Below are 56,168 nucleotides of genomic sequence, written 5' to 3'. Positions count from 1 at the left end.
CTCGTCTTCGATATCGTCACCGTAGTCGATCCCGAGATGTTCATGGCTCGTGAGGATGACGTCCCAGTGAGTGGCATAGTCGACTTCGGTGAAAGTTCCTCCGTGGATCTCTTCGGCCATTTCTGTCCCGGTATAGTCGTAATCGAAAAATGCTGCCTCGATTCCCTCCCGGATGTCGGGCGCGAGGTTATACCGGATTGAGAACGGTCCGGACGGGAACGGATTAGACGACCAGACGACTTTGATGTCGGCTGCGTCGATCTGTCCTGCTTCGGCGACCTCTCGAAAGTTCGTACTCGCGACCGGTCCTGCCTCATAATCGCCGTTGTCGACCGCGAGGATGCTTTGTTCGTGTCCGCCCGAGTAGGTTACCTCGTAATCTTCGTCAGGAACGACCCCGAAGTCCTGTTCGAACATCGCACGTGGTGCCTGGTTGCCTGAACCAGAGGTCTCGGACGTGTGGGCAACGTCTTTGCCGGCAAGATCCTCGACGCTGTTGATCTCGTCGTTATCTGCCTGCGTGATTACCCACAGCTTATACCCGAATGTCCCGTCCTCGCCGACCGGCATCGCCAGCGGAATCGCTTCTGCAAGGTTGACACCATGTGGTGTGTTCCCCGGGAAGAAGGCTGCAATATGAAGCCGTTCGGCGTTCATCGCTTCGACCTGTGCGGCGTAGGAGTTGAGAATCTCGAACTGAACGTCCTTTCCCGTCTCCTCCTCGATATTTTCGACGATGGGGTCAAGCGTCCCTTCATACGCCTGCTGACCAGTTTCACCCGCACCGTAGGAAAAGACGAGCGTATCCGGGTCGATCCACTCGCTTTCGTCCTCAGGCGGCTCTGGTGGCGCATTCCCGTAACGAGGCTCGTCTTGGGTCTCCATTTCTTCAAGGAACTCGGTCGTCCCGAGCTCGAAGTCGTGCTCAATCAGCGTCGAACCGAGCTGTGGATACTCGGGGTTTGTCGGATCGAAATCAGGGAAGTCGTCCTCACTCACGTCACTGCTACCATCGCTTTCATCATCCCCCGTACAACCTGCGAGAGCTGTTGCTCCCACAACGCCGGCACCGACAAGGAACCGTCGACGGCTGCTATCTTCCGAATTCGAGTCTTGTGTCATCTTTGCCAACATACCCAAACTAGAGGGGAAGTATATATACTTTTCCACCATTAACGCGATTCTGCATATAGATCCCGAAAAAAAGCGTTCCCCAAGTAAGAACGTCCTTAGTATATAAGGTGATATCGCCACGACGCCGACCTTTTGGGGCAAATATCACCTCTTTAATATTTATTTCCACCCTAAGTCGACCTAATCAATTGAGTCCGACGGCATCTTGTTCACTAATAGAGAACAGCTGATTTATTGTGATTTCTGAAACAGTATCTCTGAACAATTTGGAACCACGACGACATTGCTGTTCAGACAACTGTAACGACGCTCGCCATCACTGACTACTTCGTGACCGCAGTCGGGTTGGAGTCACCGGATTATCGACCAAACTCGAGATTTCCAAGAGCACCGTTAACACCCACGTGGCAACGTTGCGTGAGTTAGGATACGTACGTCGCATCGGAAGACCTGATATTTATCCAACAATCACGACCCAATTTCGGTTAGCCACTTGCGAACGCAACCCAATGATTAGATTGCAAAATAAGCTGGTCTTCAAGGACATCGTTGCTCCTGCCGACGAAACCTGGACGAGAAAGTCATCGTAATCAGCTACGAGAGTCATTACTTGATGTGCACGCTCAATGGCATTATCTGTTGAACCAACGACTTCTCCAAATCACGGCCCCAGCGAAATTACTCGTGTACAGCGGCTTTTTCAAGCAAGTTACTCAGATAGATGGACTACATCTGATTGCCTGAGTCGACTCGGTCTCTCGGGGCAAGAGCTGTGTTCCGGTCGCGTCGAACGCTCGTACCGTGCCCTCGAGACGGTCCGACGCGCCACCTTCGAGAACTACGACCGTTCCGTCGTCGGCGACGAGGCCAACCGTCGGATGATCGAGCGGTGTCGTCCACTCGAGCGATCCGTCGTGGAACAGAAAGCCGCGTGACTGACCGTCTCTTCCCGGGGTGCCGTACGCGATCCGCCACGATCCGTCAGGAGACTCCCGAAGCCGGCAGACGTAAGTCTCGTCGTCGTACTCGATCGTCTCCCGACCAGAACGCACAGCGTGGGCTTCCCACGGCCCGTCTCGGTCCCACTCGAACCCCGGTGCGGGAGGATCCTGTTTGCGTCCGAAGAGCATGGATACCCATGCAGTATCAACACGGCAAGAAAACGATACCGGTCACACAGCCGGATAGAGACCGAGTCATCCTCGATAAGACCCGGAAAACTGACTCCACACGAAGTACAGAGCTGCGGTCTGTCCCTGCTTCCGGCAAAACAGCCGCTCTCGTGCGGCTATAGCAGCAGAAACGGGGCCCCAAAGACCGCTCCGACCCCGATCAGCACGAGGTTCCAGAACAGGACGGGACGAACGAGTTCGCGGGACATGCTCGCGGCGAACACCGTTTTGACCAGAATGCTGGCGGCGGTGCCAGTGATCACGCCTGCAACGGCCGCCTCCTGCGAAATCTGATCCGTGCTGACGAGCGTAACGGCCGTCGTCGTCGCCGTCCCGCTCGAGACCAGACCGGCGAAAAACGTCGTCGCGAGAAAGCCCGTGGTTCCGAACATCTGTTCGGCGCCGACCGAGACGAGCAACACAACGAGAAACAGCGCACCGAACGTCAGCGCGTTCCGAAGGCTAAACGGAGATTTGAGGTCCGCCTCGAAGTTCGTTCGCCAGTCACTTTGCCAGATGGCGATCCCGATGCCAGTAACCATGATTGCACCGAGCGGTGCCGCGACCACGAGTGCCGCCTCGGGGACGAACGCGACCACGATAACGGCGTTGCGAAACGCCATCGCCGCGTTCGCAAGCAGTATCGCTCCGACGGCCAGGCCGAGCAACCCCGACTGGTTTGTTGCCCGCTTGCCCATCTCGGCGACGACGGCCGTCGAGTTGACGAGTCCGCCGAAGAATCCGGTTACCGCGATACCGCGACCCTGGTACTTCTTGACGAGAACGTAGTTGACGAACCCGATCGCGCTGATCGCGATGACGAGCGACCAGATCAGCCGCGGCTGGACGGCGCCCCATGGATCCACCGTTTCGTCGGGCAGGAGCGGATAGATGACGAACGCGAGAATAACGAACTCGACTGCGCTTCGCATCTCCTCCCGAGAGAGCCCCCACGCGAACTCGTGGAGCTCACGTTTTAAGACCAGCAGCATCGAGGAGAGAACGGCCACCGTCACGGACTCGATCAAGAACCCGTTTGCGACGAGCGCACCGATGCTGTAGGCGACCAGCATCGACACCGACGTCGTCAACGAAAGGCCCTCGATATCGTCCTCGATGAAGCTCTGTGCGGCCAGCAAAACGGCGTGAGCGATGATCAGAACGCCACCGATGATCACCAGCCCCTGATCGTCGAGAATAGTAAACACTGCTGCCAGCAAACTGATCAGTGCGAACGTCCGGATACCCGCCGACTTCTGCGACCACTCACGTTCGAGACCCAGAAACATCCCGAGCAGCGTCGCAATGACGATTCTGACGACTTCGACCTCCAGATGAGCGAGTAGTTCGATATCCATCATTGTCGGAGTACAGACGTGACGGCTCCAAGCGATTCGAGAACGTAGTCAGGTTCGGTCGCTGCCGCTGCGACGTCGGCACGGTCAGTTGCGCCGGAGAGGACGAGCGCCGTCGACATACCGGACTCCGTTCCCATCTTCACGTCGGTCGCGATCCGGTCGCCGACGACGAGGCAGTTCGCAGGGGTCGTTCCGAGCTGTCGCATCGCTGCCTCCACGGCGTACCTCGAGGGCTTTCCGAGAACGGCGTCGAGTTCGCGACCAGTCAGTCCTTCGATCGCACCGATCATCGCCGCTGCGTCCGGTATTTCCCCATCGGCCGTCGGGCACGTTCGATCCGGGTTGGTCGCATAGAAGATTGGTGCAGGGCCTTCGTCGAACGCTTCGAGGACGTCACGAAGAGCCGCGTAATCGAACGAGCGATCCATCGACGCGAGAACGACGTTCGCGGTCTGCGGATCGGTCGTCACTTCGACGTTCGCCGCTCGAAGTTCGGCGACGAGCGGCGGTTCGCCGACCACGAACGTGGCGGCGTTCGGGTGGTGTGTCGCGAGGTAGTCCGCTGCGATCGAGGCCGAGTTGATGACCTCCTCGAGTGTCGCATCGATACCCAGCGCTCGGAGCCGGTCCCGATAGTCGGTTCGGGGCTTGATCGGGTTGTTCGTCAGAAAGAGAACGTCGATACCGGCCGCTCGAAGCTGCTCGATTCCTGCTCGAGCGCCGTCCACGAGTTGCTCGCTGAGATACACCGTTCCGTCCAGATCGATAACAGCTCCCTCGAGCGTGTTATTGGTCATCGCTCCGTCCACGATCGGTTTCTTTTGCAGTCGTTCGTGATCATACTGATGTGTCTTTACAAACTGGCCTCTGTACCGGTACACCTATATCTTGCTATATAGTACTATATAGAATGGGCCGCTGCGCCGTCCTCGAGTTGCATAGCGCGACGATAGTACATCGACGAATCGACATCGTGTCAGTACTGAGGACAGTAGCCGTCGAACAGACGGGAACGAGCAACTCTCTTGACGACCAATGTTTCCGGCCGGAAACGACACTCTCCGCACGCAACAGCGGTGACAAGTGGACTGATAGTCTTGCTCTATCGGCGACTGGAACTGACCGCGACAGGGTCGGACGACGTTCAGTAGGGTATCCCACCCACCGACACGTTCACGCGAATACGCTTCCGGAGGATCATTCGTTCCGTTCACGAGTCGGTGTACTAGCTGAAGGAATCCGCAGTTATCCTCGCATCTCTCGTCGAATTCGCCGGTAATATCTCTCCGTTTCGACGACAGCGGTGTAAGGAGATATTTTACTATTTAGGAGTGGGAGAAATTAGTATCCAAACATCATCAGCGTTCCGTCATTATGCTGGACCAGTATCGAAAAAGCTGGCCGAAACACCGCTCAGACGGCCCTTTTCCATATCGGATTATAGTAGAAAATAGCTGTATATAGTACTATATAGGAACGCGTAGCAATAGATTTACAAAAATACGCATGTAATTACAGATGGATTAGGAAGTGGGGTTCTGACCCGACGTTACGGTCCCGGGAGTTCCTCTGTAAAACGGAATCTAAGTAGAGCCGTCTGCGTGAGTTGGGTTTTCACAGCACGCGATAATATATGATATCTGGTTGTTTCCAAGGATACTCTGTTTTCTGATACTATATTTTCCTCCTCTTTAAACCCTACTTGACGACAACCCTTCTGTTCGGTTTTTCGCTGGAGATCGCCTTCTAAACACCTCTTTGAACACCTAGACGAGACAGGAGCAGGAACCCTTTCCCATCTACCGATATATTCGGATAGTATTCGACAGAAAATTCTCTATTTACAACTTTCTTCGAAATAGCTTTTCAATCATCGTGCGTTATCCCTTACTGATTGGGTATTATTATATTGTCCGTTCTAGCCATACGAGACCTTCTGTGTCACATTCAGTACACAGACACATCTGGCGTCGCCAAGATTACAACTATATAAGTATATAAGAAATATGGTGTTTAGCCGAGCAGTTCGAGACTCGGCACTGGTTCGAGAGGCTGATAAGTCTCTTTACCGCCAAGTGTCCCGCCATCGACACCCAATAAAAATGTAAAACAGTTCGTTCCAAATCAGGTTCATCCACTTCTAATTGCGCCATCGCGACTCTGGTCGAGCCGTCTCGGCGACCGGACAGCAAACCGGATCCTTTGGGAAACTGTTCTCCTGCTTGGGTTCGTGAGCACTCCTGGGTAAGGGATTCGAGAACGACGGGACTGCCGTCTGGCTCGAGTGTCGTGTCGTCCGCTCATAGGCCCGGTTGAAATCATTGCCCGCTCGATCGCAATACGGCACTGCGATCGAGCGGAAAATCGTTTCAACCGGGGCGCATCAGACCTCCGTTTCGGCGCAGGCGGCCAGGATCACGTCGGGATCGTCGAGGAGCCGATTTTCCATGTAGTTACCCTTCCCCTTGCCGGCCCACTTGCGCTCCTGATCGATGATCGAGAGAAACTCGAGTTCGGAGAGGATGTCGCGGACTCGGCGGAGCTTGAGCGGGTCGGAGCTCTCCTGGGCACAGACGCGCTGGTAGACGTCGTAGATCTCGGTCGTTCGGACGGCGGCGTCGCTGTCGTCGGCCTGCTGGACCAGAAACGCCATCGCCTCGAGCACCATCTTCGCGTGACTCGGCGACTTCGAGATGAGTTCCGCGAGCCGGCTGGTCTCCTCGCGCTCGTGTGCCTGGTCGACGCAGTCCTCGGTCACGGCGTCCATCCCCTCTTCTTCGGCGATCTCGCCGGCGAATCGGAGGATGTCGATCGCCTTGCGAGCGTCGCCGTGCTCGCGGGCCGAGAGGGCTGCCACTCGCGGAATGACGCTTTCCGCGAGGACGCCCTCGTGGAAGGCGTCCGAACGAGAGGTGAGGATCTCCTGGATCTGCGTGGCGTCGTAGGGAGCGAACACGTACTCGCGTTCGCAGAGACTCGATTTGACGCGCTCGTTCAGCGACTCCTTGTAGCGAACCTTGTTGCTGATTCCGATGACGCCGGCCTTGCTCGACTCGAGTTTGCCCGACTCGACGGCCCGCGAGAACTGCATGAGGACGTCGTCGTTTTCGATCTTGTCGACCTCGTCGAGGATAACGAGGACGACGTCGTACAGCGTATCGGAGATCTGCCAGAGGCGCCGATAGTACTCGGCCGTGCTCAGCCCGGAGTGGGGGATCGAGACGCCGGTCCGGTCGCGATCGTTGAGTTGGTGGGCGATGGACTGGACGACCTGCGTTTCCGTCGAGTCCTGAAGACAGTCGATGTAGGTGACACCGATCGTGATGTCGTTCTGTTCGGCGCGATCGATCGCCTGGTTGGTGATAAACTTCGCACAGAGTGATTTGCCAGTGCCCGTCTTCCCGTAGACGAGCACGTTGTTCGGCGTGTTTCCGGTGGTTGCCGGTTTGATCGCCGTGGCGAGGTTCTCGAGTTCCGCCTGCCGACCGATGATTCGATCACCGTCCGGCAGATGTGAGACCTGTAAGAGCTCTTTGTTTCGGAAGATCGCCGTTTCGCTTCCGAAATAGTCAACCGAGTCGGACATTGCGTTGGCCGATCATTCCGCGGCACGATCTTAAAACGTTCGAACCGTGTTTCCGCTGTAAGAATGCGACTTCGAGGGTTTCAGACACTCTATCCTGTAGAATACACCCCGCGTTGCCGCTGTATAGCGTGGGAGAAGACCCCTCAGTTCCGCTGTATCTTCGAAGGGGGACCCCGGAGTGCCGCTGTATGCGATGGCTGGCTTCGGATCGCCGTACTCTCGAGACACCTCAGTTCCGCTGTATGAGTGTGAATTCCAGATACTGAGAGGGTATACCACGGTAATTCTACCCCGGAGTGCCGCTGTATCAGTCGCACACACACCCCGCGTTGCCGCTGTATGAATCTGGTGGTGGCCTCGAGTCGAACGGGAGGGAACACTCGAGGGGTTGTGCACTGTACCGGCGAGCGGCGTACGGAAGAGCGGGCCTGCACGGAAAGAGAACGAGCAGACCGGTACCTCGAGAGGTGTCAGGATTCATCTCGACTGAAAGAGCCGCGTTCGAGCCCGGTCGAACACATCCGCGTTCGAGATACTCACTGGACTTTTACAAAGTAGGCCTATTTATAAGTAGCTATTATTCCGTGGTCTTGGTAGCCTGACTGGCGACATCCGTACTCAGGTATCCTCAGACACGTGTCCCTGCCGTTCGACGGTCGGTGTGTCGGTGGAACCACCGTCTTCGGGCCTGTACCATCGATATCGGCTTAGTTCCGGACATGGAGACGCTCGAAACCGTCTCGACTTCCGCTCGGTGGATCTCGATCCACCGTGTGTATACAGCGGCAACGCGGGGTGTGTGCCACGGATCTGTCAGACTTAGTACCAAACCTACCGATCCGGAAGCCGCCACAAGCAGGGTGCGACTGCGGCCGGATTGGAGGTCAGCCGTGGAAATCTCACGGAACCGTACCCGTGCATCTCACGGAACCGCGGGTAATTCCTCGAGGCAGTGTCGACAATAGGTGTAAAACTGCTCGTTCTTCGTTCCGCACTTTCTGCACGTGACTGGTTGATCGATCGACTCACGCTGAGTAGCCATCACCGCCGGTAACAAATCCAGCCATATACCCACCAGGCATACGACTGCAAGGATGCCGGATACAGGTGAGAGGGACGATTTGACGGTAGTATTCGCGATCCCCTGGTAGCCGGTCACGAGACGGTGATGCCACGAACGATACAGAACGAGACGACGATTGCCTGAACGATACAGCGGTGACGCACACTGGAACCAATACAGCGGCAACGCGGGGTGTGCCAGGGACGTATTGCAGCAAGGACAGGATACGCTACAGGGTATTTCGAGCGATATGACCCAGAACGTGAAGACGACAGGTGGTGGGGGTACTCGGCGTGGGGTGGTCGCCGAGTGGGAGCGAGCAGGGGTGGGTGGGAAGGGTGGGGTGACGGTCGAACGACGTGGCAGGGTGCCTTGGGGAGGGGAACTCCCGCCATCACTGGCTAACAGCGGAGTAGTAAAAACGTTCATTCCAAACTGTGTTGGAGCGACGGCTCAGCCGTGCCATCTCTCTCGAGGCAGCGCGGAACGGCCGGCAGCCGCCGGTGAATGCGTCGAGATACCTACGAATACTCAGCAGGAACGTCTCCCGATACTCAGCAGGTGTTCGACACCGACGTTCGCAGTCCGGACTCCTGGAGCGCGATCACCGTTCGCCCACAGTCGTTCTCCGAGTGGTCGAGCGTCGTTTCGCTTCGCGCGCCGTCGGCGCTGACGACCGTCTCGTAGGTCCCTGGCTCGAGCAGCGTGAGAAGGAGATACGCATCGGACGGGACAGTATCTTCCCGTTCGACCACCGTCTCGCTGTCGCGGGTGACCTGGAGCTCGATCTCTCGTTCGTCGTCTCCGGCGTTCCAGAGGTAGACCTTGGTACCGCCGCTATCGTCGGCCGCGTCGGCGTCACCGATCGTAATATGGTCGAACGGCTCGTCGGACTCCGAGTTGGGAATTCCCGCCTCGTCGCTACCATGTCTCGGCTCGTCTGATCCGTCTCCGTGGTCTACCCCTGTACTTCCGGCAACCGTCCCGAGCCAGCCGGCAAGTGCGGCGATTCCACCACCGAAACCGAGCCAAACGAGCGTGCGTCGTTCCATACCCGTCGTCACACCCCCCTGACTGAAACGCCTTTTTTCACGGGATGTGAACCGTCACGGTTCGGTACTTCCGTATGCATTCCCTGCTCTTGCGTTCGATCGTCCACCACTCATCCGCTGTTCTTCCGTTCGATTGTTCGTCATCCTCTGTTTTCGAGTGACTGATCGCCGTCCGTCAGGGAATCGTCCGTCAGGGTACCCTCCATCGAGGTATCGTCGCCGATCAGGGCGTCGTTCGTCGGCCGTAAGTGGTCCTACCAGATGAGCCACTCGAGTGCGAGCACGACCCCTGCCAGAAAGATGTGCTCGCCGTCGACGACGAAGCCGTAAAACAGCGGCCCGCGACCGCGACTCGCGAACGGAATGTAACAGCCGATGTAGCCGTGGAACGCGAGCAGGGCCAGAAACGCCCCTGGCAGAGTCCCGGCCGTGACGAGACCGACGACGACAGCGGCGACGAGGAGGTTGGCAACCTGCGCGACGATCCGGGTCCATCGTGGGCCGTACCTGGTCGGGACGGTCGGAATCCCTTCCGCACGATCGCCGACGATATCCTTGATATCGAAAATTATCGCGGCGATCGTGATCATCGCGCCGACGTACGCCGCCAGAAACAGGATCTCGGTCGTCCAGAGGTGGCCGTAGTATACCCCGACGCCGAGCGGGATCAGCCCCCAGGCTAGCCCGACGAACAGATTCTTGACGAGAAAGACGCGCTTGATCCCACCCAGCGAGTAGACCACGGCGACGACCGGCGGGATCAGCAGGAAACCGGCTCCCGGCAGCGAGTAGACGACGGCCGCACCGACCGTGGCGAGATAGAGTGTGGCACCGATCGCCAGCCAGTATCGACCGTACCGTTTGATGAACGCCGCTCGCTCGGGGACGTTCTCCTCGTCTTCCTCGAGGTCGGTGAACCGATTGACGGTGTAGACGAACAGCGTAACAGCGAAGACGATAAAAAACGGCACTGGATCGAACGGAAGTCCGGTGAGGACGACCGTCGTAATCACGACGCTCGCGGCGGCCAGCGAGATGAAGAGATTACTGTGGACGAACAGCCTGAGTCCGGCTGCGAGCGATGACAGCCAGCGCCGTCGACGCGCCGCAGTCGAGTTCGTCACCACGTCACCGCCCCCGACGCAGATAGTCGGATTCGAGCAACGGCACGGACCCGGAGAGGAAAGATTCGAGGCACCTCTCCGATCGGGTCGTACCGTCGGACCCTCGGCTGGGAGCCACAACGTTCGCGAGTATCGACGCTGACGATTCCGAGGGGCACCGCTTGTCACGGGCTTCGGACTGTACGGAGTCAAACGCTTCGGTGAGTACGCCGAGACACAGTTGCCACTCGCAAATACGATGTCCCGAGAAGAATTCGCGTATCTGTGATTACGACGGGCGGCCTGCTACTGGTACTGCGACTCTTGAGGGCTACTACTGGTACTGCGACTCTCGACGGGCCTGGTACATCAGCTCCCACACCGCGTCCTCGATCGACTCGGGGTTCTCTTCCTCGAGCTTCTTGTACAGGGACTCGGAGACGTTGACTTCGGGCATCACGTGGTCATATACCAGCGTCCCTAATAAAGGTACCCTAATACGGAACTGAGTTAATTTCGGCTCGAGTGCAGAACGGCCGGTTACCGGGCGAGAGCGACGGCTGTACACGGAATCGCCGTCGCGCCGACGGAAGCGAGATAACTGCTGGCACGTCCCGAACCGAAACTGGCAGGATTTAAGCAACGGCGGAACTCCGTTTGAATTGCTATGAAACTGCACGAGTACCAGGCGAAGCAAGTCTTCGCCGACGCCGGAATTCCGACGCCGGAGTCGCAACTCGCCTCCGACGTCGACGGCGTACTAACCGCCGCTCAGGAGATCGGGTATCCTGTTGCGGTCAAGGCACAGGTACAGGTCGGCGGTCGGGGGAAAGCCGGCGGAATCGAACTCGTCGATACCGACGAGGAAGCCCGCGAGGCGGCCGAGTCGATCATCGGGATGGATCTCAAGGGCTATCACGTCGACCAGGTTCTCGTCGAGGGAGCCGTCGACTTCGTCGACGAACTCTACGTCGGGATCACGATGGACCGCGGCGAGGGCAAACCCGTCGCGATGGTCTCGACCAAGGGTGGCGTCAACATCGAGGAGGTCGCCGAGGAGGACCCCGACGCCATCGCGCGCGAGCACATCGATCCGTCGTTCGGGATGCACCCCTACCAGGCGCGCAAGGCGGTCTACGACGCTGGCGTCGATCCCGCCGTCGCCCGCGACGTCTCGAGCGTCCTGACCACGCTCTACCAGCTCTGGGACGACCGAGACGGCGCCGACGCCGAGATCAACCCGCTGATGGTCACGGCTGACGACGAGGTCATCGCGGCCGACGCCGTGATGAACATCGACGAGGACGCGCTGTTCCGCCAGCCCGAACTCGCCGAGATGGAAGCCGAAGCAGCCGGCAGCGGCGACGACCTCGAGCAGAAGGCCGACGAGTACAACTTCGACTACGTCCGTCTCGAGGGCAACACGGGTATCATCGGCAACGGTGCCGGTCTCGTGATGACCACCCTCGACCTCGTCGACCACTACGGCGGCGAACCCGCCAACTTCCTCGACGTCGGTGGCGGCGCGAAGGCCGAACGCATCGCGAACGCGCTCGATATGGTCTTCTCGGACGACAACGTCGACAGCGTCGTCTTCAACATCTTCGGCGGGATCACGCGCGGCGACGAGGTCGCCCGCGGGATCAACGAGGCGCTCGAGCAGTTCGACGAGATCCCGAAGCCGGTCGTCGTCCGACTGGCCGGGACGAACTGGGAGGAAGGCATGGAGATTCTGAACGAGGACCTCGTGACGGTCGAACAGACCCTCGAGGACGCGGTCCAGCGTGCTGTCGAGTACGCTGAGGAGGTGAACGACCAATGAGCGTACTAGTCGACGACGACACGCGCGTCGTGGTACAGGGCATCACCGGCGGGGAAGGCAAGTTCCACGCCGAACAGATGATGGAGTACGGCACCAACATCGTAGCCGGCGCGGTCCCCGGCAAGGGCGGCCAGGAGGCCGCAGGCGTCCCCGTCTACGATACGGTCCACGAGGCCGTCGAAGAGGAGAACGCCGACACCTCGGTGATCTTCGTCCCGCCGGCGTTCGCCGGCGACGCCGTCTTCGAGGCACTCGACACCGACCTCGACCTCGCGGTCGCGATCACGGAGGGCATCCCGACCCAGGACATGGCCCGGGTCAACAAGCGCCTCTCCGAGACCGACACGCGACTCATCGGTCCCAACTGTCCCGGCCTCATCACGCCCGGCGAGGCCAAACTCGGCATCCTCCCCGGCAACATCTTCGCCGAGGGGAACGTCGGTCTGGTCTCCCGCTCCGGGACGCTGACCTACCAGGTCGTCGACAACCTCACTAATCGCGGCATCGGTCAGACGACCGCGATCGGTATCGGCGGCGACCCCATCATCGGCACGGACTTCGTCGACGCCCTCGAACTGTTCGAGAACGACGACGAGACCGAAGCGATCGTCATGTGCGGTGAGATCGGTGGCGAGGACGAAGAGGAGGCCGCCGCGTTCATCGACGACTACGTCGACACACCCGTCGCCGGCTTCATCGCCGGCCGCACGGCCCCGCCAGGAAAGCGCATGGGCCATGCGGGTGCGATCGTCTCCGGTTCGGGCACCGGCACCGCGGAGAGCAAGATTTCCGCGCTGAACGACGCCGGCGTCCCCGTCGGTGACACCCCCGAAGAAGTCGCCGACCACATCGAAGAGTTCCTCGGATAACGATTCCGACGCCCTCACGAGTGTGAGGCCGTCGAACCGTCGTCAGTCGTATTCGACGGTTCGTTTTTTCGACGAGCGTATTCGACGATTCGTTTCGGACGGAATCTACCAGAAGCGACACGAGAGCGGCCAGTACCTCGACCGAAACAGCGGCGCAGGGCACTCGAGCGGGTGGACGTCAGTCCAGACGAGACCCCCCGAAGCGACGGACGAGCAGCTTCCGGGCAGACAATCATACGGCAGCGCCACGTCCTCGAGAGATGCCATGCCAGTCACCCTCGAGTGCGACGTCTGTGGCCACCGCCACACGATTCCGGAGCGGCTGGACGATCCGGACGGCGGCGGCACGGTCTGTCCGGAATGTGGTGCCAAACCGTACACGGTTCGACGGGAGGGGCTCGTCTGGCACCCCCAGCCGTAACCACTCGCGTCGGTGCCGTCTCCGACGAGAACTCCTGGAACGACGCTACGCAGTCCCCGCTGACGCTATGCAGTCCCCGCCGACGCTATGCAGTCCCCGCCGACGCGTGGCGATCAATCACCTGCCGCAGGGTCGTTCCGTCCTGCATCCCGACGAGTCGTTCGACCGCCTCGCCGTCGGCGAACAGCAGCAGCGTCGGCAGCCCCTGGATGCCGTACTGCTGGGCGAGCGCCGGGTGAGCGTCGGTGTCGACCTTCGCGATGGCGGCGGGCGTCTCCCCCGCGAGGTCCTCGAGGATCGGCGCGAGCATCTTGCAGGGGCCACACCAGTCGGCGTAAAAGTCGACCAGGACGAGTTCGTGGGCGTCGAGGACCTCCTGGAACTGCGCCTGGCTCTCGACGGTGACGGGCTCGTCGGGGCTCACTGTGCCCCGTTGTTCGCGTTCGATCCGCTCGCGCAGCCGTTCGCGCTTCTCGGCGCGAATCTGCTCGAGGTCGTCATCGTCGGTATCGCAATCGTCCGTCTCGACCATATTCGCGTCTACCGCCCCGAAGAGAAAAACCGTTACGAGCGGCCGAGCTTCGACCGGATCCAGCCCAGAATACCGGACGACCCGTCCTCGTCCGTGTCGTCCACCGTCGCGAGTTCGGACTCGGTGGGTGCGACGAGCGCGGTCTCGCTCGAGGCCGCCCCGGACTCGACGGATGCGAGGTCGAGGGGAGCCGACTTGCTCGATTCGGAGGACACGGACTCGGCCGACGTGGACTCACTGGACGCCGACTCGCCACCGGCCGCTGCCGCATCGTCGGCCACCGGCTCCTCGAGCGCTTCGTCCGTCGCGACCGACTTCTCGTCGTCCCTCCCTTCGCCGCCCGATTTCTCGCCGCTCGACTGGTCTTTCTCGGTCGGCGCGTCAGTCGTCGGTTCCAGCGGCGCGTCGCCCGCGTCGACCCAGAGGAACTCCTCGCCCTCGGTTCGGTCCGGGAGCAAGAGCGCCTCGAGCGCGTCCTCGTCGACGAGCAGCGCCGCGTCGACAGCCGTCTCGGTGGTCACGGGCTCGGGTTCGTCCGCGCTCGCGATGATCTCCGCCGGTCGATCGTCCGCGAGGACGGCGTCGGCGTCGGCCGCCTCGTCGGCCTTGAGCCGATCGAAGGCCGCTGTCGCCGTCTCGTCGTCGCGTTCACCGTCACGTTCGTCGACGCTTGCTCGCGAGGTGGGCTCGCTGTCGGGCGGTCGCTCGTCGACCGGCTCGTCCGCGACCGGTCCGAACAGTTCGTCGAGACTGGGGCCGGCCTCGAGTCCGCCGTCCGTCGCGGTGTCGTCCGTGGCACTGTCGGTCATGGGCAGCTCTCCGTCGATAGATTATCACACTCCTTTAACTTTTGGAATGTTTGGTTGTCACGAATGTCGATAGAACTGGCGTATGAGTCTGACGGCCATCGTCCACCTGAAACGGCCGATCGGCGTGACAATTGGCCACTTTTCCGCAGTGTGAGAGTCGATTGTCAGATTACGACTCCGCGTCGGCGAGCAGGTCGGGACTCTCGAGGTAGTCTTCGATCCCCTCCGCCGCGCGGTAGGCGAGCGCGCCGACGGTGCCTGTCGGGTTGTAGCCGCTGTTGTGGGCGAACGCCGACGCGCCGGGGATGAACAGGTTGTGTGCGTCCCAGCACTGCAGGTAGTTGTTGACGACGGACTCCTCGGGATCGGCGCCCATGATCGCGCCGCCGGTGTTGTGGGTCGACTGGTAGGGGATGATATCGAAGTCGCCCTCGAGCCCGCCAGTGGCTTCGACGGTGTCGGCGCCCATCGCCTCCATGACCCGCTCGCAGACGTCGCTGGCGAACTCCGAGAGCGCGTAGTCCTGCTCGTGCCAGTTGAACGTCATTCGAAGCAGCGGAAGCCCGTAATCGTCGGTGTAGTTCGGATCGAGGTCGAGGTAGTTGTTCTGGAACGGTAAGACGGCCCCCTGACACGAGATCGATAGCGAACTGTGGTTGTATTCGAGGCTCTGCTCTTTGAACTCCGAGCCCCACGAGGGCGTATCCTCGGGAACGGGATTGTTCGCGATCGGCCGCTCACCGGTCTGGCTCATCGAGACCGAGCCGCCGTGCAGGAAGTCACGGTCCTCGTGATCGAAGTTGTCGCCGTTGATGTCGTCGAAAGCGGCCCCGAGCGCGCCGGCGCCCATGTAGAGGTTCCACTCTTCGTCGTCGAAAAAGCCCGTCGCGGCGCCGCCGAAGTTCTGATAACAGTAGTTCTTCCCGACGACTCCGTCGCCGGTTTCCGGATCGTACGGTTCGCCGATTCCCGACAGCAGGAGCAGCCGGACGTTGTTGAGGACGTAGGCGGTGAGCGCGACGACGTCCGCAGGCTGCTCGTAGACGTCGTTCGTCCGATGGTCGACGTACTTGACGCCGGTCACTTCCTCCTCGTCCTCATCGTAGAGCAACTCGACGACGTTCGAGTGGGTTCGCAGTTCGAAGTTCCCCGTCTCGTGGGCGACCGGGAGGACGGTTACGGTCGGATCGGATTTCGCGCCCCACTCGCAGCCGAACCGCTCGCAGTAGCCGCAGTACTCGCACTGGCCGAGCTGCACGCCGTCGGTGTTCTCGTACGATTCGGAGAGGTTCGCCGAGGGCTGCATGAACGGCTCGAATCCAACCTCCTCGGCGCCGTCCATGAAGGTCTCGAGCGCCGGCGTTTCCATCATCGGCGGCAGCGGAAAGTCCCGCGACCGGGGTCCCTCGTGGGGATTGCCGTCGTCCTGGATCTCGCCCTCGATGTTGCCGGCGACGCCCGAGATGCCGGCCATGTACTCGAACTCGTCGAAGTAGGGTTCGAGCTCCTCGTAGGTGATCCCCCAGTCCTGGAGTTGCATGTCTTCGGGGATCGAGTCCTCGCCGTAGCGATCGATCGTCTCGGATCTGATCTCGAAGTCGTAGGGCAAGAAGCGCCAGGTGACCCCGTTCCAGTGAACGCCAGCCCCGCCGACGCCGGTCCCTGGAAGGAACGCACCGTATCGACGCATCGGCAGCGCGGTATCTCCCGGCTCGTGTCGGAAGGTGATCGTCTCCCGGGAGAGGTCCTGCATCAGCTTGTACCGCAGGGCGTACCCCAGTTCGTCGTGGACGGTGAGCCAGTCTTCCGTCGATCGTTCGCCTCCGCGCTCGAGGCCGACCACCTCGTAGCCTTCTTCCGCCAGTTCTTTCGCGATGATGCCGCCGGTCCAGCCCACGCCGACGGTGACGACGTCGACGGGGTCGAGTTCTTGTGCCATTGTTGCTCGGTCTCTCGGTTGGGTTTCGTTGATTCGGTCGCCGCTGTCCGTGCTCTTCAGTGGCTGTGGTCGCCGTCCGGGTTGAGTCCCTGCTCCTGGACGTCGTCGGCCATGCTCCGCGGTTCGTCGATCTCGAAGTACTCCTCGTCCTGGATGTTCGCGCGGTAACTCCCGAGCGAACCGGGCGTGCCGGGGAAGTTCTTCAGCCGCCAGCCGATCATCTCCTGATTCCCGCCGTACATCGGGTCGGCGAACATTCCCTCGAGCGTGTTCTCCCGCAACAGGAGGAAGAAGTCACTGGGCTCGAGCCCCCGGAACGTCCCGACTTCGTCGTTCTCGAGCGCCTCGATGACCTCGTCTTGCTCGTCGCCGTCGAGATCGACGAAGCTGTCGTCGTACTCCGCCTCGCAGTACGCCTCGACGAAGTCGATCGAATAAGTGTACGCCTCCGCCGGCGTCAGGGGGTACTGCCAGCCCTGGCCGTCGGCAGGCTCTTCGTCGGCCCACTCAACCTCGACGTCGTCCTCTTCCGGATCTTCGGGGTCGGTGTCGAACTCGTCGGGCTGGTCAGCTTCGTCTTCGTCCCCGTTCTCGTCGTCGTTCCCGACTCCGTTCTCGTCGTTTCCGTTCTCTGCCTCCTCGTCGTCTCCGTTTTCGGTTTCGTCGTCGTCTCCGTCCTCGGCTTCCTCCTCGTCGTTCTCGACTTCTTCATCGTCCTCGTCGTCGTGTTCGGCCGGCTCGCCGACTCCCTCGGCGCCGACCGGCCCGCCGACGGGATCGGCTGCTTCGACCCCCGTATCCAGGTCGAGTTGTTCGACGCCAGGGAACGGCCCTTCCAGGTACCAGCGCTCGCCCTGGCCCCAGTCCTGGTTCATTTGTCGGTCGATGAAGTAGACGACGCCGGCCTCGGGAGCACCCGGCCCGTTGTCGTCGGAAGGATAGATCCGATTGGCCATATCCTGGACGATCTGGCCCTGCTCGAGGCTGAAAAACTGCAATCCTTGCTCTTCGATCTCTGCCTCCTCGACGTCCTCGAGCGAAAACTCGCCCGAGGCCGCCGCCCGCCTGGCGACGATACTCAGCCCGATGAACCCGCCACCTGCAACGACGGCCTCCCGCCGGGTAAAGTCGAAGTTCGAATCATCGTTCGACATGCCGTCTCCCCACAGGGAACGGGGCTATAATCTCGCCACCTTTCGTGTGCAAGTTCTACGGATTTAAGGGCCGCTAACAGCCTCGAGAGCGTCGAAAACTCGGTCGCGTCGACCGCGACTCTCGAGCGTCACAGCACACGAAACTCTCCCCAACGATTATATACTCGTCAACTACCTATTCGAACGTGGTTTACGAGACAGGAAATCCGACGGTCGACGACGCACTCGAGCGGGTGCTGGCCGGCGAGCGACTCGACCGCACCGACGGCCTCGCGCTGATCGCACAGCCGGTCGAACCGCTCGCAGCGGCCGGTGCAGTCGTGCGCGATCAGTTCGGCGACGGGACGGTCGACGCGTGCTCGATCGTCAACGCGAAAGCGGGCAACTGCGCCGAGGACTGCGGCTTCTGCGCCCAGTCGGTCCACTTCGACACCGGTATCGACACCTACGGCTTCCTCGGCCCCGAGAAGATCCTCGAGGCCGCCAAACGAGCCGAACGCGACGGCGCCCAGCGGTTCGGCATCGTCGTCGCGGAGAAGGGCGTCTCGAAGGAACACCGCCCCGACGAGTGGGACGAGGTGATCGAATCCATCCGCCTCGTCCGGGACGAGTGCGACCTCGAGGTCGACGCCTCCCTAGGGATTCTCACGGAGGAGGAGGCCGAGATCCTCGCCGCAGAGGGGATCAATCACTACAATCATAACATCGAGACCTCACCGAACTACTTCCCGGAGATCGTCGGCTCGCACAGCTTCGAGGATCGCGTCGAGACGCTCGAGACAGCCAAGGCGGCCGGCATGGACCTCTGTGCCGGCGTCATACTCGGAATGGGCGAGACGCCGACCGACCGCGTCGACGCCGCGATCGCGTTACAAGAGATCGGCATCTCCTCGCTGCCGGTGAACGTCCTCAACCCGGTCGAGGGGACCCCACTTGCCGAGCAGGACAGTGCCGAGATCACGACCGACGAGATCGTCACGACGGTCGCGGTGTACAAACTGCTCCACCCCGAGTCGCGAGTGCGCCTGACTGGCGGGCGCGAGGTCAACCTCGCAACCGACGAACAGCACCTGCCGCTCGAGGCGGGCGCCGACGGCCTGCTGACGGGAGATTATCTCACCACGGAGGGCCAGTCGCCCGGCGAGGACTTAGAGATCATCGAACGGGCCGGCCTCGAGCCCAATCGGGAGGTAAACGACTTCGATCCCGACGAGGTCAAAGCCCGTGCGGACGGGAACGGCCCGCGCGAGTCGACGACCGACTCGAACGAGACGACGACGGACTCGAGTGCGAGTACGGGTCCAGAACCGAGCGACGACTGACGGATACAGACGACTATCACCACATCGATACCATGGACGAAGTTACGTTTGCGGTACTCGGAACCGGAGGAATCGGCCGACGAGCACTCGAAGTGAGCCAGCACAAGGAGGCCCTGACACCCGTTGCAGCGTGTGATCGCCACGGCACCGCGATCGACTTCGACGGACTCGACGTCGACGAACTGCTGGCGGCGACGGAGGGGAACATCGACAGCGAACCGCGAGACGGCGACGTCGCGACGGACGGCGGCGCAGCGACCGCCGAGAGCGAAGGCGGGGTCAAACAGCACGGTGAAGACGAGGGGGTCGTCGCCTCCGAGCAGGCTCGTCCCAGCGCAGACCCCATCCAGGACGTCATCGACCGCGGCGAGGAGATCGACGCGGTCCTGCTCGCGCTGCCGAACTACGAGCACGATTTCATCCCGCGGGTGGCTGATCGGTTCCTCGAGGGCGACTACTCGGGCGTACTGATCGACGTCCTCAAACGGTCGCGCGTGATCGACATGCTCGACGAGCGTACGGAGACGTTCGAGGAGCAGGGGATCACGTTCATTTGCGGGGCCGGCGCGACGCCGGGTCTCCTCACCGGCGCGGCCGCGCTCGCGGCCCAGTCGTTCGTCGAGGTCACGGACGTCGATATCTGGTGGGGCGTCGGCCTCAAGTCGGGTTACGAGGACAACCGCGGCACCGTCCGCGAAGACATCGCGCATCTGCCAGAGTACGACATCGAGACCGCCCGCGACCTCTCCGACGCGGAGATCGAGGCGATCATCGACGACCACGAGGGCGCCATCGAGTTCGAGGACATGGAACACGCCGACGACGTCCTGCTCGAGCGTGCCGGAGTCTGTGACGCCGAGGACGTCACCGTCGGTGGGATCCTCGACGTTCGAAGCGACGAGAAGCCGACGACGACGACCGTCTCGGTGACGGGAACGACCTTCGACGGCGAGACGGCGACGAACACCTTCCGACTCGACGACGCGACGAGTATGGAAGCCAACGTCAACGGCCCGGCGCTGGGCTACCTGAAAGCCGGCGTTCGTCGCAACCGCGCCGGCGAGTACGGCGTCTTCGGACCGGCCGAACTGATGCCCGGCTTCTGAGTCCACCGTCGTCGGTCCGCAGTCCAGTCCTCCGTGGAACCGCCACCGACGCCCGGACGCGCTGGTCATCAGTGAAAACGGCAACTGGTTCGCATCCGGTCTCGACGACGGAACCAGCGAACTGTTTTCAGCCGTTATCGAAGAGGATAATATCTAGAACTGTTCGTGAAGAAATACCCCACCACCGATCAGCTAAACTCCATCATATGCCGAAGAAACCACCGTCAACGGGCGTTCCGGATCCGGGAGATCAGAACCGTGACAGTGAAACCTCACCGCTGTCACCGTTCACTCGAATGGAAGACCGCGGGTTCGATCTCGAGGGGCGACTCGACGCCCGTTCGAGGAACGACCTGAAACGATCGCTTGCACCCGTCGATCGGGTCGCAGAGCGAGGGTACTTCGCGGCGCCGTCGGGTGGTGACCTCCCGGTGCTCGGCGCCGACGAGGCGCTCGTATTCGGGTCGAACAACTATCTCGGATTCACCGACGACCAGCGCGTCCAGGACGCAGCGCGACAGGCCGCCGCCACCGTCGGAACAGGCGCGGGCGCGAGTCGACTCGTTACGGGCGATACGCTCGTTCACCAGGACCTCGAGCGCGTGCTCGCCGAAACGAAGCGGACCGACCGCGCGCTCGCGTTCTCCTCCGGCTACGCCGCCAACGTCGGGACGATCGCGGCGATGGAACCGGACGTCGTCTTCTCGGACGAACTGAACCACGCGAGTATCATCGACGGCTGTCGCCTCTCGAACGCCGAGACGGTCATCTACGACCACTGTGACTCGGCGAGCCTGCGGGAGAAGCTGACGGCTCGAGCCGAGCGAGACGGCGCCGACGAGGAATCGTGGCTGATCGTCACCGACTCCGTGTTCAGCATGGACGGGACCGTCGCCCCGCTCAGAGCGATCTGTGACGCCGCCGAGGCGTTCGGCGCCTGGCTGATGGTCGACGAGGCCCACGCGACCGGCCTCTACGCGGACGGCGGCGGAGTCGTGCAGGCCGAAGGCCTCGAGGATCGGATCCAGATCCAGATGGGAACGCTCTCGAAGGCGCTGGCGAGCCAGGGAGGCTACGTCGCAGGGAGCGACGCCCTGATCGAGTATCTGGTCAACGACGCGCGACCGTTCGTCTTCTCGACCGGTCTCACGCCACCGGCCGCCGCAGCCGCAAGCGAGGCGCTCCACCTCGCTCGCCACAGCGACGCTCGCGAGCGCCTCTGGGAGAACGTTGCGCACCTCCGAGACGGCCTCGAGTCGATGGGGTTCGAGGTGCTCGGGGACTCCCAGATCCTCCCCGTTCTCGTCGGCGACCGTCGCGACGCGCTCGCCCTCGCCGCCGGCATCCGGGATCGGGACGTGGTCGCACCGGCGATCCGTCCGCCGACCGTTCCCGAGGGGACCTGCCGGATTCGCGTCACGCCGATGGCGACGCACGATCAGGCGGACATCATCGCCTGCCTCGAGGCGTTCCGGACGGTCGGCGAGGAGGTCGGCTTGCTGTGAGCGACACACCGCCGATCGCCGTCGTCGGTACCGGGACCGGCGTCGGGAAGACCGTCGTTACCGCCGGGCTCACGTCGTGGTTTCGCGAGTCGGGCGTCGACGCGCGGGCGATCAAACCCGCACAGACTGGCTTTCCACCGGACGACGACGCGGGATTCGTCGCCGAGGCCTGCGAGGATACCGAGGCGGCGACCTGCCTCACCTATCTCGAGCCACCGCTCGCACCCCGGGTCGCGGCCGAGCGAACCGACGAGTCACTCGAGTACGACGCCCTTCTCGAGGGGTGTCGACGCGAACTCGAGCGTACGCCCGTCTCGATCGTCGAGGGAATCGGCGGCCTCCGGGTGCCGCTGGCCGGCGAGCACGAGGTGCTCGACCTGATCGCCGACCTCTCGGCGGTCGCGGTCGTCGTCACACGCTCCGGACTCGGCACGCTGAATCACACCGCACTTACGGTCGACGCGCTCGAACGCCGGGGCGTCGACGTTCACGGAATCGTCTGCAACGAGTACGAAGGGGCGTCGGTCGCCGAGCGGACGAACCCATCCGAACTCGAGCGGATGACGGGCCGTCCGGTCGAGACGGTCCCACCGCTCCCGAGTGACGATCCTCGAGAACTCGCCGCGGGCGTTCGCGACGCGCTCTCGGACGGCTTCTGCGAACGACTGACCGAAAACTAACCCCCATCCCCCATCAGACCGGCGGCGTCGCCGGTTCGTCCTCGAGCGCTGCGACTTCGCCGTCGGTCGCTGTGTCGCCCGTTTCCGTCAAAGAGTCGACGAGATACGAGACGATTTCTGATTTCCGGTGTGTTATCTCGAGGTGCACGTGGAGGTCCGTGCGATCCTCGTGTGTCTTCGAACAGAGGGGGCATTCGTGTGTACTCATTGGTCGTTGCTCACCAACGAGCCCTGTCATCACACACTGACGTAATAGTGTCGATTGGTCTAAATTTCGACATATTATGGGGTGGTAATACCCGGATATTCAACCTGTCGCACGCGATCGAAACGGCGGTGCGTCTCAGAAGAAGTCAGAAAGACCCGACTGATCCTCGTCCGGTTCTTCGGCTGCCGATTCGGACTCCGCCGTCGCGTCATCCGCCTCGACGTCGGTGCCGGCATCCGTACTCGAGGCCTCGAGGGACTGCTGGCCGCTGTCTGTGGCCGTCTCGGCTTCGTCGTTACTCGAGTCGTCCTCGCCCGAATCGACGCTGTCGCTGTCGACGGATTCGCTCTCGAAGAAGGCGCTTCCGGAGTGTTCGACCGTTTCCGCCTCCCGGCGCTCTTCGGCGTCCTCGACGATCGACTGGACCTTGTTAGTGTCCTTTCCGCTGCCCGTGACGAAGGACACTTCCGCTTCGTCGAGTTCGTAGATGGCGGCCATGCGCACGGTGAGGTCGCGGTTCTTGCAGTGGTGGGTCATCGCCGAGAGGAACGGGAGGATCTCTCGGCGGGCCGTCGCGACGCTCGTTCCGTCGCGCTCGGCGATGCGCTCGGCGATGGCGTCGCGCGTGTTCCGCGTCCCCTTGGTGCGGCCGAGTTTCGACCAGTAACTCGGCGGTCCGTAGCGGGTCCAGCCTCCTTTCGACCCCTGTCGAGAGGCGGCGACGCCGGCGGTCATGTTGTCCGTCGCGTACCGCCAGTATGAGTAGTCCTGCGTGGCCCGGACCCGGCCGAGCCAGCGGTCGGCGTTCGAGAGGAACTCGTAGGCGTCGGCCAGTTCCTCGCCCTCGTAATCCTTCGGGACGTTGTCTTCGATCCAGTTGAGGAGGTCGTCGGGCGTCTCGTCGACGTCGTAGGAGGCGTACAGCGCACCCTGGGCGTCCTCCTCCTTGATGAGCGCGTCGAGGAAGTCGAAGATCCCCTCCGTCGTGTCGCGCTCGCTCGTGACGACGTCGTCGACGGTCAGCCGCTCCGCCTCCTCGGCGACGGCCTGGAGGTCGTTGACCGCCGACCGGAGGTCGCCGCTCGTGTTCTCGGCGATCTTCTCTAAGGCTTCCTCCTCGAACTCGACGCCCTCGCGCCGGCAGATGTCCCGGAGCACGGGAACGATCGAGCGCTTCGAGACGTCGCGGAACTCGATCGTCTCGCAGGCGCTGCGCAGCGACTGGCTCATATCGTAGAACTCGTTCGCGACGAGGACGATCGGCTGGTTCGCGTCTTTGACGACGCGGGTGACCTCCCGCGAGCCGCCGTAGTCGGCGTTACCGTGGAAGTTGTCCGCCTCGTCGAGGATCACGAGCCGCCGGCCCGAACTGCCCGCGGTGAGCGTGCCGCTCTTCGATGCCTCGCCCGCGATGCGTTCGATCACGTCGGCCCCCCGGCTATCGCTCGCGTTGAGTTCCATCACGGGCCAGCCCAGGTCGTTCGCCAGCGCGTGGGCCGCGGAGGTCTTCCCGACCCCGGGGCTGCCGTGGACGATCACCGAGTCGCGATGGTCCTCCCAGGTTTCGGCCCACTCCTTCAACTGGTCGCGAGCCTTGTTGTTGCCGCGCACCTCCGACAGCGTCGTCGGACGGTACGTCTCGGTCCAGTCGCTCATTAGCGGTGATAGGTGTGAACGGCGTTTAGTGGTTGCGGAGCGTCACTCCTCATCGACCGTCTTCAAATCGAGACGAGGCGCAACGTCCTCGTACATGTCATCACTGGAGACGATGGTATCTCCGTTGGATTCGACGAGGTGAAGCGCGTCGAACGGCGTAAAGCCGTGGTCTTCGACGTACGTTGCTGCGGAGACCACCGTCTCTACGTCGCCGCGTACCTCGACGAGGTTAGCAGCGTTCGTGACGACGCGTTCGGTATCTCGGTCCTCGCGGTAGGCGACCAGAAAGAGTTCGATGAGTGTAAACTGCGATGTCCACAGTTCGTCTCGGTGCTCACGATACACGGTTTCGGCGGCGTCTCCGAGCCAGTCTTCGTCTTTGATAAGTGCGAGGAGAAAATCCGTTTCCGCGTACATTTATCGTCCGGCCTCGTCGAGGGCCGCCTCCCGTGCGTCCTCACGAAGCTTGTCAGCCGACTTGTCGACGTCCGCGAACTCGTCTCTGAGCGCGCCGAGCGGATCGTCAGCGACAGGAACTAACTTGATTCCGTCGTGAAGCTGAACGATATGATAGCGCTCGCCGTATCGTTCACGTACTTCCTTCGGAAGTGTGAGACGACCCCGGTCGTCTAGTGAGACATCAGACATATCTCGCTGTACGGTGGGCGAAGATAAAAACATTCCCCGAAAGAGCCAGAGTACCCATCGATGAGAGCAGCCACCAGTTACCACACCGATAACAACAACTGAAGCTATTTGCACACCGACAGCACTGCCCACGGGTTTCGGAGCATCATTCCTCGGTAACCGTTTCCGGCTCGGGATCCCATCTCGGATGGAAAAACCAAAAATCAGTACGAAGGGCTGAGAAAACGTACCCGGAACACGAAAACGAGGCTGCAAGCGAGACATCGAGAACAAATGAGTGACGGACGGAACACTACCGCGGCAGCCAGACCATCGGATCAGCAGTTGCGCTACGCCGCCGGAGTCGTCGCACTTCTCGTCGCAGGTCTTCACCTGTTTCATCCGCAGTACGGCCTCGAGCGGCTGGTGATTCTGCTTTCGACGGATCCGGCACTGCTCGTCTCGCATCCGCGACCGGTCGCGTTCGTTCTCTCGGCGGTTGCGATCGTTATCGGCATCTACCTGGTGCTGTTCGGCGTGCTGGTACGGCCGATCTACGTTCTCGGAATGGTCTTGATGCTGACGTACATCGTCGGCTACTTCGCGTGGCACTTCACCGGACACGGCGGGTTCTTGCCCGGACGCACGCCGCACTATCACGGGCTGGGACCGTACGAAACCGTCGTTTCCCACCTCCGGGAAGATCCCTGGGCCCGGGCGGCGATCGCGCTCGAGAGCGTCCTGTTCGTCCTCCTCGCGGTACTCTATCGTCGGGAGTCGTAACCGATACCGCGATCGGCGGCCTACTGCGACCGTACTCGACGGATGAACGACCGAACGGACGCGATGCTCAACGGCGCGCTGATGGTGATCGGCGCGGCGGCAGTCGTCGATACTGTCGTCTTTCACTGGGTGCTCGAGTGGCACCGGTTGATCGAGGGGGCTCCCGACCCCGAACTCTTTTTCCTCGAGCTGGGCGTCGTCCTCGTCGGCGGGATCCTGTTCGCGGTCGGCGCGGCGCGCGAGCGGCGAGCGAGACGCCGCTGAGTCCGCGATAGCGCCCTGTCCGCGTCCCGTCGTGCCGGCGGAGCCGATAACTGTCTTCGACTCGAACGGCGTCCATGAACGTCGCGATCGTCACCGTCGGCGACGAACTCCTCGCCGGCACGACCACTAACACCAACGCCGCGTGGCTGGCCGACGAGCTCACCGAGCGCGGAGCGACCGTCCGTCGGATCCTGACGATTCCCGACGACCGCGCGCTCATCGCGGAGACCGTCGCCCGCTGGAGCGACGAATTCGACGCCGTGATCGTCACCGGCGGCCTCGGCGGCACGCCCGACGACGTGACCCTCGAGGCGGTCGCCGACGGTCTCGAGCGCGACATGGTCGTCCACGAGCGGATCCGCGACCGACTGGTCGGCAAAGCGCGCGCCTTTCGCGAGGAGAACCCCGACCTCGTCGCGGAGTACGACCTCCAGATCGATCTCGACGCCGCCGCCTCGATCCCCGAGGGTTCGACGCCGATCGTCGTCGACGAAGCGTGGGCACCGGGCTGTACCGTCGAGAACGTCCACGTCTTCGCCGGCATCCCCGAGGAGATGCGAGCGATGTTCCACGAGGTGGCCGAAGAGTTTGCGGGCGAATCGATCGCACGAACGCTGTACACCCCAGCCCCGGAGGGTGCGCTGACCGACGTCCTCGAGAGCGTCACCGACGAGTTCGACGTCGCCGTCGGGAGCTACCCGCGGAGCGAGGACCGACCGGGTCGGATCCGCATCGCCGGTTCGGACGTGGAGACACTCGAGGATGCAGCGGCCTGGATCGACGCGCGCATCGAGACGGTCGAGCCGCCGACGGAGACCACTGACGTCGGTGGTTGAGTGACACTCGAGGGGACCGAACCCAGTCTGAGAGCAGAACCTGTTTTTCTGACTGCACCTCGAGCGTCGGGCTGTCAGCAAGGGCGAACGACGAGCGCGTTTCGATCTGTCTGGCAGGTCCTGGGCTGGCTGTTCTACAACGCCCACGGGGTCGATACCCGGCTTCCACGCACGGGCGGATTCCAGTTCGTCACGTCCTGGCTGCCGACGACGGCTCGCTCTGGAAGCAGTCCGTTCTCCCGGTGTTGGCGCTGGGTTTGGCCGGGGCTGTCGTCGTCTGGCGACACCGCAGTGTCCATTGGATGCCGACCGGCACGCGATCCCGGACGCGACCGTCAGCGTCGGCTCCCTCCTCTGTACCGTCGCCGGCCCCCCCTCTTCGCGATCAGTTGTTGCTATAGAGCGTTAGTGCAGCACGACGACTTCGTTTGTTTCACGTCAAAGTCAGTGAACCAGTCGTCCAGTCCCCCTGCGAACTTACTGTTTTTATTATGTGATCTCTCATCACTTACTCACGTACATAACCACCGCTGACAACCATCGCTGACAACCACCTATAATTTGCGTGAACCGTCGAGGGCAACGAGGAGCGCGTTTGCCCGGCTCGTGGCCCGATACTTTCGCCACTTGCCATCTTTCCGACGTTTGACAAGTCCAGCCTCGGTGAGCTGGGAGAGAGCATGACTGATCGCACTGTCGCTGACGTCAAGCAGCGGCGCGAACTCACAGACACAGAGTTCGTCGTCGGCGATGTGGAGGATGCGAACAATCCTGTATCGGGTCTCGTTGGCCAGTGCCGATACCAGTGCAACGTCCTCTTCGAGATTGATATCCCCGGTTGCTGCATCCAACTCCTCAAGTTCGGCCAGCCGCGCTGCAACCGCTTCCTCTCCACAGCCACCGCGGTCGTCAGCAAGGTATCGTTGTAATCGCTCGGTCGAGGACATAGGTATCAATTGAGTATATACTGAATTAAGCCTTACGACATGCTCTTCCCGTCCAATATCAGGACCTAAGCAGAACGATTTAGTATCTACTAATTTGTGGTGGCTATATGGCTCTCGAAATCGTGAGACGATACGGACCGTCACCGACTCGGACGCCCGAGCGTGGAGTGGCCACTGGACGACAGTGTCAGCGGGGGTGTCGGTACTGATGGCTGCCTACGAACAGGTCAACTACACCGATATCGAACCGATCTACGGAGCGATGCATGCGCTCGGCGAGTCCCTCGGTAGCGAGCAGGTCGGCGTCTCGATGGTTCGTTGTGAACCCGGTTGGCGAAACAAACCACACGATCATGAGGCGAACGACCACGAGGAGATCTACATCCTCATTGAGGGCCACGCAACAGTCCTGATCGACGATGACCCGATCGAGATCGAAAGCGGTGACGCGGTCTGGATTCCGCCGGAATCGACGCGCCAGATCCGGAACGGCGAGACCGAAAGCGCGTTCGTGCTCATCAGCGCGCCGACCTCGTGCTGTCTGTCTGCGACCTGTTCGCCAGAGGACGGGGAGAGGCGGACGGACGGGTTCGTCGGTTAGACACCGCTTTTGACGGACTGTACCAGCTTGTTTGGCGTCCGCCGGACCACAGCGGATCGATCGAAGGGCTTATCCACTTGTTTGAATAAATGCTAAAATGTAGCTGGGGAAGAACGGCGCGGGAAACGTGCGTTTCCTGCTCACACGGTGTGCAAACGATTGAACAAACGAGCTACCATTCCGACCAACACATGATCGAACTTACCCTGTACGAAGAAGCGATGTGCTGTTCCACCGGCGTCTGTGGACCGGACCCGGACGACGAACTCGTCGAACTCAGTGCTGCCCTCGACCAGCTGGAGTCATCGTTCGACGAACTCGAGATTTCGAGAGCAAACATGCAACACAACATCGACGAGTTTCTCGAGACGCAGCGGATCTACGATCTGGTTCAAGAGAACGGGCCGTCGATTCTACCGATCACCGTCATCGACGACGAGATCGTCGCTAAATCGGCGTACCTCTCCTACGACGAACTCGAAGCAGCGCTGGAAGATCGGATGCAGTCCCAGGAGGCTTAATAAATGACAACCACGACAACTGACGCCCGAGACATCGTCGAACCAAGCGGTGAGGAAACCGAATTCGTCTTCTTCAGCGGCAAAGGTGGTGTCGGCAAGAGTACCGTCAGCTGTGCCACTGCAACCTGGCTGGCCGACAACGACTACGATACATTGTTGGTCACGACCGACCCTGCGCCGAACCTCTCCGACATCTTCGGTCAGGAGATCGGCCACGAGGTCACCGCGATCGACGATATCGAGAACCTCTCGGCGATCGAGATCGATCCCGACAGGGCTGCCGAGGAGTACCGCCAGGAGACAATCGAACCGATGCGCGAGCTCCTTGGCGAGGAGGAGATCGAAACCGTCGAAGAACAGCTCAACAGTCCGTGCGTCGAAGAGATTGCTGCTTTCGACAACTTCGTCGATTTCATAGACAGTCCCGAGTACGACATCGTCGTCTTCGATACTGCACCAACCGGTCACACGATTCGGCTGATGGAGTTACCCTCCGACTGGAACGCCGAACTCGAAAAGGGTGGCTCGACCTGTATTGGGCCGGCTGCCTCGATGGAAGACAAAAAGGACCAGTACGAGCGGGCGATCGAGACGCTCCAGGATAGCGAGAAGACCGCTTTCGGCTTCGTCGGCAAACCCGAAGACTCCTCCATCGACGAGATCGAGCGCAGCGCCGCCGATCTTGCCGACCTTGGGATCGAGTCACAGCTACTCGTCGTCAACGGGTACCTCCCTGAATCGGTCTGTGAGGACCCGTTCTTTGCCGGGAAACGCGAGGACGAACAGGATGTCATCGAGCGAGCGAAAACCGAGTTCGATGCCGACGCGATGGCCTCCTATCCACTCCAGCCCGGCGAAATTGCCGGCCTCGATCTCCTCGCCGACGTTGGCAGCGTCATCTACGACGGTGACGAGGCCACCGTCGAAGTCGGCTCTGGGGCTCCCGCGGGCCCAGCGCAGGAACTCGACATCGATTCGCTGACTACCCCCGACGCTGTCGCCGACCAACTCCGGCCAGCCGACGGAACCAGATATCTGTTCTTTACCGGGAAAGGTGGCGTCGGCAAGAGTACGATCGCCTCGACGACGGCGACCACACTCGCGGCAAGTGGCTACGAGACGCTCGTCGTCACAACCGATCCTGCTGCCCACCTTGAAGATATCTTCGGCGAACCGGTCGGCCACGAGCCGACCTCGGTCAGTCAAGACAACCTCGATGCTGCCCGGATCGATCAGGAGAAAGCCCTCGAAGAGTATCGGGCACAGGTCCTCGATCACGTCCGCGAGATGTACGCGGACAAAGAAGAGACGCAGATCGACGTCGAGGCTGCGATCGCAAACGTCGAAGAGGAGCTCGAATCGCCGTGTGCCGAGGAGATGGCTGCCCTCGAAAAGTTCGTCAGCTACTTCGAGAAAGACGGCTACGACATCGTCGTCTTCGACACCGCGCCAACAGGTCACACGCTGCGACTCCTCGAGTTGCCGTCCGACTGGAAGGGATTCATGGATCTGGGTTCGCTAACGAAGGGCGCAGCGCCAGCGAAGGGGGACCAGTACGACGAGGTCATCGAGACGATGCAAAACCCCGACAAGAGTTCCTTCGCGTTCGTCATGTACCCCGAGTACACGCCGATGATGGAGGCCTATCGTGCCGCCGAAGACCTCAACGACCAGGTCGATATCGACACGTCGTTCGTTGTGGCGAACTACCTGCTCCCCGAGGAGCACGGTAACAACGCCTTCTTTGCGAACCGCCGTGCCCAACAACAGCAGTATCTCGGTGAGATTAGCGATCGGTTCGACACGCCGATGATGCTTGCCCCGCTTCGCCAGGACGAACCGATCGGCCTGGACGAACTACGCGAATTTGGCGAGGAGATTACCGGACTCGCCGGCGTTACGGACGATCACAAAGAACCGGTGACACAATCATGAGCAACGCACACTCTCAGGATGCGGATGTCACCACTGAACTGCGGGCGTTCGTCGACACGCTCAGCGAGTCGGCGACCTACCAACAGTTCATCGAGGCTGGCGAACGACTCGGAAACGATTCCGAGGCGACGGCCTTACTTCGAGAGTATCGACAGAAACAGCAACAGCTGCAAGGCGATGGCTTCGATCAGTCGCTCATGAGCGAACTCCAGGAGTTGCAGACCGAACTGTCGAACAACGAGACGATCCAGCAACACCGAGCGGCACAGAACGATCTCGTCGAACTGCTGCAAGAGACCAACGACGTAATCAGCGACCGGATCGGACGTGAGTTCGCCCAGTCAACTGGGGGTGGATGCTGTTGAGCACCACCGACGAGGAGGTCGTCGCAGCCGCAGAAGCCCTCGCTGACGAACTCGCCGCTGTGCAGGCGGAATCGACATCAGTTGAGTTCGAGTCGATCCTGATACAGTGCAACGACGCGATCAGCGAGGAGACGGGGATCGAGTACGGCGACGCCTGTGACGCAGGCGGTAGCTGCTGAGACGATCGGTCAGTTACGACGGGTTACTCCTTTCCTCAAACCCGATCCGGCGTATCGCCAGCCTTGTTCCCGAACGACGACGCACCATTATTTTTCAATACTCTCCGGCATTTCAGATTCGGCACCAAAACTGGATACCGAAACCGTATTATCAACTACTGCTACCGACATCGGTGACGGCGCGATCCGGCCCGATCCGATCCCCGCGACGCTGCCCGCCGGCGTCGTCTACCCGCTCGCGGTCGGCAGCCTCGGCGGAGTGATCGGGTCGCGGATCGGCGCTCGAGCCGACCGCTAACGCTGCGCCAGTGGAAACCGCGACTCCGGTAGCTACTTGGGCCGACCACACAACCGTCGCACATGGGCGGTCGTGGACCGAAGCGGGAACTCGCAGAGAAGATCGCGGGAGAGATCACGCTGAGTGACGACCCCGGGGCGACGTTGCGCAAGTGGCGAACGGACTTCGACGTTTCCCAAACCGACCTGGCGACCGAACTGGACGTCTCCTCCTCGGTGATCTCCGACTACGAGAGCGGGCGCCGGGAGAGCCCCGGTATCGGCGTCGTCGGCCGGCTCGTCGAGGGACTACTCTCGATCGACGAATGCCGCGGCGGCGACCGGATCCGCCAGTACGGTCGTGTCCTCTCGGCCGGCTTCGAGAGCGACGTCGTCTACGACCTGCGGGAGTACGCGACGTCGATGCCGCTGGTCAAACTCTACGACGATATCGACGCGACCGAGATCACGACCGGGAGCACGGATCGAATCAGCGGTCACACGGTCATCGACAGTATCGGCGCCATCACCCGGCTCTCGAGCGAGGAGTTCTTTCGACTGTACGGCCAGAGCACGAACCGCGCCCTGGTCTTTACCGGCGTCACGCGGGGAGAGGCGGTCGCGGTCGCGCTGCGGGTCGTCAACCCGACGCCGAACGCGGTCATCCTCCACGGCATCGAGGAGGAAGACCTCTGGGAGCACGCCGCCGACCTGGCACGGATCGACGGCTACTCGCTCGCCGTCACGACCGCGCCGCTCGAGGAGATGCTCGACCACCTCGTCACGATCGAGTGACGACAGCGCACTCGGAGAGACTCATGACGGACGATAGCACTCGTCGAAAGGATCGCTGGACGCTCGCGCTGACGCTCGTTTTCGTCGCGTCGCTCGCCGTCGTCTACGCCGTCGACGAGCCGGTGCTCTGGCTGGGGTGGGCCGTCCTCGCGGTCGCCGTTTCGGGAACGGTGATGGCACTGTTCAATCGGAAGACGCCGCAGGAGTCCTGAGCGCGCTCAGGCGATCTGGTCTTCGTACTCGTCGGCCGAGAGCAGGGTGTCGAGTTCGCTCTCGTCGGACGGCTCGATCTCGAGCATCCAGCCCTCGCCGAACGGGTCGTCGTTGACGAGTTCGGGTGCGTCGAACAGTTCCTCGTTGATCGCGACGACTTCGCCGCCGACCGGCGCGTAGAGGTCGGATACCGCCTTGATCGATTCGATGACGCCGAACTCTTTCTCCTGGCTGACCGACTCGCCCTCGTCGGGGAGTTCGACGAAGACGACGTCGCCGAGTTCGTCCTGTGCGAAGTCGGAGATGCCGACGCGGACGACCCCGTCGGTCTCGAGTGCCCATTCGTGCGATTCCAGATACTGCCGATCGTCGGGAGTGTCGAAGCTCATTGTTATTCTGTCTCGATGAACGGAGTGGTTTCAACTCTTGCCTTTTTCGACTGGCCGCGAACGACGACCTGCAGCGTCGTTCCCGGATCCGCGTGCTCGACCGGGACGTAGCCGAGCCCGATCGGTTTCTCGAGGGTCGGACTCATCGTTCCGCTCGTGACGGTGCCGATCACCCGGCCTTCGGTGTTCGTGATGTCGTAGCCGTGGCGCGGAACGCCGCGGTCGATCAACTGGAGGCCGACGAGTCGTTCCTCGACGCCCGCCTCCTCGATCTCCGCCAGCGCGTCCCGGCCGACGAACTCGGTGTCGAGGTCGACGGTGAAGCCGATCCCTGCTTCGTACGGTGTCCGGGGATTCGACTCGATGTCGAAATCCTGGCCGGCCAGCAGGAGTCCGGCTTCGATCCGGAGCGTGTCGCGGGCACCGAGCCCGCAGGGCTGGCAGTCGAAGCGCGACCAGACCGTCTCGGCGTCCGACCACGGCACGATCAGCTCGAAGCCGTCCTCGCCGGTGTACCCCGTGCGGGCGGTCCAGCACTCGGTACCGGCGACGGTCGCGTACGCCGCCTCGAACCGGCTCAGGTCCGTGGGCGAGCCGTCCGCAACCTGCTCGAGCAGCGCTGGGGCGTTCGGGCCCTGGACCGCGAACATCGCGTACTCGTCGGTCTGGTTATCGATAGTTGCCTCGAGGTCCCACTCGTTGCGGTAGCTGATCCACCGTTCGTGAGTCGCCTCGTCGGTGCCCGCGTTGGGTACGAAGAGGTAGGTCGGGTGGCCACCCTCGTCGGGGAGCCGATAAACGACTGTGTCGTCGATGATGACTCCCTCCTCGTCGGTGATCGCGGCGTACTGGGAGTCGCCGACGCCGAGGCGGCTCACGTCGTTCGAGGTGAGCCGCTGCATCAACGTCGCGGCGTCCGGCCCGGTGACGTGAATCTGGCCCATGTGCGAGACGTCGAAGATACCGACGTCCTCGCGGACGGCCTGGTGTTCCGCTTGAATCGAGTCAAATTCGACGGGCATATCCCAGCCACCAAACTCCGTGAACTTCGCTCCACGCTCGTCGTGGATCCCACGTAACGGCGGCGTCTGAAGCGGCATAGTCGGATTGACACTCCGGGGGTAGTAATGTCTTTTCGTCGCTGGTGGCCGAATTCCCTCGACGGCGGGCAACTATTCCGACGAAACGGCGAAAAAACGAACGGCGTAGCCGTCGGGCCTAGCTAGAGTGTTCGGTGACCGTCAGCGTGTACTCGCCGCTCCCGTCGTAGGAATCGACGAGGATGTGGAGGTCCGTCGAGGTGTCGGGGTCCTCGATGACGATCTCCTCGTCGCTGCCCCAGGTGTAGGAGATGTGGTCGTAATCCGAGGTCGTCGGACAGTGATCGCGCTCGTTGGCGTAGAGATCGAACGTCGCGTCGCTCGGCCCCTCGAGGTCGATGACGACCTTGCGCGGATCGGCGAACTCCCACGCGTACGCCCAGCAGTCGCTGTCCCAGGAGCCGGCGAGGGAGTCGGTGACTGTGGTGGTTTCGGTGTCGTCGTCTCCGTTATCGTCGTCATCATCGTCGTCGTCGTCGTCGCCGTTGTCTGGATCCTCGTCGGGATCGGTGTTGACGGCGTTGTCGGCGTCGACGCGCCCGTCACCCTGTTCGTCGTCCGAGAGACCGATATCGACGGCGGTGTTCTGCAGGTGCTCGCGAAGTTGCTCGTTCGAGAGTCCCGAGTGCGCCGAGAGCGCGAGCCCTGCGACCCCCGCGGCGACCGGCGATGCCATCGACGTCCCGGAGTACTCGTCGTAGTCGTCCCAGTTGACCGCGGAGAGGACGTTGCTGCCAGGCGCGGCGAGTTCGATCTCGGGGCCGACGTTCGAGAACGAAGAGAGCGACTCGTTCTCGTCGAGCGAGGAGACGGCCATGACCGTGTCGTACGCCGCCGGATAGGACACATCACCGCCGTAGTCGTTACCGGCCGCCGCGACGAGTAGAGAGCCCTGATCGTAGGCGTACTGGCAGGCGTCGTCCATCGTGCTCGAGTAGCCGCCGCCACCGAGAGACATGTTGATCACCTCAGCTCCCTGGTCGGCCGACCACTGGATGGCGTCGGCGATGTCGGACAGCGACCCGCCGCCGCTGTCATCCAGCGCTCGGGCCGACAGCATCGAACAGTCAGAGATGCCGGCGTGGCCCGTGCCGTTGTCGGTGCCGCCCGCGGCGATTCCGCCGACGTGGGTTCCGTGATCCTCGTCCCCGGTGACCGGGTACGGATCGTCGCTGTCGCCGGCGAAGTCGCGGCCGTAGTTCGAGACACTCCCGTCCATGTTCTCCTCGAGGTTCGGGTGGTCGTACTGGATCCCCTGATCGATGATCGAAACCGTGACGTCCGGATCGCCGAGCGTCGTCTCCCAGGCGCCCTCGCAGTTGACCTGCTGTGGGGCGTACTGGTCGCCGTACATCGGATCGTTCGGCGTGTAGAACGCCTCGACCGTCGCGTTGTCTTCGGCGTATGCGATATCACGGTCTTCCAGGACGTTTTCCTTGAAATTCTCCTTCCCCTGATCGTCGGCGTTTTCGGGGAACTTCACCGCGACGTAGCCGAGCGTCTCGTTCGCGTGGACGATCTCCGCGTTGTCCGGAATCTTCGGTTCGACCGTCTCCTCGGCGTTCGAGATCGAGTCGTCGACGCCGACGAGAATCTCGTCCTTCCGTGGGCCAGGTTCTCGACCCGGCGTTGCCGTCGTGACACCGCTCAGACCGAAAAACGCACCCAGTGCGCCAGCCGCTTGTAGTACTGTTCGTCGATTAGCGTGCGGAATGCCATCTTCTGCCATGGTCCGACTGTCTGGAATACGCGACTATATTAAATCCTTATGGAACAGCTTACAATTTATTCTGTATTAATCAATATGAGAGAATACAGATGTATGAATCGTTCTATGTAGATTCTGGCAGAAACGTTTGCTTCTCGAGTTCTTCATCTCTTCAGAATAAACTTCTATAATGTTTATTTGGTGGCCGCAACTCTTGCCAAGAGCGACGAACGCCGGCGTTCGAGGTTAGCAAGGGAAGCCTGCGAGAATCCGAATAAACTTGCTAGTTACTAATGGGGATTTTGAACGGAGATTTCTAGTAGCAACTCCCCTGAGTGTCGTACAGACAACCAGCGGTGGCGTGTGATAGCCGTCGGCCTCGAGAGCCAGCCGTCCCGCGGCGTTTCGTCACACCTTTTTCCGGATACGCGAAAGCGCAGCCATGTTCGATCGCCTTCGGGCCATGTTCGGCGACAGTACCGACGTGTCGATGGTCGGTCTCTTCGTCGACGGGCCGAACGTCTTTCGCGACGAGTTCGACGTCGACCTGGACGACCTCCGGACTGCGGCCGAGGATCTCGGCCGGGTCGGCATCCTTCGACTGTACCTCGACGAGCACGCGACCCCCGGGCTGATCCAGGCCGCGGAGGCCCGTGGCTTCGAGGTGATCGTTACCAGCGGCGACGTCGACGTCAAACTCGCCGTCGACGCGACTGCGCTCGCCAGCGATGGGAGTATCGACCGGCTGGCGATCGCCTCCCGAGACACCGATTTCAAGCCCGTCCTCGAGCACGCCGGCAGAGTCGGCGTCGAGACGGTCGCTATCGCGCCGGGGACTCACGGCCGCTCCGACGCGCTCCGCAACGCTGCCGACCAGACGCTGACGCTCGGAGACTGACGGGGAGGACGGCGCGTCGGCGACGGCCGGCACCTCGCGAGCAACCGAGTCGGTGACTTTTCACCTGCGGCGTCCCCACTGCTGGGTATGATCGACGACGAGACGCCGGTTCTCGACAACCACCTCCACCTCGATCCGGACAACAACCGCGGGATCGACGCCGTGCGCGACTTCGCTCACATGGGCGGGACGCACATGCTCGTGGTGAACAAACCATCCTGGCACCTCGGCGTCGAAGCCGACGCCGGCGAGGATTTCCGTCCCGTATTCGAGCGCACGATCGAGATCGTCGCCGACGCCTCGGACGAACTCGAGGGGCGGGCGTGGCCCGTCCTCGGGGTCCATCCGGGGCTGATCTCGCGGCTCGTCGACGAGCGCGGCTACGCGCCCGACGAAGCCCGGGAGATCATGCAGGGTGGGATCGACGTCGCCGCGGAGTACGTCGAGTCGGGCGACGCGCTGGCGTTGAAGTCCGGTCGTCCACACTACGAGGTCGACGACGCGGTCTGGGACGCCTCGAACGCAGTGATGCGCCGGGCGTTCGAACACGGTGCGGAGCTGGACTGTGCCGTCCAGCTCCACGCCGAGGGAAGCGAGGACCTGACCGAAGTCACCGACTGGGCCGAGGACGTCGGGCTGCCCGCCCATCGCGTCGTCAAACACTACGCGGGTGGCCGACTCGAGGGGCCGATCCCGAGCGTCATCAGCGAGAAAGACGGACTCGAACTCGCAGCCGAACGCGGGGAGCCGTTCCTGATGGAGACCGACTACATCGACGATCCGGACCGCCCCGGAGCCGTCCTCGGGCCGAAGACGGTGCCCCGCCGGGTCGCGTGGCTGCTCGAGAACGGCCACGACGAGGCCGTTCGGAACGCCCACGTCGAGACCCCGAAACGGGTCTACGAAATCGATACCGAAACGACGCTCGAGCGGGCCTGAAACGGCTGAATCGGGCACAGTCGCGTCGGCGTACAGGTAGAGAAAGGCATTTCAAGCGGCCGGTGTAGTTGTCTGTATGAGCAATCCCCCTACCGAGTACTACTCGGAGGAACGTTGGCAGAACTGGATCGATCGAATCAAAGACGAAGAGATCGATCCGGAGGACGAATCCTCGGCCCGTCTCCTGCTCAATCTCCAGGACGACACTGCAATCGCGATCGCGAAGATCGTCGCCGCGTACGACGAGGGCGAACTCGAACAGGAGGACGCACTCGCGGAGATCGAGGACGTCCGCGAGGTCGTCCTGGGCGAGGTCGACATCGAGGACGAGGAGAAACTCATTCTCGTCGACGGCGTCCAGACCAGCCTGGTTTGCGTCTTCTTCGCGTCGGAGGAATACATCGCCAACGGTCCCGCCGAGGAGGGGACCGTCGCAGACTACCTCGGTGCGGCGGCGAACGCAGAGGCCGAAGAGGATCTCGACGCGGCCCTCGGCTACGCCGCCCAGGCCGGGACGCTCATCATCGACGGCGAGGAACTCGACATGAGCGTCGCCGAGGATCTCGAGTACGGTCTCGTCACCGAGTGGATCAACGGACTCGACAGCCTCCAGAGCGCGATGAGCGACCCGGAGGTCGTCGAAGAAGACGAATAACGTCGGCCGATCTCACGTTCTCGAGCACGTCCGTCGATCGACGAGTAATTCGGTCGTCGTGCTCCGACTTCTTCGCCCCGAGAGACGACCGACCGTCACGTTCACGGAAATCTGAGCGGTCGATACGATGTTCGTCGATCGTCGAAACTTCGAACGACAATATCATATAGATCGGACAATATTCGCATACCATGACCACCGTCGGTATCGACGCCGTCGAGATCTGGACCGGGAATCTCAAGCTCGACTTGCCCGGCACTTTCGCACCCGAGAAGGGAGAGGCCCCGGAGAAGTATACGAAGGGGCTCGGTCTCAACGCCAGTTCGTTCCCCGACAGCTACGAGGATATCGTCACGATGGGGGCAAACGCCGCCTATCGGCTGATGGATCGAAAGGGGCTCGAGCCGGAGGATATCGGGCGCATCGACGTCGCGACCGAGAGCGCGTTCGACAATTCGAAGCCGGTTTCGACGTACATCGCCGGCTGTCTCGAGCAGGTCTACGAGAACGATTTCCACCACGCCAACAAGGGCGAACGAAAGTTCGCCTGTATCGCGGGGACCCAGAGTCTGGACGACGCCTACAACTGGATCCGCGCGGGTCGAAACCGCGGGCGCGGCGCGCTCGTGATCGCGACCGACACGGCGCTGTACGCTCGCGGTGACGCCGGCGAGGCGACCCAGGGCGCCGGCGCCGTCGCGATGTACATCGCGGAGGATCCGGACCTCGTCGAACTCTCCGCCGACCAGGGGTACGGCTCGGCCGACGAGACGGACTTCCTCAAGCCCAACCAGCAGTTCCCGTCGGTCGACGGCAAGCGCTCGGTACAGGTGTATCTCGCACGCATGCGCGAGGCCCTGGAGGACTACGAGAGCGTCGCGGGCGACGTCCACCCCGACGACCTCGCGTTCATCCCGTTCCACACCCCGTTCCCGGGGATGGTCCGGAAGGCCGGGCTGCTCGGCTACCGACACATCACGCGCGACACCGCGATCGAGGACGAACTCGCCGAAGAGATCGGTCGCCAGCCCCGCAAGGAAGCCTTCGACGACGAGGAGGCGTTCCGCGACGCCGTCCGGGAGTATATGGACGCGCTCAAGGAGACCGACCGCTACCAGGAGTGGTACGCCGAAACGATCGATCCGACGCTGACGCTCTCGCGCGAGGTCGGTAACTGGTACACCGGTTCCGTCCACATTGCCCGCGTCAGCGCGATGAAACACGCCCTCGAGAACGGTCGCGACCTCACCGGCGAGACGCTCCTGGTCGGCTCCTACGGCAGCGGCGCCCAGGCGGAGATCCACGCGGAGACGGTCCAGGAGAACTGGGCCGAGGAGATCGAGGCGCTGAACATCGACGGCCAGCTCGAGGCGCGCTACGACCTCAGCTGGGAGGACTACGAGGAGGTCCACGACGCCCACAACCACGACATGGACGTCGACGTCGAGGAGCTCACGACCCCCCACGAGGAGTTCGTCTTCGACGGCTGGGGCCGTATGGGCGAGCGGAAGTACCGGTTCGTCGAGTAGTCGAGTAGCGGTTTCAGGGAAAAGCGCTACGCCCGCCTTCTTCGCGTTTGGATCAGGATTCTCGAGCCTCGAGAGCGCCCGCGGTCGCACCCCCGATGCCGGCGAACAACAGCGGATAGACGATGCCGGAAAGGAAGACCGCCGGGAGAAGGTCGGGTCCACCCGTGGCACCGGCGATGCTGACCTCGAAGAGGAACGCGCCAGCGACCGACAACACGAGATACCCCGGCAGTATCGTCATGCTGACGAGCGCACCCTGTGTCGGCGTCGCCGCTCGGTGATAGCGAGCGAGTGCGAGTCCCGAAGCCAGTAACAGTCCAACCGGGAGCGCGTACAGGAGCACGGAAAACCCCTCCTGATTGCCGATGAACGTCGTGGTGTGACTCCCGATAAGCGGGAGGTCGTGGAAGACGGTGGTGACGAAGTGAGCGTTGTAGAACACCCACCCGACCATTTCGTAGGTCGCCGGATCCCCCTCGAACGCCTCGAGGAACCGGTTCAACGGCGACTCTCGGATCTCCGGCGCGACGAGTACGTACGTGATCGCGTAGCCGAGCAGCCACGCTCCGAAACCGGCACCCGCTCCGCCCACCACGGGAAGGTCGTTGATTTGTCTTGAGTTCATGCAGTCACGAGAACGATCGAAACGAGCGGTGAATAGGACGGCGATGTCGCCGTCCCGAACGGGTACGGGAGGCGCGCGGCAGCAGCGACGCGAGGGCGTGTCGGACAGGCCAACGGCGCCTCGAGGCGAAACCGATTACCTTGTCCAGCGGATAGCTCGATCAACGAGTATCGCCCGCCGACCGCGCTCGACACTGATCACACATGGACCCGTTCACATTCCTCGGCATCGACGTGGCGCTCTTCCTCCTCATCGGCCTGCTGGCCGGTGCCCACTGTATCGGGATGTGTGGCCCGCTCGTCACCGTCTACGCGAGCCGGATGGACGACGGGTCGGCGACCGGGAAACGCGGCGCCCACCTGACGACGTACGAGGTTCGCCAGCACGCGCTGTTCAACCTCGGGCGGACCGCGAGCTACACCCTTCTGGGAGCGATCTTCGGCGCACTCGGCGGGCTGCTGTTCGTCACGACGGAGTCGCTGACGCCGCTCGTCGACCCGATCCGCGGTGGCGTCGGGCTCGTCGTCGGCGGGTTCGTCATCGCGACGGGCGTCTACTACCTGCTCGGGCGGACGACCGGCGGGATTCATCTCCCCGGCCTCGAGCGACTTACCGGCTGGCTCATGACCCACGTCGATCGGCTCGCGAACGGGCCGGGCATCGTCGGCCTCGGCGCGGTGCACGGCCTGCTCCCCTGTCCGATCCTCTACCCGGCGTTTCTGTACGCGTTCGCGACCGGCTCCCCGACGGGCGGGGCGCTCGCGCTGGCCGCACTCGGAATCGGAACCGTCCCTGCGGTCTTCGTCTACGGAACCGTGATCGACGCGGTCGACATCGTCCACCGGCGTCGCGTCCACCGACTGCTCGGGGTCGCGTTCGTCGTCCTGGGCTACGTCCTCTTCGCGCACGGACTGATGAGTATCGGTATCCACCTGCCCCATCCGGAGCTCCCGTTCTACGACGGGATCGACGCCCCGGGCGCCCACGATAACCACTGACCACGATGACTGGTGACCACCTGACCGACGTCGGCTGTTCGCTGTGTGAGCTCCCCGTCGAGGGCAGCGACGTCACCGATCGCGAGGGAAATCGCTTCTGCTGTGTCGGCTGTCGCGACGTCCACGACGCGCTCGACGACGTCGACGATCTCGAGGCCGAAGACGTCCGCCGCGAGCGAACCGAGGACGCCGAGCGGGAGGTTCCCGACCACCACGAGGCGACCTACCTCGAGGTCGACGGGATGCACTGTGCGACCTGTGAGGCGTTCATCGAGTCGGCCGCGACCCGGACGGAAGGCGTCAGCGACGCCAGCTCGAGCTACGTCACCGATACGGTGCGGATCGACCACGACCCCGACACCGTCTCGCAGGCCGACCTCCAGGAAGCCATCAGCGGGCTCGGCTACAGCGCCTACGACCGCGACGACACGTTCATGCGGCGAAAAGCCGACAACTGGATGATGGGTCGGATCATCGTCGGCGTGCTCATGGGGATGATGGTGATGATGCAGTACCTGCTCATCATCTACCCCACCTACTTCGGCGGGCTGTTCTACGACCAGCGAACGTACGAGTTCTTCACGCAGGCGCTGGCGAGCGACCTCGCCACGCCGTTTTACCTGATGATCGGTGCGCTGACGACGATCGTCCTCGGCGTCACCGGCAAGCCGATCCTGCAGGGGGCCTACGTCGGCGTCAAGACCCGGCAGCCGAACATGGACCTGCTGGTCACGATCGCGGCCGTCAGCGCGTACCTCTACAGCACGCTGGCGATCGCTGTCGGCGGCGACCACATCTACTACGACGTCACCGTCGCCATCATCGTCATCGTCTCCGTCGGCAACTACTACGAGTCCTCGCTCAAGGACAAGGCCACAGAGCGGCTCTCGGATCTGACCTCCGTCCAGATCGACGACGCCCGGCGCGTCCGCGAGGACGGGAGCCACGAGGAGGTCGCCGTCGACGACCTCGAGCCCGGCGACCGCGTACTGGTCCGGGCCGGCGAGCGCGTCCCCGTCGACGGCGAGGTCGTCGACGGCGAGGTCGCGGTCGACGAGGCGGTCGTCACCGGCGAGTCGCTCCCGGTCGGGAAGACCGCCGGAGATACCGTGGTCGGCGGCTCGATGGTCACCGACGGCGCCGTCACCGTCCGCGTCGGCGAGGACGCGACGAGCAGCCTCGACCGGGTCACCGAACTCGTCTGGGACCTCCAGAGCGGTACCCACGGAATCCAGAAGCTCGCGGACAAGCTGGCGACGATCTTCGTCCCGCTCGTGCTCGTGCTCGCAGTGGTCGTCATGACCGTCTACCTCGCGCTCGGCGCTGGCGTCGCCGCCGCCCTGCTGATCGGCCTCACCGTCTTGATCGTCTCCTGTCCGTGCGCGCTCGGGCTGGCGACGCCGCTCGCGGTCGCCGCAGGCATTCGGGACGCACTCGAGCACTCGATCGTCGTCTTCGACGACACCGTCTTCGAGCGCATCCGCAACGCTGATACCGTCGTCTTCGACAAGACGGGGACGCTGACGACCGGCGAGATGACCGTCGTCGACGCCGACTGCTCCGAGGAGTTGCTCGAGCGGGCGGCGCGACTCGAGCGACGATCGGCCCACCCGGTCGGCCAGGCCATCGCGGCCGAGCGGCCGGTCGCCGACGGCGGTGCAGTAGAGCCCGCGTCAGAGACGGACACGGCGGAGGCGGACGCGGCGGAGACGGACGCGATGGAGATCGACGACGCGGGGAGCGCGGACGAAGCAACCGATGCCGCCGCGGACGACGGGATCGAGTCGTTCGAGAGCCACCGCAACGGCGTCACCGGCGTCGTCGACGGCGAGGAGGTCGTCGTCGGCCACCCGGACCTGTTCCGCGACCGCGGCTGGACGGTCTCCGACGAGATCACCGAGAAAATCGACGAGAGCCGCGAGACGGGCCGCGTTCCGGTCGCCGTCGGTCGCGGCGGGACCGCCGAGGGCGTCGTCGTCGTCGGTGACGACCTCCGCGAGGGATGGGCGGAGACGCTGTCGGCGATCGCGGAAACGGACACCGACGTGGTCGTCCTCACCGGCGACGACCCCCGGGCGGCCAGCCGGTTCCGGGACGAGCCGTCGGTCGATCGAGTGTTCGCGGGCGTCCCGCCGGAGGGCAAGGCCGAGACCGTCGAACGGCTCAAGAAAACGGGCCGGACGGTCATGATCGGCGACGGAACGAACGACGCGCCGGCGCTGGCGGCCGCCGATCTGGGCATCGCACTCGGCGGCGGGACCGCGATGGCCGCGGACGCGGCCGACGTCGCGCTCGTCGACGACGACCTCTCCTCGGTCGACACCGTCTTCGAACTCGCGCGGGCGACCGACCGCCGCGTCAAGGGCAACATCGGCTGGGCGTTCTGTTACAATGGCATCGCGATCCCGCTCGCCGTGACCGGGCTGCTCAACCCGCTGTTCGCCGCGCTCGCGATGGGAACGAGCAGCCTGCTCGTCGTCACGAACTCCTCGCGGTCGCTGCTCGAGGACTGACCGCGGTTACCGGTCGGCCGACCCGACGTGACGACGGAGACGACAGTCGCTTCACCGATCGAGGCACCGATATTTCAGCCATGAAGTAGTTAGTTCTGGGTCGCCTACGTCTACCCATGTCTACTCGTCCGTCCCTGTCGGAGTGGCTCTCCGACCGACTCGGGTTGGCCGTGCTCACGCTGGTGAGCGTTCTCCTCGCGTTGCTCATCATCCTGCCGTACCTCCAGTACGTGCTTCTCGGGGTGATCCTCGCGTACATCCTCATGCCAGCCCAGCGTCGTCTCGAGAACTATATGCGGTCGATGACCGCCGCGCTCGTGCTCGTCGTCGTCGCCATCCTGGCGATCTTGCTGCCGGTCATGTACGTGCTCGCCATCGCGTTCGGCCAGGCGCTCGAAGTGGCCATGGCGATCCAGGACGGCACGCTCAACGTCGAGGACATCGAGCAGCGGATCGCGGAGACGGGGTACACCGTCGATCTTCAGGATACGTACAGCACCTACCAGGAACCGATCGCGACCGGGCTGCAGGGGCTCGCGACCGGCGCGATCGAGTTCGTCGGCGGCGTCCCGGCGATCCTCATCGGTCTGACGGTGACGGTGTTCGTTCTCTTCGCGCTCCTGCGTGACGGCGACCGGCTCGTGAGCTGGGTCGGGTACGTCGTCCCGATCGAGGACCAGGTCCAGCGCGAACTGTTCAGCGAACTCGACCAGCTCATGTGGGCGTCGGTCGTCGGCAACGTCGCGGTCGCGATCATCCAGGCCCTGCTGCTCGGCGTCGGGCTGGCGCTACTCGGCGTGCCGGCCGTCGTCCTCCTCACGGTCGGAGCGTTCGTCGCCGCGTTGCTCCCGTTGATCGGCGTCTTCGCCGTCTGGATGCCGATCTCGCTCTATCTGCTGGCAGTCGGGCAGTTCGTCCCGGCAGCGATTCTCGTCGTCTACGGCCTGCTCGTCAGCGCCTCGGACACCTACCTCCGGCCCGCCCTCATCGGCCGGACGAGCGCGTTCAACTCCGCGATCATCGTCGTCGGGATCTTCGGCGGCCTCGTCGTCTTCGGCGCGGTCGGGCTGTTCATCGGCCCCGTCGTCCTCGGCGGCGCAAAGATCACGCTCGACCTGTTCGCTCGAGAGTGGTCGACGAGCCAGGGAGACGCTCGCGACGAACCCGAATCGGCCGCGGATCCCGCCGCCGAGACGGCCGAGGAGACGGGGATCACCGACGATTCCGAGGTGGGACCACCGGAGACAGCGGGAGAGCAGACGACGAAGGCGAGTACGGGAGTCGACGGCGCAAATGCTGGTGGCGAAGACGCGGAGACCGACGAGGAAGCGACCGATACCGACGGTGCTCCCTCCGTCGAGAGAGTGGACAGTACCGAGTCCGAAGCCACCGGATCCGACACTGGCACCGACTCGCCACAGTGATCGAGACCACGGCCGTAAACTGCTCCTCGTGATTACGTTCCGCGGGTTGCCCTCACGAACGAAGAGGTGCGTTCATTATCCTCTATCTGTAACTACCTCGTATCGTGTCTCGGAACGAAACCCGTACTCGGCGCGAGTCAAACCGACGAGTACCGGTCGACCGAGACCCCCTCTAGCCATGAACGGATCACACGCCACGGGGAGCCCATACGCTCCTCACACGGACGACGAACGCGCGGCGATGCTCGAGGCGGTCGACGTCGATACGGTCGATGACCTCTTCGACATCCCCGCGGACGTCCGGTTCGACGACGAGTTCGGGATCGACGCGCGAACGGAACGAGAGACGCGCCGGCTGGTGCGCTCGATACTGGGTCGCAACGACGACCTGACGGAGCTACTCGGTCGTGGCCACTACGGCTACTACGTTCCCTCACTGGTCGATCACCTGGCCGATCGCTCGGAGTTTCTCACCTCCTACACGCAGTACCAGCCCGAGGTTTCCCAGGGCTTCCTCCAGGCGCTGTTCGAGTACCAGTCGCTACTGGTCGAACTGACGGGACTCGAGGTCGCCAACTGCTCGATGTACGACGCCGCCACGGCGCTGGGCGAGGCCGCGACGCTCGCCGAGCGCGTTCGCTCGACGAGCGGCCACCGCGTACTCGTCCCCGACCTCCTGCTCGAAGGACGCCACAGCACGCTCGAGAACTACGTCGCCGGCACCGACCTCGAGGTCGAAACGTACCCGACCGACGACGCGAACGCCGACCTCGACGCGCTCGCGGACGCCGTCGACGACGACGTGGTGATGGTCTACGCAGAGAACCCGACTGTCCGCGGGACGGTCGAGGAAGGGCTCGAGCGGGTCGGCGACCTCGCTCACGGGGCCGACGCGCTGTTCGTCCTGGGCTCCGACCCGGTTGCGCTCTCTTTGCTCCAGCGGCCCGCCGACGTCGGCGCCGACGTGGTCGTCGGCGACGCGAGCGTGCTCGGGCTGCCGACGAGCTACGGGATGGGTCTCGGACTCTTCGCCTGCCGCGAGGACTACCTGCGACAGGTGCCCGGCCGGCTGGTCGGCGTGAGCGAGGACGCGACCGACCGACGGGCGTACACGCTGACGCTACAGACCCGCGAGCAGCACATTCGACGCGAACGAGCGACGAGTAACATCTGTACCAACCAGGCGTGGGTCGCGCTGCGAACCGCGATGCACGCAGCGTACCTCGGCCCGGATGGCATGGTCGACCTCGCGAAACGCGGCGTGACGCGTGCGGAAGCGCTCGCCGACCGGCTGGACGATATCGTCGGCGTCACCGCACCGGTCCACGACCGACACCACGTCCGGGAGTTCGTCGCCCGCGTCGACCAGCCGGCGAAGGCCGTCGTCAGCGATCTCGAAAAGCGCGGGTTCGCGGTCCACGTCGTCGGCGAACACGAAGTACAGGTGTGCGTCGCGGGCGTCCCCGACGAGCGGATCGATCCGTTCGTCGACGCGTTCACGGAGGTGGCACGATGACCGACGATACTCGAACGAACGTCGACGACGTGGAGGAGCAGCGAGTGCGCTACGACCAGGCCCGCTACGTCGAGGACGGCCAGTACGAGCCGTTGCTCTCGGAGAAAGACCAGACCACGGTCGAAATCGGCGACAGCGACGAGTCGCCCTTGCCCGACGACCTCACCCGGGACTCGCTCGAGCTTCCCGGCCTCTCCGAACCCGAACTGGCCCGCCACTACACGCGGCTCTCCCAGATGATCTACGGCATCGACAGCGGTCCCTACCCGCTGGGCTCGTGTACGATGAAGTACAATCCGAAGTTCACGGAGGACGTCGCGGCGCTGCCGAAAGCGGCCGTCCACCCCGACCGCTCCGAGACGTCGGTTCAGGGCTCCCTCGACCTCATGTATCGCCTGCAGGACTACCTCGGTCGGATCGGCGGGATGGACGCGGTGACCCTCCAGCCGCCCGCCGGCGCGGCCGGCGAGTTCGTCGGGATCCGCGTCGCCGCGGCCTACCACGAACACAACGGCGAGGACCATCGCGACGAGGTGATCGTCCCCGAGAGCGCCCACGGGACTAACTTCGCGACTGCCGCACTGGGCGGCTACGACGTCGTCTCTCTGCCCAGCGACGAGGGCGGGCGGGTCGACCTCGAGGCGCTCGAGGCCGCCCTGAGCGAGAACACGGCTGCGCTCATGTTGACGAATCCGAACACGCTCGGGCTGTTCGAGCGAGACATCTCCGAAATCGCCGAGATGGTCCACGACGTCGGCGGCTTGCTCTACTACGACGGGGCCAACCTCAACGCGCTGCTCGGCCGCGCCCGACCCGGCGACATGGGCTTCGACGTGATGCACTACAACGTCCACAAGACGTTCGCGACGCCCCACGGCGGCGGCGGTCCCGGAGCCGGTCCCGTCGGTGTCGTCGACGAACTCGCGCCGTTCCTGCCGGCACCTCGCGTGCGCGAGACCGAGGACGACTCGGAAACGGCGTCGAGCGAGCCGACCTACGAACTGTTCGACCCCGACCACACCATCGGCAAGGTCCACGGCTACCAGGGCAACTGGCTCGTCCTCGTGAAGGCGTTCGCCTACATCGCCCGACTGGGTGACGAGGGACTACTCGACGCCAGCGCGAAGGCGGTGCTCAACGCGAACTACCTCGCGAGTCAGATCAGCTACGACGTTCCTTACGAGCCGTTCTACCACGAGTTCGTCGCCAGCGCGGGCGACCAGGACGCGGCCGACGTCGCCAAACGGATGCTCGACTACGGCGTCCACCCGCCGACGACGAAGTGGCCCGAGATCGTCCCCGAGGCGCTGATGACCGAGCCGACGGAGGTCGAGAGCAAGAAGACGCTCGACCGGCTCGCCGCCGCCTTCGACGCCGTCGCCGAGGAGGACGACGAGACGCTCGAGGCCGCCCCCGAACGGACGACCGCCCGCCGGATCGACCAGACGAGCGCGGCCCGCAGTCCGCGGCTCTCCTGGCACGAACTCGCAGACGACGAGTAATCGCCGAGACCGTTTTTTCGCCCACTCGCTTCTTCCGGAGGAATCTCCGGCCCGTGGTACTATCGGTCCCGTTCAGGGAGATCGGTCTCGAGGTGCTCGAGCAAGGCCGGATGCAGCGGCCCGTTCGAGCCGAGCAGCGCCGACCGGTTGTCGGTCTCGAAATTAAAGACGAACGGCTCGCCGCGTTCGTCGGTGATCGTCGCCCCCGCAGCGCGGGCGATCACCAGGCCGGCGGCGATATCCCACGGGTAGGTGTCGTACTCCCAGGTGGCGTCGGCGCTGCCGCTCGCGAGATAACAGAGGTTGAGCGCGGCCGAGCCGAGTCGGCGGACGCCGCGGGTCTCCTGGTAGAACTGCGAGAGGAAGGAGCCGTCGGGGTCGTACCCCGAGATGAGCATGCTCTCGTCGAGGCTGTCGCGGTCGGTGGTCCCGATCGGTTCGCCGTCTCGTCGGGCGCCCCGTCCGGCGATCGCGGTGAACAGTTCGTCCGTTTCGGGGACGTAGACGACGCCCATGACGGGCTGTCCGCCCTCGAGCAGGGCGATCGAGATCGAGTAGTTAGGGTTGCCGTGGGCGAAGTTCCCGGTTCCGTCGAGCGGGTCGACGACCCAGGTGTAGCCGTCCTCGAGAATTCGGCGGGGCTGCTCCTCGGAGACGATTCCGTGGTCGGGAAACTCGTTGTCGATGACGGTCGTGATGATCCGGTTCGCCTGGTGGTCGGCCTCGGTGACGATGTCGGACTTGTTGCTCTTGACGGCGATGGACTCGACCTGGCCGTGCAGTTCCCGGAGGGGTTCGCCCGCGGCCTCGGCGGCCTCCGTGGCGATCGTGAGCGCGTGCTCGAGGGTGTCAGCGTCCTCGCCCCCATCCTGTGGGTCGGCCGACACCCCAGCGGAGCGGGTCACGGCTCCACTCGCCGTGCTCGTGGGCGAGCGAGCGGGCTCGTCCACCCCGCGAATGTCCCAGCCGAGTTTCCTCGAGATCGCGGTAAAGAAGTGGTCGTCGTAGCTGGTGCGGACGATGTGGGCGAGTTTGTCGGCTCCCGTCACCAGGATCTCCTCGCCCGCCTCGAGGATCACGTGGGCTCGCCCGCCGTCGACGAGGAGGCTCGCCGGACCGCGGGTGACGATCCGGAGCTCCGTCTCGGGCGAGACCACGATCGGTCGCACCCCCAGCTGGTGGGTGTGCAACGGAACGAGCTGGAGCGTGTGGTTGTTGGCCGGGTAGTGGATCGGGCCGTTAGCCGACAGCGAGACGCCGGTCGATCCGGTCGGCGTCGAAACTGCGAGTCCCGTCCCCTCGAACTCGCCGACGTACTCGTCGTCGGCGTAGACGTCGAGTCGCGTGATCTTGCGGTCCGTCGGGTTCTCCGGCGGCACGTGCTCGATCATGACGTCGTTGATCCCCGTCGTGTCGACCCTGGGACCGCGGACGGCCACCTGCTGGCGGCTGTCGACCGTCGCCCGGCCGTGGATTACCTCGTCGAGCGCCGCCTCGAGGTCCTCGGGTTCGACCCGGGCGAGAAACGAGAGCGTCCCGGTGTTGACCCCGAGCTGGGGGACGTTCCGGGGCGCGAACGTCTTGATTCCCTCGAGAAAGGTCCCGTCGCCCCCGATAGTGACGCCCAGCGTCGCCCGGTTCTCGTCGTAGACGTCGTCGATGTCGTCACCCACGTCGACGGTGGAGAGACCGATGCCGCGGTCGTCGGCCCAGGTTGCGAGGCGTGTGACCACGTCGTCGCTGTCCGGACTGACGATCGCGACGATCTCGTCCGTCGTCGCGAGTCTGCGTCCTTGCATCAGTCGATCCGTGGAACCGACCGACTATGGGTCTTGGCGTTCGGTCGGCACGAGCGAGCGCTCGGGAACTCGAGTGCCGGAGCATCGACGGCGAAGAGATCGATCGACGAACTGCAGTTCGGCGGCGTCTCTGACGGTTCAGGCGCTCGCTTCGCTCGAGTCGATGCCGTTGATCTGGACGAAGCCGTAGTCACAGTCCGGGCAGTGCCACTTGATCTTCGTGCCGAGGTGCAGCGTCGTGCTCGCGGCACGGTAGAACGTCTTCTCGTCGCCGCAGTTCGGACACTCGTGATCGAGTTCCAGGGACATATCGAGGGGTATCGTCCGAGGCGTGTTTAACGTACTGATTTTTGCCCTGACCCCTGGATCCCTCGGTTGCCCTGATCCGTGGCTTTCCCGTCCCGAAGGCGTCCGACTCGAGATAAATTTCGAACCGCGAGGGCCTGTTCAAATACTACCGTGAGTACTCAGCGTCCGGCGAGACTGCCACGAAAGCCCCTGGGCCGCTCGAGTCGGGGGGCTCGCTGCGCGCTCGCTTCGCTCGCGTGCTTGCGTCGCCCGCCGTCCCCGAGCGGCCCAGCCCCTTTCAGTCCCACCCGCGGTGGCTGGCCAGAAAGCCGACTCAGCTGGGACTGAAAGGGCTGACGCGGTCGATCCCTCCCGTGCGACGTAGGGACCGCAGCGAAGCGAGGACCGTGGCGAGCCCCGAAGGGTCGATCGCGTCAGGGGCTTTCGTGGTGTTCGATTCTCTCGGCGAGTCGGTGTACTCTGAACATCGTCACCGCGAGCGACACTGTACTTAAGTAACCGCCATCCGTCGATTCCGCTATGACGATCTACACCGGACGCGGTGACGACGGCGAGACCGACCTGCGAGATATGACTCGCGTCTCGAAGACGGATCCCCGAATCGAGGCCTACGGCACCGTCGACGAACTCAACGCGCTCGTCGGGACCGTGCGTCCGACGGGCCACGACGACGTCGACGAACGGCTGCGGACGATCCAGAACCACCTCCACGTCGTACAGGCGGACTTCGCAAATCCGGATCCGGACGAGGGCGACCCCGCGATCCGCGCCGACCACGTCGAGACGATCGAGGACTGGATCGACGAGTACGACGAGGAACTCGAGCCGCTGACGTCGTTTATCCTGCCCACGGGTAGTGACGCCGGCGCGCGGCTACACCACGCTCGCGCCGTCTGTCGGCGCGCCGAGCGCCGGGCCGTCGGCCTCGCGGGCGCAGAACAGATCAACGAAGATGCTGTCCAGTACCTCAATCGGCTCTCGGACGGCCTGTTTACGTTCGCGCGCGTGATCAACCAGCGCGACGGCGAGCGCGAAGAGGAACCCCAGTACTGACCACTCCACCGGACGTTCTACCGCTACTTCGCCGATCTACTCCTCGAGGTCGAGTCCGACGAGAGATCGGTCGAGCACGTCCGCGTACCCCGACGGCGTGAGTTTCAGCGTGGGCACTCCCAGGAACGTCAGCGTCTGGAGGGTTAGCAACGGCCGTTCGATATCGGTTCCGAGTTCGTAGAGCGCGTTCTCGAGGATCTTGAACTCCTCCGCGACCCTCGGTAGGGGAGCTTCTGCGGCGGTCGCACCGACCGGCATCGCGAGGTCGGCGACGACAGAGCCGTCCCGGGCGACGGCGAAGCCGCCACCCATCGACGCGACGTGTTCGGCGGCGACGACGGCGTCGTCGGTGTCGGCCGCCACGGTGAGCAATCCGGGTACCTCCCACGTGCCGGTCGTCGCGACGGCGCCCCTCTCGAGACCGAACCCGGTGAGAAAGCCCGTGAACCCTCGATCGGCCGTTCCGGGAGCGCGATCGATCAGCGTCGCCGTGAGCGCGTCGCGCTCCGCCGCCGGACCGACCAGATCGGTGTCGGTGTCGGTCCCTGGTTCGACAGTCGTCTCGGTCGTCACGAGCCCCTGGTCGACCGCCATCGCGCGAACGTCCTCGCTCCGGACGGAGTCACGAGGTGCGGTGAACCGCTCGCGCTCGAGGTCGACCGAGACGGTATCGTAGACGTAGTCGGGATAGGGATCCGTTCGCGGCTCGACCGTCGGAGCGCCGTCTTCGACGACGATGGAGCCCTCGGAGACGACGGTGTCGACGGCGATCGTCTCGAGATCGTCGACGACGACGAGATCCGCCATCGCGCCCGGAGCGACGACGCCGCGACCCTCGAGTCCGAAGTGCTCGGCGGTGTTCCGCGTCGCGGCGTCGATGACGTCCGCGGCGGGGACGCCGGCGTCGATCGCCCGGCGAACGACCTCGTGCATACCGAACCCGTCCTCGAGTTCGGTGGGCCAGACGCCGTCGGTCGAGAGCGAGACGCTTCCGCGATCGAGATCGGGGAGGGCGTCGACGAGGGCTCCGAGATCGTCTCGGATCGTGCCGCAGCGACCGACGACGTGGATCCCGTTCGTCGCACGCTCGCGGACGCCGTCGGCTGTGATCGCCTCGTGGTCGTTGTCCACGACCGTCGCGAACGCCCGGAGGGCGTCTCCGCGACAGCCCGCGCCGTGGCCGACGATTCGGGCATTTGCCTCCCGCGCTCGTTCGTACAGCGCCTCGAGCGGCACGTCCCGGCCGACGACGTGGACCCAGTCGATCTCGCCGACGCCGACGACTCGTTCGTGCTCGAGCAGCGCGGCGAGCGCCTCGAGTTCCTCCTCGTCACCTCTCGCGGGTTCGAACGTGTCGACGAACCACTGCGGCGGCAGCGTGAGATAGGTCGTGAGCGGACGTTCTGCGGTGCGCTCGAGCGTCGTCTCGACGCCGCGGCTCCCGAACAGGAGTCCGAGGCCGGACGTTTCCGTGACGACGGACGTCGTTCCGGTCGCGAGCAGGGAAGGGGCGGCACGCTCCGGAGTAAGCTGAATGTCCGCGTGCGTGTGGGCGTCGATGAATCCGGGCAGGACGTACTGGTCGGCTGCCGAGACGACGGTCGTCTCGGGGCCGGTAACCGAGGCCGCGTCCTCGAGCAGCGCCGCGATGCTGTCGCCGACGATAGCGACGTCTCGCTCGAGAAACTCGCGTCGGTTGGAACAGTAGACTCGCCCGTCGGTGACCACCAGGTCCGCCGTCGCGTCGTCGCGCTCGAGGGCGATCGGCTGTAGCTCGTTCATGGGCAGTCATTCACACCCAGGTTCGTATGCCGTCCGGTCGGCATCTCCCGTTCGTCGGCCCGTAGCGACCAGTCCGTTCCGTGAACTGATTCTGTTGTTCACGAAAGAACTATTATCGCCGAATGCCATCTGGTACCACAGGTCATGAACAACCATTTCAAGGACAGCCGATACCATCTCGCTCGAGCCGCCGAACACGCGAAGTGGGGCGTTATGACGGAAGTCGAACGGGCCAAGTCCCGCGTTCGAACGATGGCGGGACGCGAACCGGAGCCGGACCATCTCCAGCGCGTTCGGGCAGCCGTGGCCGCTCGAGAGGAGGTGGCCACAGCGCGCGCCCGGGAGGTGCTCGAGGAGGCTCGAAGCATCGTGTCAGGGTCTCGAGATCGATCGAACGAGCGCGAGCAGTCCACCTGACGGTGAAAGGAAGTCTTAAGTTGAACGCACGGATAGCACCCACTGCGGGTTGGTGATCTAGTCCGGTTATGATACCTCCTTCACACGGAGGAAGTCGGCAGTTCAAATCTGCCCCAACCCACTACTTTTGTCGCGAGCAAATTCGCGAGCGACAGGATCGTGACGTTGGGCAGATTTGAATCAGGGAGTGGAGCGAAGCGAAACGACCGTGGTTCAAATCTGCCCCAACCCATACGTTCACTGCGTTCACGTAAACCCATAGACGGCAGTCCGTTTCTTATAAAGAACCCCTCTTTCGAGTAGCGGATTCCACGAAGTTACTGCCTTGGCCCTCGAGCCGTGGTGCGATTATACCAAAGGAAACTGGAATGATAACTGTTTCCCGGAAAGATGCTCCCGCAGTTGATCCCGTTCCACCTCATTTCGCCTCGTCTTCGTCTCGAATAACAACGATGTCGAACTTCGGATCCCGGCGTCGGGTACCGACCCGTCACCGACGAGTTGGTTCTCGAACGTAACCAGCGAGATGTCAGACTCGTCGAGGATGGCCTCGAGAAGGTCTTCCGCCAACTGATTATTGATGTTCTCGAGGACAGCCATCAGCGTGGATGTCACCCGGTTTTCGCCCTGGGTATACGTTGAGAACAGCGGATTCGTCATATGACGCTCCGTTATTTGGCACTGACAAATAGCTTGGCTTACAGTGAACTCAGATGTCGATCAGCAAACAGATCAGCTACACACCGTTGAACAACTGCCAAAGGGATCGGAGAATCGTACTGAATCCTGTAGTCGGGTTTGCCTTTGGACTCGGCGAAAACGACTCTCTCACTGACAAGCTAGCAGCTACAGTTTCGTCGATAGCGATCTTCGTACAAGTTTGCACGTTTTCCTCGAGCACTCGACATTCTCGTCGACACAGAAATACATCAGACTGCTTATTAATTCGGACGATGGCTTGCAGAAAGGGATTCGAGACTGGCACCTACAGAACCGAATGGATCATCTCAGTTTGCAAACGTGCCTCACCACGCTGGTTTTGCGCCGCTCGTGAGACCCAACAACAGGATCTCGAGCATCAGTAACACAGCGAACAACTGCACTACGATCGTGATTCGACGCTCTGTGACGGACGCGGTCGTCTGTCGACCACACCATCTTTGTGATCGCTTCTTCGTAGACACTAACCGTCAGAGGTAAAGACTGTAACCCGATATTAGCATCGTTGTTTTAAACTTGTACGCATAACGGTCACAGATGGGAACGTCAGATGAACAAATTGACGACTTGATTGATATTTTGTTAGTCGAACCGAACCCCGGTGACAGCCGTCTGTTCACCGAGAATTTCAGTGATGCAAAACTTCTGAATACGATTTACACCGTCTCCGACGCAGAGTCTGCTCTCGACTTCCTGCATCAACGGAATCGCCACTCCGACAAACCGCGTCCTGATATCGTTTTACTCGAGCCGCAGCTACCGAGACAGAACGGCATGGACGTCTTGTCGGAACTGAAAAACGAACCGGCACTGGATGATATCCCGGTTATCGTCCTGACGAGCTCAGAGGCGGGAGAAGACATCATGCAATCGTACGGGATCGATGCCGATTCTTACATCCGGAAACCAGTTGAGCCTGACGAATTTGTGGAGTTCGTTCAGTCTATCGAGGACTTTTGGTTTGCCATCGTTCAGAAGTCATCGCAGTAATTGGCAAAATTCTCATACGCGTACTGAGTAGTTATCATCGAAAGTGTTCCCGGGTAAGGACGTTTTAGCAACGTTGTTCGATTACTGCTGTGACCTTTTTGATCACGTCCAGTCCGTAATCCTCTGCTCCAGAAACACGTCTCTATTCAGATGTATCCAAATTACGGCTTCGAAGGGGTTGAAATCGTAGACTATCGCTAGTATGGATGAAAGCGTAGTGGTTCTGCGTTCAAAAGAGGTGGAAGTATTGGAAGCATCGCTGCTGTCCCGCTGTAATATTGGGTAGCCGAGTCGAGTTGCCGTCGAATCGCTGTCCGGTGGTTGATATACGGAGTAGCGGAGTGGAAGAACCACTCTCGGGATGGTGCGACCGCTGGTCGGTCGCTGAAGGTATGAAAGTATGAGTGGAGGCGGCGAATCGGATTTCCCAGAGGCTCGCGCACTCCAGTACTCGCCGAAACGCAGGCGG

Annotated in this window: 57 protein-coding genes, 1 tRNA gene and 1 pseudogene (1 of these 59 running past the window's edge); 31 read left to right on the top strand and 28 right to left on the bottom strand. The window is 62.8% G+C overall.

Annotated elements, in window-relative coordinates; genetic code table 11:
• A protein-coding gene (locus CV102_RS24090) for a substrate-binding domain-containing protein (protein WP_148860561.1) crosses the window boundary here: on the bottom strand, positions 1-1,122 show its 5' portion. Its footprint begins 3 nt before the window's first position; 1,122 of the gene's 1,125 nt are visible here — the first part of the coding sequence; its start codon is at positions 1,120-1,122; its stop codon lies beyond the left edge, outside the window.
• A 350-nt stretch (positions 1,123-1,472) separates the two neighbouring features.
• Between CV102_RS24090 and CV102_RS27310 the strand changes: the two are divergent.
• A pseudogene (locus tag CV102_RS27310) lies at positions 1,473-1,724 on the top strand (helix-turn-helix domain-containing protein); the annotation flags it as partial.
• Between the two features lie 123 nt (positions 1,725-1,847).
• Here CV102_RS27310 and CV102_RS24080 read toward each other — a convergent pair.
• The 8 genes from CV102_RS24080 to CV102_RS27105 all read right to left on the bottom strand — a co-directional run bounded on the left by CV102_RS24080 (position 1,848) and on the right by CV102_RS27105 (position 10,925).
• Positions 1,848-2,264, bottom strand: coding sequence for a hypothetical protein (locus tag CV102_RS24080; protein WP_148860556.1), 417 nt, complete (start codon positions 2,262-2,264; stop codon positions 1,848-1,850).
• A 158-nt stretch (positions 2,265-2,422) separates the two neighbouring features.
• Entirely contained in the window at positions 2,423-3,667 is a 1,245-nt protein-coding gene (locus CV102_RS24075) for an MgtC/SapB family protein (RefSeq protein WP_148860555.1), read from the bottom strand.
• Positions 3,664-4,461 carry an HAD-IIA family hydrolase gene (locus tag CV102_RS24070; protein WP_148860554.1) on the bottom strand — a complete coding sequence of 266 codons (798 nt, stop codon included), beginning with the start codon at positions 4,459-4,461 and terminating at the stop codon, positions 3,664-3,666. The genes CV102_RS24075 and CV102_RS24070 overlap by 4 nt, the downstream gene beginning before the upstream one ends.
• A gap of 1,586 nt (positions 4,462-6,047) precedes the next feature.
• The gene (locus tag CV102_RS24065; protein ID WP_148860553.1) at positions 6,048-7,250 is read right to left on the bottom strand and encodes a Cdc6/Cdc18 family protein; all 1,203 of its coding nucleotides are present in this window, start codon (positions 7,248-7,250) and stop codon (positions 6,048-6,050) included.
• 922 nt (positions 7,251-8,172) lie between these two features.
• The gene (locus CV102_RS27440; RefSeq protein WP_449289638.1) at positions 8,173-8,292 is read right to left on the bottom strand and encodes a DUF7577 domain-containing protein; all 120 of its coding nucleotides are present in this window, start codon (positions 8,290-8,292) and stop codon (positions 8,173-8,175) included.
• A gap of 575 nt (positions 8,293-8,867) precedes the next feature.
• The gene (locus CV102_RS24060; protein ID WP_148860552.1) at positions 8,868-9,365 is read right to left on the bottom strand and encodes a hypothetical protein; all 498 of its coding nucleotides are present in this window, start codon (positions 9,363-9,365) and stop codon (positions 8,868-8,870) included.
• 254 nt (positions 9,366-9,619) lie between these two features.
• Positions 9,620-10,489 (bottom strand): UbiA family prenyltransferase, encoded by an 870-nt coding sequence (locus CV102_RS24055; protein ID WP_148860551.1) that lies wholly within the window; start codon positions 10,487-10,489, stop codon positions 9,620-9,622.
• A gap of 313 nt (positions 10,490-10,802) precedes the next feature.
• The gene (locus tag CV102_RS27105; protein ID WP_005558169.1) at positions 10,803-10,925 is read right to left on the bottom strand and encodes a hypothetical protein; all 123 of its coding nucleotides are present in this window, start codon (positions 10,923-10,925) and stop codon (positions 10,803-10,805) included.
• A 210-nt stretch (positions 10,926-11,135) separates the two neighbouring features.
• Here CV102_RS27105 and sucC point away from each other — a divergent pair, with 210 nt between their 5' ends.
• The 3 genes from sucC (at position 11,136) to CV102_RS26295 (ending at position 13,580) form a co-directional block, all read left to right on the top strand.
• Positions 11,136-12,290, top strand: a complete 1,155-nt coding sequence (sucC, locus tag CV102_RS24050) for an ADP-forming succinate--CoA ligase subunit beta (protein WP_148860550.1) — start codon at positions 11,136-11,138, stop codon at positions 12,288-12,290.
• Positions 12,287-13,159 carry a succinate--CoA ligase subunit alpha gene (sucD, locus tag CV102_RS24045; protein WP_148860549.1) on the top strand — a complete coding sequence of 291 codons (873 nt, stop codon included), beginning with the start codon at positions 12,287-12,289 and terminating at the stop codon, positions 13,157-13,159. The genes sucC and sucD overlap by 4 nt, the downstream gene beginning before the upstream one ends.
• 265 nt (positions 13,160-13,424) lie before the next feature.
• Positions 13,425-13,580 (top strand): hypothetical protein, encoded by a 156-nt coding sequence (locus CV102_RS26295; protein WP_187433103.1) that lies wholly within the window; start codon positions 13,425-13,427, stop codon positions 13,578-13,580.
• An 85-nt stretch (positions 13,581-13,665) separates the two neighbouring features.
• Here the strand turns inward: CV102_RS26295 and trxA are convergent, their stop codons facing one another.
• From trxA to CV102_RS24025, 4 genes are all read right to left on the bottom strand, one after another.
• Positions 13,666-14,112 (bottom strand): thioredoxin, encoded by a 447-nt coding sequence (gene trxA / locus CV102_RS24040; protein ID WP_148860548.1) that lies wholly within the window; start codon positions 14,110-14,112, stop codon positions 13,666-13,668.
• 32 nt (positions 14,113-14,144) lie between these two features.
• Positions 14,145-14,921: a hypothetical protein gene (locus CV102_RS24035; protein WP_148860547.1), complete on the bottom strand. Its 777-nt coding sequence runs from the start codon at positions 14,919-14,921 to the stop codon at positions 14,145-14,147.
• Positions 14,922-15,090: 169 nt separating this feature from the next.
• Positions 15,091-16,860 carry a GMC family oxidoreductase gene (locus CV102_RS24030; RefSeq protein ID WP_148860546.1) on the bottom strand — a complete coding sequence of 590 codons (1,770 nt, stop codon included), beginning with the start codon at positions 16,858-16,860 and terminating at the stop codon, positions 15,091-15,093.
• A gap of 56 nt (positions 16,861-16,916) precedes the next feature.
• Positions 16,917-18,014, bottom strand: coding sequence for a gluconate 2-dehydrogenase subunit 3 family protein (locus tag CV102_RS24025; RefSeq protein WP_148860545.1), 1,098 nt, complete (start codon positions 18,012-18,014; stop codon positions 16,917-16,919).
• Between the two features lie 185 nt (positions 18,015-18,199).
• On the opposite strand from CV102_RS24025, the gene bioB reads away from it, so the two are divergent.
• The 4 genes from bioB to bioD all read left to right on the top strand — a co-directional run bounded on the left by bioB (position 18,200) and on the right by bioD (position 22,627).
• Complete coding sequence (gene bioB / locus CV102_RS24020) at positions 18,200-19,336, top strand: biotin synthase BioB (protein ID WP_148860544.1); 1,137 nt, start codon at positions 18,200-18,202, stop codon at positions 19,334-19,336.
• A gap of 32 nt (positions 19,337-19,368) precedes the next feature.
• Complete coding sequence (locus CV102_RS24015) at positions 19,369-20,442, top strand: transcriptional regulator (protein WP_148860543.1); 1,074 nt, start codon at positions 19,369-19,371, stop codon at positions 20,440-20,442.
• A 296-nt stretch (positions 20,443-20,738) separates the two neighbouring features.
• Positions 20,739-21,947: an aminotransferase class I/II-fold pyridoxal phosphate-dependent enzyme gene (locus CV102_RS24010; RefSeq protein ID WP_148860542.1), complete on the top strand. Its 1,209-nt coding sequence runs from the start codon at positions 20,739-20,741 to the stop codon at positions 21,945-21,947.
• Complete coding sequence (gene bioD / locus CV102_RS24005) at positions 21,944-22,627, top strand: dethiobiotin synthase (protein WP_148860541.1); 684 nt, start codon at positions 21,944-21,946, stop codon at positions 22,625-22,627. Before CV102_RS24010 ends, bioD begins: the two co-directional genes overlap by 4 nt.
• Positions 22,628-22,640: 13 nt before the next feature.
• Here the strand turns inward: bioD and CV102_RS24000 are convergent, their stop codons facing one another.
• From CV102_RS24000 to CV102_RS23985, 4 genes are all read right to left on the bottom strand, one after another.
• On the bottom strand, positions 22,641-22,835 hold the full coding sequence (locus CV102_RS24000) for a hypothetical protein (protein ID WP_148860540.1): 195 nt from the start codon (positions 22,833-22,835) through the stop codon (positions 22,641-22,643).
• A 135-nt stretch (positions 22,836-22,970) separates the two neighbouring features.
• Entirely contained in the window at positions 22,971-24,491 is a 1,521-nt protein-coding gene (locus CV102_RS23995; RefSeq protein WP_148860539.1) for a replication factor C large subunit, read from the bottom strand.
• Between the two features lie 42 nt (positions 24,492-24,533).
• Positions 24,534-24,908 carry a PIN domain-containing protein gene (locus CV102_RS23990; protein ID WP_148860538.1) on the bottom strand — a complete coding sequence of 125 codons (375 nt, stop codon included), beginning with the start codon at positions 24,906-24,908 and terminating at the stop codon, positions 24,534-24,536.
• Positions 24,909-25,139, bottom strand: coding sequence for an AbrB/MazE/SpoVT family DNA-binding domain-containing protein (locus CV102_RS23985; RefSeq protein WP_148860537.1), 231 nt, complete (start codon positions 25,137-25,139; stop codon positions 24,909-24,911).
• A 273-nt stretch (positions 25,140-25,412) separates the two neighbouring features.
• On the opposite strand from CV102_RS23985, the gene CV102_RS23980 reads away from it, so the two are divergent.
• The 3 genes from CV102_RS23980 to CV102_RS23970 all read left to right on the top strand — a co-directional run bounded on the left by CV102_RS23980 (position 25,413) and on the right by CV102_RS23970 (position 27,001).
• Positions 25,413-25,901 (top strand): hypothetical protein, encoded by a 489-nt coding sequence (locus CV102_RS23980; protein WP_148860536.1) that lies wholly within the window; start codon positions 25,413-25,415, stop codon positions 25,899-25,901.
• Between the two features lie 42 nt (positions 25,902-25,943).
• Positions 25,944-26,165, top strand: coding sequence for a DUF2243 domain-containing protein (locus CV102_RS23975; RefSeq protein WP_148860535.1), 222 nt, complete (start codon positions 25,944-25,946; stop codon positions 26,163-26,165).
• 74 nt (positions 26,166-26,239) lie between these two features.
• Positions 26,240-27,001 carry a competence/damage-inducible protein A gene (locus CV102_RS23970; protein WP_148860534.1) on the top strand — a complete coding sequence of 254 codons (762 nt, stop codon included), beginning with the start codon at positions 26,240-26,242 and terminating at the stop codon, positions 26,999-27,001.
• Between the two features lie 134 nt (positions 27,002-27,135).
• On the opposite strand, the gene CV102_RS26290 is transcribed toward CV102_RS23970, so the two are convergent.
• The gene (locus tag CV102_RS26290; protein WP_187433102.1) at positions 27,136-27,300 is read right to left on the bottom strand and encodes a hypothetical protein; all 165 of its coding nucleotides are present in this window, start codon (positions 27,298-27,300) and stop codon (positions 27,136-27,138) included.
• 255 nt (positions 27,301-27,555) lie between these two features.
• Positions 27,556-27,948 carry an ArsR/SmtB family transcription factor gene (locus CV102_RS23965; RefSeq protein WP_148860533.1) on the bottom strand — a complete coding sequence of 131 codons (393 nt, stop codon included), beginning with the start codon at positions 27,946-27,948 and terminating at the stop codon, positions 27,556-27,558.
• A gap of 208 nt (positions 27,949-28,156) precedes the next feature.
• Here CV102_RS23965 and CV102_RS23960 point away from each other — a divergent pair, with 208 nt between their 5' ends.
• From CV102_RS23960 to CV102_RS23930, 7 genes are all read left to right on the top strand, one after another.
• The gene (locus tag CV102_RS23960) at positions 28,157-28,549 is read left to right on the top strand and encodes a cupin domain-containing protein (protein ID WP_148860532.1); all 393 of its coding nucleotides are present in this window, start codon (positions 28,157-28,159) and stop codon (positions 28,547-28,549) included.
• A 191-nt stretch (positions 28,550-28,740) separates the two neighbouring features.
• On the top strand, positions 28,741-29,070 hold the full coding sequence (gene arsD / locus CV102_RS23955) for an arsenite efflux transporter metallochaperone ArsD (RefSeq protein WP_148860531.1): 330 nt from the start codon (positions 28,741-28,743) through the stop codon (positions 29,068-29,070).
• Positions 29,071-29,073: 3 nt separating this feature from the next.
• Positions 29,074-31,005, top strand: a complete 1,932-nt coding sequence (arsA, locus tag CV102_RS23950) for an arsenical pump-driving ATPase (RefSeq protein ID WP_148860530.1) — start codon at positions 29,074-29,076, stop codon at positions 31,003-31,005.
• Positions 31,002-31,370 (top strand): halo-CC-star protein HcsL, encoded by a 369-nt coding sequence (hcsL, locus tag CV102_RS23945; RefSeq protein WP_148860529.1) that lies wholly within the window; start codon positions 31,002-31,004, stop codon positions 31,368-31,370. The genes arsA and hcsL overlap by 4 nt, the downstream gene beginning before the upstream one ends.
• Positions 31,361-31,549, top strand: a complete 189-nt coding sequence (gene hcsS, locus CV102_RS23940; protein WP_148860528.1) for a halo-CC-star protein HcsS — start codon at positions 31,361-31,363, stop codon at positions 31,547-31,549. The genes hcsL and hcsS overlap by 10 nt, the downstream gene beginning before the upstream one ends.
• 360 nt (positions 31,550-31,909) lie before the next feature.
• Entirely contained in the window at positions 31,910-32,620 is a 711-nt protein-coding gene (locus CV102_RS23935; protein WP_148860527.1) for a helix-turn-helix domain-containing protein, read from the top strand.
• 23 nt (positions 32,621-32,643) lie between these two features.
• On the top strand, positions 32,644-32,832 hold the full coding sequence (locus CV102_RS23930) for a hypothetical protein (RefSeq protein WP_148860526.1): 189 nt from the start codon (positions 32,644-32,646) through the stop codon (positions 32,830-32,832).
• 6 nt (positions 32,833-32,838) lie between these two features.
• Here the strand turns inward: CV102_RS23930 and gcvH are convergent, their stop codons facing one another.
• From gcvH to CV102_RS23915, 3 genes are all read right to left on the bottom strand, one after another.
• Positions 32,839-33,222 (bottom strand): glycine cleavage system protein GcvH, encoded by a 384-nt coding sequence (gene gcvH, locus CV102_RS23925; protein ID WP_148860525.1) that lies wholly within the window; start codon positions 33,220-33,222, stop codon positions 32,839-32,841.
• 2 nt (positions 33,223-33,224) lie between these two features.
• On the bottom strand, positions 33,225-34,322 hold the full coding sequence (gene gcvT / locus CV102_RS23920) for a glycine cleavage system aminomethyltransferase GcvT (protein WP_148860524.1): 1,098 nt from the start codon (positions 34,320-34,322) through the stop codon (positions 33,225-33,227).
• A gap of 118 nt (positions 34,323-34,440) precedes the next feature.
• Positions 34,441-36,051 (bottom strand): S8 family serine peptidase, encoded by a 1,611-nt coding sequence (locus CV102_RS23915; protein WP_148860523.1) that lies wholly within the window; start codon positions 36,049-36,051, stop codon positions 34,441-34,443.
• Between the two features lie 421 nt (positions 36,052-36,472).
• Between CV102_RS23915 and CV102_RS23910 the strand changes: the two genes are divergently transcribed.
• The 4 genes from CV102_RS23910 (at position 36,473) to hmgB (ending at position 40,051) form a co-directional block, all read left to right on the top strand.
• On the top strand, positions 36,473-36,928 hold the full coding sequence (locus CV102_RS23910; RefSeq protein WP_148860522.1) for an NYN domain-containing protein: 456 nt from the start codon (positions 36,473-36,475) through the stop codon (positions 36,926-36,928).
• Between the two features lie 87 nt (positions 36,929-37,015).
• Complete coding sequence (locus CV102_RS23905) at positions 37,016-37,867, top strand: TatD family hydrolase (RefSeq protein ID WP_148860521.1); 852 nt, start codon at positions 37,016-37,018, stop codon at positions 37,865-37,867.
• 76 nt (positions 37,868-37,943) lie between these two features.
• Entirely contained in the window at positions 37,944-38,522 is a 579-nt protein-coding gene (locus CV102_RS23900; protein WP_148860520.1) for a DUF2150 family protein, read from the top strand.
• A gap of 191 nt (positions 38,523-38,713) precedes the next feature.
• Complete coding sequence (hmgB, locus tag CV102_RS23895; RefSeq protein ID WP_148860519.1) at positions 38,714-40,051, top strand: hydroxymethylglutaryl-CoA synthase; 1,338 nt, start codon at positions 38,714-38,716, stop codon at positions 40,049-40,051.
• A gap of 52 nt (positions 40,052-40,103) precedes the next feature.
• On the opposite strand, the gene CV102_RS23890 is transcribed toward hmgB, so the two are convergent.
• Positions 40,104-40,676 (bottom strand): hypothetical protein, encoded by a 573-nt coding sequence (locus CV102_RS23890; protein WP_148860518.1) that lies wholly within the window; start codon positions 40,674-40,676, stop codon positions 40,104-40,106.
• 203 nt (positions 40,677-40,879) lie between these two features.
• Between CV102_RS23890 and CV102_RS23885 the strand changes: the two genes are divergently transcribed.
• The 5 genes from CV102_RS23885 (at position 40,880) to gcvPB (ending at position 48,629) form a co-directional block, all read left to right on the top strand.
• Positions 40,880-41,674, top strand: a complete 795-nt coding sequence (locus tag CV102_RS23885) for a sulfite exporter TauE/SafE family protein (RefSeq protein WP_148860517.1) — start codon at positions 40,880-40,882, stop codon at positions 41,672-41,674.
• Positions 41,675-41,679: 5 nt separating this feature from the next.
• A complete protein-coding gene (locus CV102_RS23880; RefSeq protein ID WP_148860516.1) occupies positions 41,680-44,187 on the top strand; it encodes a heavy metal translocating P-type ATPase in 2,508 nt (835 codons plus the stop codon).
• A gap of 116 nt (positions 44,188-44,303) precedes the next feature.
• Entirely contained in the window at positions 44,304-45,611 is a 1,308-nt protein-coding gene (locus CV102_RS23875; RefSeq protein ID WP_148860515.1) for an AI-2E family transporter, read from the top strand.
• Between the two features lie 178 nt (positions 45,612-45,789).
• Entirely contained in the window at positions 45,790-47,127 is a 1,338-nt protein-coding gene (gene gcvPA, locus CV102_RS23870) for an aminomethyl-transferring glycine dehydrogenase subunit GcvPA (RefSeq protein WP_148860514.1), read from the top strand.
• Positions 47,124-48,629: an aminomethyl-transferring glycine dehydrogenase subunit GcvPB gene (gene gcvPB, locus CV102_RS23865; protein WP_148860513.1), complete on the top strand. Its 1,506-nt coding sequence runs from the start codon at positions 47,124-47,126 to the stop codon at positions 48,627-48,629. Before gcvPA ends, gcvPB begins: the two co-directional genes overlap by 4 nt.
• Before the next feature lie 59 nt (positions 48,630-48,688).
• Here the strand turns inward: gcvPB and CV102_RS23860 are convergent, their stop codons facing one another.
• Positions 48,689-50,428 carry an NAD(+)/NADH kinase gene (locus CV102_RS23860; RefSeq protein WP_148860512.1) on the bottom strand — a complete coding sequence of 580 codons (1,740 nt, stop codon included), beginning with the start codon at positions 50,426-50,428 and terminating at the stop codon, positions 48,689-48,691.
• Between the two features lie 138 nt (positions 50,429-50,566).
• Positions 50,567-50,737: a DUF7838 family putative zinc beta-ribbon protein gene (locus CV102_RS26285; RefSeq protein WP_187433101.1), complete on the bottom strand. Its 171-nt coding sequence runs from the start codon at positions 50,735-50,737 to the stop codon at positions 50,567-50,569.
• Between the two features lie 519 nt (positions 50,738-51,256).
• Here CV102_RS26285 and CV102_RS23855 point away from each other — a divergent pair.
• Positions 51,257-51,790 carry a cob(I)yrinic acid a,c-diamide adenosyltransferase gene (locus CV102_RS23855; protein WP_148860511.1) on the top strand — a complete coding sequence of 178 codons (534 nt, stop codon included), beginning with the start codon at positions 51,257-51,259 and terminating at the stop codon, positions 51,788-51,790.
• Positions 51,791-51,826: 36 nt separating this feature from the next.
• On the opposite strand, the gene CV102_RS23850 is transcribed toward CV102_RS23855, so the two are convergent.
• Positions 51,827-53,572 carry an adenine deaminase C-terminal domain-containing protein gene (locus CV102_RS23850; RefSeq protein ID WP_148860510.1) on the bottom strand — a complete coding sequence of 582 codons (1,746 nt, stop codon included), beginning with the start codon at positions 53,570-53,572 and terminating at the stop codon, positions 51,827-51,829.
• 144 nt (positions 53,573-53,716) lie between these two features.
• Between CV102_RS23850 and CV102_RS23845 the strand changes: the two genes are divergently transcribed.
• Positions 53,717-53,989 (top strand): DUF7553 family protein, encoded by a 273-nt coding sequence (locus CV102_RS23845; protein WP_148860509.1) that lies wholly within the window; start codon positions 53,717-53,719, stop codon positions 53,987-53,989.
• Between the two features lie 46 nt (positions 53,990-54,035).
• A tRNA-Val gene (locus tag CV102_RS23840) sits at positions 54,036-54,110 on the top strand.
• Between the two features lie 227 nt (positions 54,111-54,337).
• Here CV102_RS23840 and CV102_RS23835 read toward each other — a convergent pair.
• A complete protein-coding gene (locus tag CV102_RS23835; RefSeq protein ID WP_233710808.1) occupies positions 54,338-54,649 on the bottom strand; it encodes a hypothetical protein in 312 nt (103 codons plus the stop codon).
• Between the two features lie 597 nt (positions 54,650-55,246).
• Between CV102_RS23835 and CV102_RS23830 the strand changes: the two genes are divergently transcribed.
• Positions 55,247-55,699: a response regulator gene (locus CV102_RS23830; protein WP_148860508.1), complete on the top strand. Its 453-nt coding sequence runs from the start codon at positions 55,247-55,249 to the stop codon at positions 55,697-55,699.
• 102 nt (positions 55,700-55,801) lie between these two features.
• On the opposite strand, the gene CV102_RS26460 is transcribed toward CV102_RS23830, so the two are convergent.
• Positions 55,802-56,168 (bottom strand): hypothetical protein (locus CV102_RS26460; RefSeq protein ID WP_222863735.1); only part of this gene is annotated, 367 nt, incomplete at its 5' end.

This window comes from Natronococcus pandeyae (assembly GCF_008122205.1).
GTDB classification, from domain to species: domain Archaea; phylum Halobacteriota; class Halobacteria; order Halobacteriales; family Natrialbaceae; genus Natronococcus; species Natronococcus pandeyae.
Note: the sequence above shows the minus strand (reverse complement) of the source record. Positions and strands in the feature narration are given on the sequence as shown.

Bases quoted from the DNA above. Each gene is read 5' to 3' on its own strand.
- CV102_RS23855 (WP_148860511.1), top strand. From the start codon at position 51,257: ATGACGATCTACACCGGACGCGGTGACGACGGCGAGACCGACCTGCGA.
- CV102_RS24010 (WP_148860542.1), top strand. From the start codon at position 20,739: ATGGAAGACCGCGGGTTCGATCTCGAGGGGCGACTCGACGCCCGTTCG.
- CV102_RS23985 (WP_148860537.1), bottom strand. From the start codon at position 25,139: ATGTCTGATGTCTCACTAGACGACCGGGGTCGTCTCACACTTCCGAAG.
- CV102_RS24015 (WP_148860543.1), top strand. From the start codon at position 19,369: ATGGACGAAGTTACGTTTGCGGTACTCGGAACCGGAGGAATCGGCCGA.
- CV102_RS23935 (WP_148860527.1), top strand. From the start codon at position 31,910: ATGGGCGGTCGTGGACCGAAGCGGGAACTCGCAGAGAAGATCGCGGGA.
- hcsL (WP_148860529.1), top strand. From the start codon at position 31,002: ATGAGCAACGCACACTCTCAGGATGCGGATGTCACCACTGAACTGCGG.
- sucD (WP_148860549.1), top strand. From the start codon at position 12,287: ATGAGCGTACTAGTCGACGACGACACGCGCGTCGTGGTACAGGGCATC.
- CV102_RS23900 (WP_148860520.1), top strand. From the start codon at position 37,944: ATGAGCAATCCCCCTACCGAGTACTACTCGGAGGAACGTTGGCAGAAC.
- gcvH (WP_148860525.1), bottom strand. From the start codon at position 33,222: ATGAGCTTCGACACTCCCGACGATCGGCAGTATCTGGAATCGCACGAA.
- CV102_RS23885 (WP_148860517.1), top strand. From the start codon at position 40,880: ATGGACCCGTTCACATTCCTCGGCATCGACGTGGCGCTCTTCCTCCTC.
- CV102_RS23890 (WP_148860518.1), bottom strand. From the start codon at position 40,676: ATGAACTCAAGACAAATCAACGACCTTCCCGTGGTGGGCGGAGCGGGT.
- gcvPA (WP_148860514.1), top strand. From the start codon at position 45,790: ATGAACGGATCACACGCCACGGGGAGCCCATACGCTCCTCACACGGAC.
- arsA (WP_148860530.1), top strand. From the start codon at position 29,074: ATGACAACCACGACAACTGACGCCCGAGACATCGTCGAACCAAGCGGT.
- CV102_RS24035 (WP_148860547.1), bottom strand. From the start codon at position 14,921: ATGACCGACAGTGCCACGGACGACACCGCGACGGACGGCGGACTCGAG.
- CV102_RS24070 (WP_148860554.1), bottom strand. From the start codon at position 4,461: ATGACCAATAACACGCTCGAGGGAGCTGTTATCGATCTGGACGGAACG.
- CV102_RS23845 (WP_148860509.1), top strand. From the start codon at position 53,717: ATGAACAACCATTTCAAGGACAGCCGATACCATCTCGCTCGAGCCGCC.
- arsD (WP_148860531.1), top strand. From the start codon at position 28,741: ATGATCGAACTTACCCTGTACGAAGAAGCGATGTGCTGTTCCACCGGC.
- CV102_RS24030 (WP_148860546.1), bottom strand. From the start codon at position 16,860: ATGGCACAAGAACTCGACCCCGTCGACGTCGTCACCGTCGGCGTGGGC.
- CV102_RS23960 (WP_148860532.1), top strand. From the start codon at position 28,157: ATGGCTGCCTACGAACAGGTCAACTACACCGATATCGAACCGATCTAC.
- CV102_RS23850 (WP_148860510.1), bottom strand. From the start codon at position 53,572: ATGAACGAGCTACAGCCGATCGCCCTCGAGCGCGACGACGCGACGGCG.
- CV102_RS23990 (WP_148860538.1), bottom strand. From the start codon at position 24,908: ATGTACGCGGAAACGGATTTTCTCCTCGCACTTATCAAAGACGAAGAC.
- CV102_RS24065 (WP_148860553.1), bottom strand. From the start codon at position 7,250: ATGTCCGACTCGGTTGACTATTTCGGAAGCGAAACGGCGATCTTCCGA.
- CV102_RS23910 (WP_148860522.1), top strand. From the start codon at position 36,473: ATGTTCGATCGCCTTCGGGCCATGTTCGGCGACAGTACCGACGTGTCG.
- gcvPB (WP_148860513.1), top strand. From the start codon at position 47,124: ATGACCGACGATACTCGAACGAACGTCGACGACGTGGAGGAGCAGCGA.
- CV102_RS24075 (WP_148860555.1), bottom strand. From the start codon at position 3,667: ATGATGGATATCGAACTACTCGCTCATCTGGAGGTCGAAGTCGTCAGA.
- CV102_RS23830 (WP_148860508.1), top strand. From the start codon at position 55,247: ATGGGAACGTCAGATGAACAAATTGACGACTTGATTGATATTTTGTTA.
- CV102_RS23860 (WP_148860512.1), bottom strand. From the start codon at position 50,428: ATGCAAGGACGCAGACTCGCGACGACGGACGAGATCGTCGCGATCGTC.
- CV102_RS23875 (WP_148860515.1), top strand. From the start codon at position 44,304: ATGTCTACTCGTCCGTCCCTGTCGGAGTGGCTCTCCGACCGACTCGGG.
- CV102_RS23995 (WP_148860539.1), bottom strand. From the start codon at position 24,491: ATGAGCGACTGGACCGAGACGTACCGTCCGACGACGCTGTCGGAGGTG.
- CV102_RS23930 (WP_148860526.1), top strand. From the start codon at position 32,644: ATGACGGACGATAGCACTCGTCGAAAGGATCGCTGGACGCTCGCGCTG.
- CV102_RS23970 (WP_148860534.1), top strand. From the start codon at position 26,240: ATGAACGTCGCGATCGTCACCGTCGGCGACGAACTCCTCGCCGGCACG.
- CV102_RS26285 (WP_187433101.1), bottom strand. From the start codon at position 50,737: ATGTCCCTGGAACTCGATCACGAGTGTCCGAACTGCGGCGACGAGAAG.
- hmgB (WP_148860519.1), top strand. From the start codon at position 38,714: ATGACCACCGTCGGTATCGACGCCGTCGAGATCTGGACCGGGAATCTC.
- trxA (WP_148860548.1), bottom strand. From the start codon at position 14,112: ATGGTCGAGACGGACGATTGCGATACCGACGATGACGACCTCGAGCAG.
- CV102_RS23915 (WP_148860523.1), bottom strand. From the start codon at position 36,051: ATGGCAGAAGATGGCATTCCGCACGCTAATCGACGAACAGTACTACAA.
- CV102_RS23975 (WP_148860535.1), top strand. From the start codon at position 25,944: ATGAACGACCGAACGGACGCGATGCTCAACGGCGCGCTGATGGTGATC.
- CV102_RS23905 (WP_148860521.1), top strand. From the start codon at position 37,016: ATGATCGACGACGAGACGCCGGTTCTCGACAACCACCTCCACCTCGAT.
- CV102_RS27440 (WP_449289638.1), bottom strand. From the start codon at position 8,292: ATGGCTACTCAGCGTGAGTCGATCGATCAACCAGTCACGTGCAGAAAG.
- CV102_RS27105 (WP_005558169.1), bottom strand. From the start codon at position 10,925: ATGCCCGAAGTCAACGTCTCCGAGTCCCTGTACAAGAAGCTCGAGGAA.
- CV102_RS24025 (WP_148860545.1), bottom strand. From the start codon at position 18,014: ATGTCGAACGATGATTCGAACTTCGACTTTACCCGGCGGGAGGCCGTC.
- CV102_RS23835 (WP_233710808.1), bottom strand. From the start codon at position 54,649: ATGACGAATCCGCTGTTCTCAACGTATACCCAGGGCGAAAACCGGGTG.
- CV102_RS26295 (WP_187433103.1), top strand. From the start codon at position 13,425: ATGCCAGTCACCCTCGAGTGCGACGTCTGTGGCCACCGCCACACGATT.
- CV102_RS23980 (WP_148860536.1), top strand. From the start codon at position 25,413: ATGAGTGACGGACGGAACACTACCGCGGCAGCCAGACCATCGGATCAG.
- CV102_RS23965 (WP_148860533.1), bottom strand. From the start codon at position 27,948: ATGTCCTCGACCGAGCGATTACAACGATACCTTGCTGACGACCGCGGT.
- CV102_RS26290 (WP_187433102.1), bottom strand. From the start codon at position 27,300: ATGGACACTGCGGTGTCGCCAGACGACGACAGCCCCGGCCAAACCCAG.
- sucC (WP_148860550.1), top strand. From the start codon at position 11,136: ATGAAACTGCACGAGTACCAGGCGAAGCAAGTCTTCGCCGACGCCGGA.
- hcsS (WP_148860528.1), top strand. From the start codon at position 31,361: ATGCTGTTGAGCACCACCGACGAGGAGGTCGTCGCAGCCGCAGAAGCC.
- CV102_RS24080 (WP_148860556.1), bottom strand. From the start codon at position 2,264: ATGCTCTTCGGACGCAAACAGGATCCTCCCGCACCGGGGTTCGAGTGG.
- CV102_RS23880 (WP_148860516.1), top strand. From the start codon at position 41,680: ATGACTGGTGACCACCTGACCGACGTCGGCTGTTCGCTGTGTGAGCTC.
- CV102_RS24000 (WP_148860540.1), bottom strand. From the start codon at position 22,835: ATGAGTACACACGAATGCCCCCTCTGTTCGAAGACACACGAGGATCGC.
- CV102_RS24060 (WP_148860552.1), bottom strand. From the start codon at position 9,365: ATGGAACGACGCACGCTCGTTTGGCTCGGTTTCGGTGGTGGAATCGCC.
- gcvT (WP_148860524.1), bottom strand. From the start codon at position 34,322: ATGCCGCTTCAGACGCCGCCGTTACGTGGGATCCACGACGAGCGTGGA.